Raw genomic sequence first — 54,032 nt, forward strand, 5'->3', positions numbered from 1 at the left:
AGACCCCCGCCGCCCGGGTTCTGCGGGCGGGGGGGGCGCCCCGCCCACCCGCCCCGCGCGGGGCGGCCCCCCCCCCCCCGCCCCCCCCCGGGGGGGGGGGGGGGGGGCGCCCGCCCCGCCGCCCATTACGTGGGGGTCGCCCTCTTCCACCACGACCCCGGCTCGCTCTCCGCGGCCTTCGTCCACAGCAGGCTGCGCCGGGCCGCGTCACTGCCGCCCGAGGCGCACTTCGTACGGGGCGGCTGGGGCACCCTCGTCGGCCGGATGGCCGACCGCGCACGGGAGCTGGGCGTACGGATCGAGACCGGCGCCCGCGTCACCGAACTCCCCACGGCGCAGGGCCCGGTGATCGTCGCGACCTCCCTGGACGCGGCACGCACCCTGCTCGGTGAGTCCCATCTGCGCTGGCCCAGCGGCCGTACGGCGCTGGTCGACATCGCGCTCAGGACCCGGCGCGGTGACGCCTGGGTGATCTCCGACCTGGACGCGCCGGGCTGGATCGAACGGTTCACCGCGCAGGATCCGACTCTGGCCCCGGCCGGTGAGCAGCTGATCCAGGGGCAGCTGCCACTCGCGCCCGACGCGTCGAAGGCGGACGGCGTCGCCCACGCCGAGCGCCTGCTCGACCTGGGCTTCCCGGGCTGGCGCACACGTGTCACCTGGCGCGGCGCGTCCGTCGCGGCGGGGCGCACGGGCGCGGTCGACCCGCCCGGCACCACCTGGCGCGACCGGCCCGCGATCCGGCGCGGCGACGGGGTGTTCCTCGCGGGCGACCAGACCGCAGCGCCGGGGATGCTCGCGGAGGTCTCCTTCAACAGCGCGATGGAGGCGACCAGCCTGGCCCTGACCTCAAGCGGCCTTGAGGTCAGCCTGCACCCGTAGCGGCAGGCCAGGTGCCCCATGCGGAGAAGGAGCGAACTGCCCCATTCTGTGATCTTCTGGACAGATGAGCGAGCCGGCGACGCCCACCCCGGAGCCCACCAGTCCCGACCAGCCCGACCCCCACCGCTGGTGGGGGCTCGGCATCATCGCGCTGGCGCAGCTGATGGTGGTGCTCGACGCCACCATCGTGAACATCGCCCTGCCGTCCGCGCAGCACGACCTCCACCTGAGCAACGGCAACCGCCAGTGGGTCATCACGGCGTACACCCTGGCGTTCGGCGGACTGCTGCTGCTCGGTGGCCGGGTCGCCGACCTCGTCGGCCGTAAACGCACGTTCATCATCGGTCTGATCGGCTTCGCCGCCGCCTCGGCGCTCGGCGGCGGGGCGGTCAACGGCTCGATGCTCTTCGCGGCCCGCGCGCTCCAGGGTGCGTTCGCGGCGCTGCTCGCGCCGTCCGCGCTGTCCCTGCTCACCACCACCTTCTCGCTGGGCAGGGAGCGCGCCAAGGCGTTCGGGATCTACGGCGCGATCGCGGGCGCGGGTGCCGCGATCGGGCTGCTGCTCGGCGGCGTCCTCACCGAGTACCTCGACTGGCGCTGGTGTCTGTACGTCAATGTGCCCATCGCGGCCATCACCGTGTTCGGCGCCTTCGCCCTGCTCAGCGACCGCCAGGGAGCGCGCGAGAGCCATCTCGACATCCCGGGCGCGATTCTCGGCTGCGGCGGCCTCGTCGCGATCGTCTACGCGGTGAGCGAGGCCGAATCGCACGGCTGGTCCTCGTCCCTCGTCGTCTCCCTGCTCATCGTGGGTGTCGTGCTGCTCGCCGTCTTCGCCTGGTGGCAGACGCGCGCCGCCCACCCCATGCTGCCGCTGCACATCATCAGCAACCGCAGCCGGGCCGGCTCGATGATCACCATGGGGATGGCGACGCTGGCCATGTTCGGCCTCTTCCTCTTCCTGACGTACTACCTCCAGGGCATCCTCGGCTACAGCCCCATGCGCGCGGGGATCGCGTACCTCCCGATGTCCGCGATGATCATCATCGTCTCGACGCAGGTCTCGGCCCGGCTGCTGCACCACGTACCGCCGCGGCTGCTGATGGCGCCCGGGATGCTGATCGGCGCGGGCGGGCTCTTCGCCCTGACCTTCATCGGGACGCACTCCAACTACGTCGAGCACATCCTGCCGGGCACGATGATGCTCGGTCTCGGCATGGGCCTCGTCTTCATGCCGGTGATGGCGACGGCCACCGCGGGCGTCGCCCCACAGGACTCGGGCGTCACGTCGGCGACTGTCAACACGGCCCAGCAGGTGGGCGGATCGATCGGCACGTCCCTGCTCAACACCATCGCCACGACGACCACGGCGAGTTACCTCACCAGCCATATGCGGCCCGGAATCAGCAAGACGGCGCAGGCACAGCTCTCGAAGACCGCGGTGGTGCACGGCTTCAACATCGCGACGGCGTGGGCGGCCGGTTTCATGGTGGTGGGCGCGGTGCTCGCCTTCGTCATGGTGACCGCGGGCTCGCCCAGCCGACGCGAGGCGGCGGAGGCGGAGGCCGCCGGGGCGGCGGGGGGCTGACGGCTCGGCGACCGCCCGCGCAGAGGGGGGCGGCTCAGCGACCGCCCGCCCGCCCGCACACAGGGAGGCAGGCTCAGCGCCCGCCCGCACAGGGGGAGGCAGGCTGAGCGACCGCCCGCACGGACGCACCGACGGAGGCAGCCTCAGCGCCCGCCCGCCGGAGGCGAACCGGCCTCCCAGGCCGCTTCGATCATCCGGAAGATCTCGTCCACCGCGGCCTCCGGGTCGGCCTCCTCGCGGGCCAGCGAATAGGCGTCGATCACGAACCTGGCGATCGTCCGCGCGGCCGTCGCCGACCGCGCCAGGCCGGGTTCGGCGGCGATGGCGGCCGCCAGCGACTCCGCGTGGCGCAGCCTCATCGACTCCTCGTACTTCCGCAGGGCGGGCGACGCGTCGACCATGCGCCAGACCGGGGCGGCGCTGTCCGCCGTGCAGTGGCGCACCAGGGCCTGGATCTCCCTGCGCAGCGCCGGGATGAGCGGCTCGTGCGGTGCCCGGCCGGTGACCGCCCGGGCAAGACGCTGCTCGAACCCTTCGTCCTGCTCGAAGACCAGGGCCTCTTTCGACGCGAAGTGCGAGAAGAGCGTGGTGACGGCCACATCGGCCTCGGCGGCCACATCGCGGATGCCCACCGCGTCGTATCCGCGCTCCAGGAAGAGCCGCAGCGCGGTGTCGGCGATCCTCCGGCGGGTCTCGGCCTTCTTTCGCTCACGGCGTCCGGTCGGCACGGTCATGGCCTGACGCTACCAAATACAAATCCGTAACCGTTACGAAAAGCTAACTGTTAGTGCTACGGTCACCGGCATGAAGAAAGTGAGCTTCGCCGAGTTCGGCGGCCCGGACGTCCTGCACCTCATAGACGCCGATGAGCCCCACGCGGGCCCCGGCCGGATACGTATCGCCGTACGGGTGGCGGGGGTGAACCCCGTCGACTGGAGGATCCGCGAGGGCCAGATCCTCGGGGCCCATCCGACCGAGCTGCCCTCCGGCGTCGGAATCGACGCCTCCGGGGTGGTGGACGAGATCGGTGAGGGCGTCGAAGGGGTCGAGATCGGCGACCGGGTGTTCGGTGAGGGTTCGAGCACCTATGCCGAGTTCGCCGTACTGGGGGCCTGGGCCCGGATGCCCGGGGAGCTGTCGTTCGAAGAGGCGGCCGGGTACCCCTCCGTGGTGGAGACAGCGCTGCGCATCATCCGCGAGACCGGGGTGCGGCCCGGACAGACGCTGCTGGTCAGCGGTGCGTCAGGCGGTGTCGGATCGGCGGTGCTGCAGATCGCCCGGGACCGCGGCATCAAGGTGATCGGCACGGCCGGGGCAGCCAACCAGGACTATCTGCGCAGCCTGGGCGCCCTCGCGACGACGTACGGGGAGGGCTGGGCCGAGCGGGTGCGGCAGCTCGGCCCGGTCGACGCGGCGCTCGATCTGTCCGGCTCGGGCGTGATCCGCGAACTCGTCGGACTGACCGGGGATCCGCGGAAGGTGATCTCCATCGCCGATCTCGGCGCACCGGACCTCGGCGTCCGCTTCTCCGGCGTGGCCGGGAGCGTGCCGGACGCGCTCGCCGAGGCCGCTGCCCTCATCTCACGGGGAAAGCTCCACATCCCGGTCGAGAAGGCGTACCCGCTCGCCGAAGCCGCGGCGGCCCACATCGACAGCAAGGCCGGCCACACCCGCGGCCGCCGCATCGTGGGGGGGGGTTAGGGGGGGGGCGCGGGCTTAGGACCCCGCCGTGTGCGGCCCCCGGGGGTTGGCCGGCGGGGCGGCAGCGGCGGGCGCCGGCGGGGGGGGCGGCGGGGGGGGGGGGTGGGGGGGGGGCGGCTTGTGTCCGGCGGGGTGGCGGCCGGGCCGGGGGGGCGGGGGGGGCCGGCCCGGTCGGCAGTGCGGGCCGGTCGGCAGTGCGGTCGCGCGGCGCGCCGCAACAGACTTCCAGCACGGTCGCGCGGTCCGCACCAACAGGCTCCCGGCACGGTCACACAGCCAGACGCAACGGACTTCCGGGTGGATCCGTCCGGTCGGTAACGGCCATCGCCACCACCCCGGGCCCCCACCCCACCCCGGACCCCCACGCCGAACCCCCGCGCCCGCCGCCCGGCCGCCCAGCCGCTTCGCCCACTGATCGGCGCCGCCCGGCGGCGCCGATTCCGTAGCGGCCCCATCCTTGGACGGAGATCACTCCGGACCGGCGGGAGCGGGATGATGCGGCGGTCGCTGCACTGGTGGAGGGCGCGCATGCGGGCGCGGCAGGCCCGCCTCGCCCGGCTGCGGCAGGACGACGCGACCGTGCTCGACCGCCTGTACGGCACCGCCTACGAGGATGTCCGCTTTCCGGCTCCCCGGGAGTTCGGCGACGTGGAGGCCGCGGACGTGCTGCGGTTCACGCTCGGCCTGGCGCGGGCGCTGTTCGACGCCGGGGCCCGGACCCGGGACATCCAGACGGCCGTCATCGCTGTCACGGCGACCTGGGGCATGCAGTACCTGGAGGTGGGAATCGGCGGGCGGTCGGTCCAGCTCCAGTACGCCCCACCCGGCCGGCGCCCCACCGTCGCGTTCCTCGCCCTGGGCTCGGAGGACACCCGGGATCTCGACCGGCTCGCGGCGCTGCAGCGCCTGACCACGCGGATCGCGGCGACGCGGATGGGGTGCGACGAGGCCGCCCCTGCGCTGCGCCGCCTCACCTCGGGCGGCTCCCGCTGGCCCTGGTGGTTCGGCCTGGCGGGAGGCGCCCTGCTGGCCGCGATGCTGTGCCTGCTCGCTTCCGGCACCGTCCGGGCGGCCTGTGTGTCACCGCTGGTCTTCCTGGTCGCCGAACGGGCCAGCTGGACACTGGGCCGCAGCGGCCTGCCGTCCTTCTACGTGACCACCCTGCGCACCGCCTGCGTCATGGCGGCCGTCATCACACTGATCGACGCCGGTGCGCTCAGCGGCCCGGAGGGGGCGAGTGTGGTCGCGGCCAACGTCATCCTGATGCTTCCGATCCTGTCCGTCGTCTCCCTCACCGAGGACGCCATCGACGGCTTCCCCTCGATGGCCGCCGTCCGCGCCGTCGGCCTGGCCGCCTTCGTCGCGGCCCTGGTAAGCGGGATCCTGATCACCGGCTTCCTGCTCAGGGGGGCGGACACCGACGCGCGCCACACCTCGCTCACCGCGCTTCCGGTGGTTCTCACCCTGGTGACCAGCTGTATCGGTTCACTCGGCAACACCGTGTTCATGGGTGGCGGTCCGCGCCTCGTCCCGTGGGGGATGGCGACCGGGCTGCTGGGCGCAACGGTCAAGGTCGCCGGAACGAGCACGCTGCACTGGTCCACCCCCCTGGCGACGGGCCTGGCCACCGCGGCCATGGGCACGGTCGCCGCCGCCGCGGCGCCCCGCACCGGCATCCCCGCCCGCGCGGTGGTCATCCCTGGCATCGCCGGTGGCGTCCTGCCGGGCCCGGACCTGTACCGGGGCATGCTGCAACTGCTGCTCGGGGTCCCCGGGGCGGGCGGCTATCTGCTGACGACAGTGACGGCGGTCGCCGCGATCGGCGTGGGGACCGTACTGGGGACCATCGTGGGGGCCGGGGCCGAGCGCCAGTGGTGGCGGTACCGCCACACGGCGTCCGGCGGAGCAGGAGTACGGGGAGTGCCGGACGGTTCGGGCCGGGGCTGACCACCTGTCGCACCCCCGGGCCCCTCAAGTTCGTAGCCAAAAACCCGGACACCGACGGGGCGAACTGCCCCACGGTCCGGGTGGACGAGGGTAAGCAGGAGCTTGTGTTGCAGGGCTGGAAAGCGGATGACTCGACGCGGGCCGACTGCCTGGCGGTCGGTCCGGTCCCTGACAGCGAAGAGGTAGTGCGGCTGCCCATGCGCATGGTGGCCGCCATTCGGGAGGCTTGTGATGTGGCGGAACGCTCCTCCGTTCAGTGAACTCCTGGCCGGATGCCGGGAGTCAGCGGTACACCTGGAGATGCGAGACCACTACGACGACCCGGACGAGGCCCCACGCGTCGCGGCCTGGAAGGCGGGCCGGAGGCCGGACCCGGACAACCGTGCATCGTGGTGGCGGCCATGGCTCGACATGGTTGCGGAGACAGTGGAACGCGGCGTGGAGATCCGACGCTCCCGCATCGTGTCGGAACCGGTCAGCGAATACACCCGCTACCTGTATGACGGGACCTTCACGAATATCGCGGCCGGTGAACAAATCAGGTGGTTGCCCCGACAGCGGGCATCAGACATCGCTCTGCCGGGCAACGATTTTTGGTTGTTCGACGGCCGTCTCGTCAGGTTCGGACATTTCTCAGGCGAGGGCACTTACCTGGGGGACGAGGTAACCGACGAGCCAGCCGTGGCAAAGCTCTGCGGTGAGGCTTTCGAGAACGTGTGGGCAAGAGCGACGCCGCACGAGGATTACCGGATCTGACCAGCATTCGCCAACGGCCTCGAACGCGATCTGGCCGCAGTGGTCGCAGGGCTCTCCACTCCTTGGAACTCGGGCGTCGTCGAGGGCCACGTCAACCGGATCAAGATGCTCAAGCGCCAGATGTATAGCCGGGCCGGCTTCCAGCTCTTGCGGAAGCGAGTCCTACTCGCGGGATGAACCCTTGCGCGCCGCGATAGATTACGGGCGACACGAGAGAAGAACTCGCATGGACTCCCGCATCCCGCGGCTGCGACGCAAACTGGCACGCATCCCCTACACACCCAACCGAAGCCACTCATTCGGCGAAGAACAGCACGAATTTCACCTCGGCCCCCGCCTGCCCAAGGCTCAGGCAGATGCCTTCGAAGCCGAGCATGACGTGGAACTCCCACAGCCTTATCGAGACTTCCTCACGAACATGGGCGGCAGCGGTGCGTCCCCGTACTACGGACTGATCCCGCTGGGAAGCTGCACCCTCTTCACGATGAACCCCAGAACTGCCAGCACCGGTTCAAGAGGATTCAGCCGGGCCTACCGCCCCACACGCGACGGTCACCTCTTCCTGCACGTCATAGAACGTGGCTGCAGCGATCTCGTCCTCATAGGCGTAACCGGCCCTCTCGCCGGGCGCATATTCATCGGCAACGCCGACGGCTTCTGGGGCCCGAACGCCTCCTCAGCCCCGGACTTTCTCGCCTGGTACGAACGATGGCTCGACCACATGGCCGCCGGACTGGACAACCGAGCACTGGAACTCGCCTCGCCTCGGCTCCACGCCCACCCAAATCGGTACCGTCTCGCTTCGAAGATCTGACTTTCCGTGACCACTCCACAGAAGTTGAGCCAGAACCAAGCGGCGCTGTGGCCCGCCTCACGGTCCAGAAGGACGGGACAGCCTTGGGCCCGTTCGTGGGGTCGTCCGCCTTCATGCGCATTCGGCAGCAACGCATGGTGCGTAAACACACGCGGGACTATCTGGGTGGCAAGCCCTGGCCCGCAGACGGCCGACAGAGCGCCACCCGCGTGTCCCCGGAAGCCGTGGGCGGATGGCTGGAGATGTTCGCTATCGGCCTCCAGACCATCGGCATGTTCCCGTGGGCGGAGGAGTACCACGACGGTTCGTACACTCTCTGGCTTCGGGATACGGCGGTCTCCTCCTGGGCCACAGTCGATTACGTGCCACAACAGAGCACGTTCGCGGTCTATCAGTCCGGCCCCCGGCGGTTGTGGGATGAGGTGGAGGCCGCGTTCCTGTGGTGGAACCAGCAGGGGCGGCCAGGCTTCGGGAGGCTGGGCCTGACCGTGGATGCCAAGTCCGGCAAGCACACACCGTGGCTCCTGTCCCCGGACCATCCGCTTCCCGTCATGGGGTGACCGCCCACTGACCGGCCCCGGTTACCCGCTCCCCCGTGACGGACGGCCGGGGCCCTCGCCTCGCGCGCACCTCGCCCGGTCCCGCCTACTCCACCCTGCCTATTCCACCCCGCCTATTCCACCCGCCCGCCCAGCGCCGCCAGTGCCCCGTCAGTCAGCCGGTAGACCGTCCACTCGTCCTGCGGCCGGGCGCCCAGGGACTCGTAGAAGTTGATCGACGGCTCGTTCCAGTTCAGGACCGACCACTCCAGCCGCTCGTACCCGCGCTCCACGCAGGTCCGCGCCAGTTCGGTCAGCAGGGCCTTGCCGTAGCCGCCGCCGCGTAGTTCCGGGCGTACGTAGAGGTCCTCCAGGTAGATCCCGTGGACCCCGCGCCAAGTGGAGAAGTTGAGGAACCACAGGGCGAACCCGGCGGTCTCGCCCTCCGGGGTCTGCGCGAGGAACGCGAAAGCCGCCGGGCGCTCGCCGAACAGCGCCTCGTGCAACTGCGCCTCGGTGGCGCGGGCTTCGTCCAGGGCCTTCTCGTACTCCGCGAGCTCACGGATCATCGTGTGGATGACGGGGACGTCGGCGGGTGTGGCGTTGCGAATCATGCGCGCAGACTAACCAAGGGCCCCCGGCGCCAGCAGGGTCCGGGCGATCTCCGTCATCTCGGGGCTCAGCCGGCGGGCGCCCTCCGCCACCGTCCAGAGGCTGTTCTGCAGGACGCGTCCCAGGGTCCAGGCGCGCGCCCGCTCCCGGTCCCGCGCCATCCCCAGCGCATCGGTCATCAGGTCGAACCGGCGCAGCAGCCGGCCCTCCCCGAAGCGGTTCCACAGGGCGGGCAGCAGCTCGAAGCCCGGGTCGCCCGCGAGCGGCTTCGGGTCGATCGCCAGCCAGGGTTCGCGGTCCGCCGCCAGGACGTTGTCGAAATGCAGGTCCCAGTGGAGCAGCCGGTCCCCCGGTTCGTCCGCCACCTCCCGTACGGCTGCCGCGCAGCTCTCCAGCAACCGCCGTTCCGCTCCGTCGGCCAGGGAGCCGGCGGCCTCCGGTACGTGGTCGAGCATCCGGGCCGTGATGTCGGCGAGCCGCCGCGTCCCGTCCGGTGCGGGTACGGAGGTCAGCCGGGCGAGCAGCCCCGCGATGACCTCGGTCGCCGCCAGGACGTCCGGTACCGAAGCCAGCGGCCTGCCCTCGTCCAGCCGTTCCAGGAGCATGGTCCCGGTCGCCGGGTCGTGGTCGAGGAGCCGGACGGCGCCCCGGCCGCCCCAGGCCCGCAGCGCGACCGGCTCCCCCTCGGTCTCCGCGTCCACCTCCTGCAGCTTCAGTGCGGCCCGCGCTCCGTCGGCCGTACGCACCACGGGCAGCACGACCGCGACCCGTCCCCGCATCGGCGGGCCCTCCTGCCGCAGCCCCCACCTGTCCAGGAACTCCCGGGCCAGGTCCGCTGCGGGGTGCGCATCAGGTACGGGGTGCGTGTCCGCCGCTCCGCCACTCGTCGCGCCGCCGCCGTCCGCCACGGAGCGCGGCCCGCCGTCCGCCGCCACGCCGTCGCCCGTCTGTTCGCTCACGTCCCGTTCCCTCTCCCTCGGCCCGGCGCATCGGCAGGCCCGGCCCCGCACACTGGCTCCGCGTACCGGCCCCGCCCACCGCCCCCGCCCGGCGCGGTGACCCCCGCGCCACCGGGGACGAAGCAGCAGAATCGGCGCATGAACCGCGTCCGCCACGCCGTCGCCTCGTACATCCGCAGCGCCCCGGGCACCTACGTCTGGCTGGTCATCCTCTTCCTCACCACTATCGCGCTGCACCAGATGTCACCCGGGTTCGAGCGGCACTACCTCGGCAGGCGCTCCACCAATATCCATGAACTGTCCACCCACCCCGTCCGGGTGCTGATCCAGAGCGCGATGTACATCGACGGCGGTGGCTGGATCTCGTACGCCGTGCTCTACACCGTCTTCCACGCGCCGGCCGAACGCTGGCTCGGCACGCTCCGCTGGCTCTGTGTCGCCGCCCTCGCGCATGTCCTCGCCTCCTTCATCAGCGAGGGCGCCCTGCTCTGGGCGATCCACCACCACCGGGCCCCCGAATCGGCCGTCAACACCCTGGACGTGGGCGTGAGTTACGCGCTCGCCGGGGTGATCGCCGTACTGACCTACCGGATCGCACGTCCCTGGCGCTGGGTGTATCTGGCCGGGGTACTCGTGGGGTCCGGCCTGCCGCTGTTCACCGACCGCACCTTCACCGACCTGGGCCACTTCGCCTCGGTCCTCATCGGGCTGGCCTGCTACCCGCTGACCCGGCACATCGGCGCCGCCCCGTGGAACCCGCTGAACCTGCTGCCCCTCCTGCGGCGCTACGCTCCCGGCAACCGCCGGCGGAACACCGAACGGCCCTGATCAAGCGGTCCGACCCGGCGGACCGGTCCAGAAGGCAGAGGTCCCCATGCGCTCCACAGTCAGTGGCACAGTCAACGGCACCGTCAACGGCGGCATATCGTTCTGGTACGCGGACCGGGGCACCCCTCTCGCCCGCGAGCCGCTGCCGGGCGACGCGAGCACCGACGTGGTGATCGTCGGCGGCGGGTACACCGGGCTGTGGACGGCGTACTACCTCAAGAAGGCCGTCCCGTTCCTCAACATCACCGTGCTCGAAGCCCGGTTCTGCGGGTACGGCGCGTCCGGCCGCAACGGCGGCTGGCTCTACAACGGCATCGCGGGCCGCGACCGGTACGCGAAGCTGCACGGCCACGAAGCGGCCGTCCGTCTCCAGCAGGCCATGAACGACACGGTGGCGGAGGTCGTCAGGACAGCGGCCGACGAGTCGATCGACGCCGACATCCAGCAGGGCGGCGTACTCGAAGTCGCCCACACACCGGCCCAGTTGCGGCGGCTCAAGGACTTCCACGCGGCGGAGACCGCCTTCGGCGAGACCGACCGCACCCTGCACGGCGCCCGCGAGACCGCCGAGCGGATCCGGGTCACCGGGGCCATCGGCTCGACCTGGACCCCGCACGGCGCGCGGCTGCACCCGGCGAAACTGGTCCAGGGCCTGGCCGAGACCGTCGAGGCACTCGGCGTCACCCTCCACGAGTCGACCCCGGTCACCGAGATCAGGCCCAAGCACGCGGTCACCCCGTACGGAACGGTCCGCGCGCCCTACATCCTGCGCTGCACCGAGGGATACACGGCCGGTATCAAGGGCGCCCGGCGCAGCTGGCTCCCGATGAACTCCTCGATGATCGCCACCGAGCCGCTGCCGCAGTCCGTCTGGGACACCATCGGCTGGGAGGGCGGCGAGACGCTGGGCGACATGGCGCACGCGTACATGTACGCGCAGCGCACCGCCGACGGCCGGATCGCGCTCGGCGGACGCGGTGTCCCGTACCGCTACGGCTCGCGCGCCGCCCGCTCCGACCGCGCCGGGCGCACCGAGCCCGCCACCATCGAAGCGCTGCGCGAGATCCTGGTCCGCTTCTTTCCGGCCACGGCGGGCGTACGGATCGACCACGCCTGGTCGGGGGTGCTCGGCGTCCCGCGCGACTGGTGCGCGACCGTCACCCTGGACCGGTCGACGGGCCTCGGCTGGGCGGGCGGGTACGTCGGTTCAGGTGTGGCCACCGCCAATCTGGCCGCCCGTACGCTGCGTGACCTGATCCAGCAGGACTCCGGCCAGTCCGGGCCTACCGACCTGACCACGCTGCCCTGGGTGAACCACAAGGTCCGCAACTGGGAGCCAGAGCCGCTGCGCTGGCTGGGCGTGCACGGGATGTACCGGGCGTACCGGGCGGCGGACGCCCGCGAACTGACCGCCCGCAGCACGGCGACCGACCGGATCGCCATGCTGGCGGACCGGATCGCGGGGCGCTGAGGGCCTGCTTGCCGCGTCTTCCGCAAGCCCCGCCCCGCCCCGCCCAGCCCAGCCCCGTCCCCCCGCAAGTCCCCCGGTACGGAAGGTAATCGGGAGTTCACGGTCGGCTCACGCGTGGTAGACACAGAGCAGGCACAGAGCAGGCACAGCAGTGCAGTGACGGTCCCGGGCGTCTCGGTGCCCGGGACCGCTTACCGGGGGGATGCGGTATGTCCGGGGACCGGCGGGGCGGGGACCGGCAGGGTGAGGCGGCGAGAGGGAGCGCGCCAATGGGCCCTGACGGCATGAGAGTCGGTGGTGTCGGGGACGTGGAGGGGGGCGCTGCCGGTCCGGACTCATCGGCCGGGTTCGGGCCGCCCGAGGTGCTGGGGGCGTCCGGCGGGCCGAGCGGTTACGGCGGCCTGGAAGGTCACAGCGTTCACAGCGGTTACGGCAGTGACAGCGGCCCCAGCAACCCCACCGAACCCGGTGGATTCGGCCCGCCGCCGCCCGCCGCTCCCCCGATGCCGGCCGTCCCGCCCACGCCTCCCACCCCGCCCGCCCCGGCGGACCCGATGCGGGCCGCGGCCGTGGCGCTGCTCAACCTCAGCGGGCTGGGCCTCGGTTATCTGCTGCTCAGGCGGTGGCCCGCCCTCGCTGTGTGCTGGGCGGCGACCGGTGCGCTGCTGGTGCTCGCCCTGCCCGCGGACCCGGACGGTGTGCCCGCCGGCGTACTCGTCGCGTACCTCGGCGTGCTGGTCCTGGCCGCGGCCCACGGCGCGTACCGCGCTCTGCGGCACCACATCATCCGGCCGCCGCGGTCGCCCGTCGCACTCGCGCTCGGCCTGGTGCTGCTGGCCGCACCGGTCGGCGGTGCCGTGCTGTACGAAGGGGCGCGCGACGAGGCCGCCCAGCAGCTGCTCCTCGACCGGCTCGCCGACGCGGACCGGCTGGTCACCCAAGCGAAGAGCGAGGACTTCCCGGTGGCCCGGGTGTCCTACGGCAAGGCCCTGGCCGCGTACCACGACCTCGGCGTCCACCACCCGGGCTCCCGCGCCGCCCGCCGCGTCCCGGCGTCGCTGCACACGTACTACGAGACGGTAGCCACCCCGTTCCGCGAGAAGAAGTACTGCGCCGCCGTCGAACCGCTCGCCTATCTGCGGACGGTGCCCGGGACCTACGGCAGGAAGCAGCTGGGCGCACTGGCCGGATGGCCCGACGACAAGCTCGCCACCTCGCTGTACGAGTGCGGGGTGACCGGCCTCGGCACCGGGAAGGACGTCGTGTCACCGACCGGGAGCCTCGGGCAGCTGCTCACGGCCTTCCCCGCGTCCCGGCAGGCCGCGAAGGTCGAACCGGCCGTCAGCTCCGCGATCGACAAGGCCGCGGGCGAGCTGAAGGGGTCCGCGCCGTGCGCGGCCAACGACCGTCTGAAGAACCTCCAGGGACAGGCCGTCGGCCTGCCGGGCAAGGAGGCGGGCGTGGACGCGGCGCTGACGGACGCGCTGCGCGAGGACGCGGCGACCGCGGGCCGGAAGGTCCAGGCGGGTACGTACATCTGCGGTCTCGACCAGTACCGGAAGGGCGACTTCGGCGGAGCGCTGAAGACGCTGACCGACTTCGCGAGCGCCTACCGCGGCGACCGGAACCGCGCCCGCGCCCAGAAGACCGCCATCGCCGCGGAGATCGCGCAGAGCGAGCCGGGGGCGGGCAAGCGGCTGCCGTCGATGGCGTCCGGCGGCAGCATCCCGGTGACGATCAGCAACGACAGCCCGGACGAGGTCGAGATCCTCTACACCGGCCCGGTCACCGGCAGCTTCACCCTCAAGGCGTGCAAGGGCTGTTCGGCGTACTCCAGCAGCGCATCGGCGCAGACGAACGCCTGCAAGGGCGGCAGGAGCTACCCGGAGCGGACCATCTCCCTGCCGCCCGGCACCTCGTACTTCCTGCACAAGTCCCTGAACAGCTCGACCACCACATCGGGCAGCAACACGGCCAGGATCCAGCCGGGTTACACGTACACGGAGTGCGCGTACGTGGTCCAGGGCACCGGTTCGGGCTATACGTCCTGAACCGGCCCGGTCCCGTACGTATGTGATCCACCGGCCAGGGGCGGCGCCGGCTCAGAACCCGGTGCCGCCCGTGAGAACGTCCCGGGCGTCCGGCATGGCAGGCCGCCCGCCGGACTCAGGGTCCGGGTTCTGGCCCGGGTCCTGGTCCGGGTCCGGGTTCTCGGCGGCGAGGGTGAGCGCCCTGAGCCCCACGACCAGCCCGGAGCGTACGTCCACCGGCAGCCGGCCCACCAGCGCGGCGACTTCGCGGTGGCGGTGCTCAAGGACCGTGGCGACCAGCGCCGCGCCCTCGTCGGTGGTCCGCAGCACGACCTCCCGCCGGTTGGCCGGGTTGGCCTTGCGGTCGACCAGCCCGCCCGCCTCCAGCCGGTCCACCATCCGCATCGCCGTCGACGCGTTGACCTCCAGGACGGCCGCGAGCGCCGCCAGCTTCACCGGCCCGCTGGAGTCGAGCACCACCAGGGTCCGCAGCTGCGGAAGGGTCAGCGCGCTGCCGACCTCGGCGAGGGCACGCGCCGAGAGCCCGACGAGCAGCCGCGCGGCGGCCATCACGGCTGCGGTGACCTCGTCGGTCTCGTCCCCGGCCGCGCCCCTGGCTCCGTTCCCCGCCACACCCGCGGACACGTCTCCGGCCGCACCCCCGGACACGTCACCGGCCACGCCCCCCGACATGCCTCCGGCCGCGTCCTCGGCCATGCCCCCGGTCGCGTCCCCGGCGCGGCTGCCCGCAGCCGTCTGCTCGCCCGTCATGCGGTCCGTCCACCGTTTCCGGCCGCCGGGCTGTCCACCCGGGCGGTCCTGTCGGCCGGGGTCCACCCCGGCTGCTCATCAGGCCGTACATCAGGCTGTTCGGCAGGCCGTTCGTCAGGCCCTTCGGCAGACCCTTCGTCAGGCCGTTCGTCAGACTGACCAGCGGGCGCGTTCATCGGACCGCGCCCATCATTGCAGTCTGCAATGATAGTCTCGGTCCCGCGCACCACGCACCGCTCGGACGTGCCGCTCAGGCACCCCGCTCGACACACCGCTGATCCGTACCTCACCAGTATCCGGGCATCCGTACCCGACACCTCGCGCGCCACGGACCGCCCCACCCGTACTGCCGCCCTCCGCACAGGGCACCGGCAGCTCCCTGGGCAATGACGCCCTCAGGGTCTTCCGCCCGGAAGGCCCCACGCCCGCGCGTGAACCCACTCGGTACGCAGGACACCGGCACCCGCCCCGTCGCGGTGGACCGGTGGCCTTCTTCCGTGTGCCCGCGACGGCTCTGCCCCTGCCTGCACCACCGACGGAGGAGAACCCGTGATTCCGCACCCCCCTGCCCCGGACCCCGCACACACCCCCGGCCGGCTCGCCCCTCCCCCACAGAAGGTGAAGAGCCTGGCGGACTTCCGTGTCCCGCCCCGGGTCGCGCTGATCGCCGTACTCGCCCTGCCGGTCGGCGCCGCCGCGGCGCTCGTGGCCGTGGGGCTGCTGAAGCTGATCGAGCTCTTCACCAACCTCTGCTTCCACGGCCGGTTCGCCTTCGGCGCCACCACCCCTGGCTCCACCTCGCACTGGTGGCTGATCCTCTTCATGCCCGTCGTGGGCGGGCTGGTCATCGGCCTGATGGCCCGGTACGGATCGGAGAAGATCCGCGGCCACGGAATGCCGGAGGCCATCGAGTCGATCCTGTTCGGCGCCAGCAAGGTGCAGCCCAGGCTGGCGGTGCTCAAGCCCGTCTCGTCGGCCATCGGTATCGGCACCGGCGGGCCGTTCGGCGCCGAGGGACCGATCATCATGACCGGCGGGGCGGTCGGTTCGATACTCGCCCAGTTCCTCCATGTCACCACCGACGAACGCAAGACCCTGCTGGTCGCGGGCTCCGCCGCCGGTATGGCGGCCACCTTCAACTCCCCGCTGGCCGCGATCCTGCTCGCCGTCGAGCTGCTGCTCTTCGAGTGGCGCCCCCGCTCGTACATCCCCGTGGCGGTCGCCGCGGTCACCGCGACGCTGGTCCGCGGTCCGATCCTGGGCACCGCCCCGCTCTTCGCCGGCGCCCATGTCCCGGACCGGCTGCCGCTCTCCGCATACGGGCTGTGTCTGGTCTCCGGGATCGGCGCCGGGCTGCTCGCACTCGGCGCGACAGCGCTGGTGTACTTCTCGGAGGACATGTTCGCCAAGCTGCCGCTGCACTGGATGTGGTGGCCGGCCATCGGCGGCCTGATCATCGGCGTCGGCGGGCTCTTCGAGCCCCGCGCGCTGGGCGTCGGGTACGACGTCATCGACCAGCTCCTCACCGGCCGGGCCACCGTGGGGCTGATCATCGGCATCCTGGTGGTCAAGACCCTGATCTGGGGCCTCTCGCTGGGCTCGGGGACCTCGGGCGGCGTACTCGCCCCGATGTTCATGATCGGCGGGGCGCTCGGCGCGGCCGAGGGGCTGGTCTTCCCGGCCGTGAGCCCCGGCTTCTGGGCCCTGGTCTCGCTGGCCGGGGTACTCGGCGGAGTCATGCGCTCCCCGCTGACCGGCATCGTCTTCTGCCTCGAACTGACCCATGAGATGAACGCCCTGCTCCCCATGGTGATCACCGCGTCCTCCGCCTACCTCCTCTCGGTGATCATCCTCAAGCGCTCGGTCCTCACCGAGAAGCTCGCCCGCCGGGGTCTGCACCTCACCCGGGAGTACTCGGTGGACCCGCTGGAGGTCCATCTCGTACGGCAGCTCGAATCCCCCATCACCGCGACGTTCCGCACCGACGAGACGGTGGCCGACATCAAGCGGGAGCTGGCCGCTCCGCACGGCAGCCATGACGTCGACGGCTTCCTCGCCCAGCGGCTCTACCCCGTGATGGACCCGGCGGGACATCTGGCCGGTGTCGTCACCCGCTCCGACTTCCTGTTCAGCGCCCCTGACGACCCCACCCCGCTCGGCGAACTCGCCAGGCCCGCGGTGACCGCGTACCCCGACGAGACCCTGCGCACCCTCGCCAACCGTATGGCGGCGCACCACGTCACCCGGGTGGTGATCGTCGGCCGGGACGATCCGGACCGGCTCGAAGGGCTGCTCAGCCTGCGGCAGTTGCTCGAAGCCCGCCGGATAGACCTGCATGAGGAGCAGCACGCCGAGCGCTTCCTCAGCCTCGTACCGCGCAGGTTCCAGCAGGGCGTGCTCCAGCGGCAGGACGGATAGCGGCGGCCGGGCCGGGCCAGGACCGGCCCGGCCCGGATCGCACGGCGGGGCGGCCGATGCGCGTACCGGCCACCGCACGGCGCTGTTCGCGTACGGCCTCTTGTCAGCGCCCCGGACGCACAGCAGACTGCTGCCCGAGGGACAGACATTGGATGTCTAGACCATTCTGGGTCATTCATTCCCCTCCCTGTCCCCTGCATCCGCTGCGCCCAAGGACCGAAGGAGCACTCATGGGAACGGGAACGCCTTTCGGGCGACGATCCGTACTGGCCATAGGGGCAGGCGTGGCATCCCTGCCGCTCCTGCCCGCCGCACCCGCGGCCGCCTCCCCCGCGCAGGGCGGCACCAGCACTGACGCACTCGGGAAAGGTCGGATTAATCCCGCGCGTATCCCTCCCGCCTCGCAGATCGCGGTCAGCGCGTCCGACACCCCGGACACCATCGTGCGCAAGGCGGCCCATGTCGTCCCCCGGCCCTCCCAAGTCGCCTGGCAGCAGCGGGAGGTGACCGCCTTCACGCACTTTGGCATGAACACCTTCACCGACCGCGAGTGGGGCTCGGGCGCCGAGGACGAGGCGACCTTCGACCCGTCGGGGATGGACGCCGACCAGTGGATGCGCGCCTACCGGGCGGCCGGCGCCCGCCAGGTGATGTTCACGGCCAAACACCACGACGGCTTCGTCCTCTACCCGACCCGCTACACCAACCACTCGGTGATCGCGAGCCCTTGGTGGATCCGCACCCGGGGCTGCTCCGCCGCCGAACGCGACGCCACCGCCAAGGCCCGGGCCCAGGCCGAGAAGCGCCGCTCCGACGATCCGGCCGCCTACTGGCGGGCCCGGAACGCCGGCTGCCGCAACCCCCTGGGCGACGTCCTCGGCACCTATCTCAAGGCCGCCCGCCGGGCCGGTCTCAGGGTGGGCGTCTATCTCTCCCCCGCCGACGGCTCCGAGCAGCCGCACGCCTGGCACGCCCGGTACGTCGAGGAGATCCGCGCGAAGCAGGCGTCGGGCCAGTCGCTCAGCATCGAGGAGCAGGCCACCGTCGACGACGGCGACCGCGCCCCCGGCGGCCAGGGCCGTTACGGCAGCGGAAGCCCGGTCGTCCGCCGTACGATCCCGACCCTGGTCCCCGGCGACGACCGGGCGGACGCGCTCGCCGCGCACCGCATCCCGTCCTTCACGGTGCGGGCCGACGACTACAACGCGTACTACCTGAACCAGCTCTACGAACTCTTCACGCAGTACGGCCCCATCGACGAGTTGTGGCTCGACGGCGCCAACCCCTGGACCGACGCGGGGATCACCGAGAAGTACGACTTCACCGCCTGGTTCAGGCTCATCCACGCACTCTCCCCCGACACCGTCACCTTCGCGGGACCGCAGGGCACCCGCTGGATCGGCAACGAGAACGGGGTGGGCCGCACCACCGAGTGGAGCGTCACGCCCGCCACCGCCGACCCCGCGACCGCACACGGCGAAGGGCTGCTCCCGGACGGCGCGAGTGCCGCCGACATCGGCTCCCGCGACAAGATCACCGCGCCCGGGGTCGAGTACCTCCAGTGGTTCCCCGCCGAGGCGGATGTCTCGCTGCGGCCCGGCTGGTTCTTCCACGCCGACGAGAAGCCCAAGACCCCGCAGCAACTCCTCACGATCTACGAGGAGTCGGTGGGCCGCAACGCCGTACTGCTGCTGAACGTCCCGCCGGGCCGGGACGGCCGCATCGCCGCACCCGACGTGGCCTCGCTCACCGCGTTCGGCGACTCTGTCACCGCGACGTACGGCCGCAACCTGCTCACGTCGGGACCCGGCCGCACCCCTCTGCTCACGGCGGGCCGGGGCCGCCGCGATCCGGTCCTGCGCACTCTCACCGACGGCCGGCTCACCACCGCCTGGTCGCCCTCGCACGGGGCCACCACGGGCGCCGTCACCGTACGGCTCTCCACGGCCAGGACCTTCGACCGCGTCCGGCTCGGCGAGGACATCACCAGGGGCCAGCAGGTGGAACGGTTCGCGGTCGACATCTGGACCGGCACCGCCTGGCAGCAGACCACGGCCGGCACGACGATCGGTTACGCCCGGATCCTGTCCCTGCCCGAGCCGGTGACCTCGGACGGCATCCGCGTCAGAATCCTCCAGTCCCGCGCCACCCCGCGCCTCGCGTCGGCGTCACTCCATCTGAACGTGCCACCGGAGTGAGGCAGAGGGGAGGACGGGAGGGGGACGGCCCGGAGGGGGACGCCAAGGTAAGGCTACCCTTAGCATAACTGCATGCCGATATCAGAGAAGAACTCTCCGACAGGGACGAGCCAGGCCGGGAGCCCGCACCCGGTGGCCGGTGGACGACACGGCCACGGCCCGGGTGTGCTCTCGGTGGTGCGCTCATCCGATGTGACCCCGATGATGCGGCGCGTGACCCTGGGCGGGCCCGACCTGGCCCGCTACCACGAGGGACCGAACATCAAGCTCCTGGTGCCACCGGGCAACTCCCCGCACTGGGAGTGGCCCGACTCCGCCCCCGCCTCAGGACCCGGGCAGCCGGGACCGGTGAAGCGCACCTTCAGCGTCCGGCGCTTCGACGCGGCGGCCGGCGAACTGGACATCGACTTCCTGCTGCACGGCGAGGGCCCGGCCGCCCGCTGGGCGGAGCGCGCGGTCGCCGGGGACGTGCTCGGGGTGCTGGGCGTGGGCGGAGTCAGCCCGCAGCCGGCCGACTGGTACCTGATCGTGGGGGACCACTGCGCGCTCCCGGCCGTGGCCAAGCTGCTGCCCGAACTCCCCGCCGACGCCCGGGGAGAGGTCTTCGTCTCGGTCCCCGGCGACACCGAACGGCAGGAGCTGCTCGCTCCCGCCGGGGTACGGGTGCACTGGCTGCCCCCGGAGGAGGCGGACGGACGGAACGGAATGGCGGACGCGGTACGGGGCGCGGACTGGCCGGACCACGACCGGGTGTTCGCCTGGGTCGCGGGCGAGTCCGCCCAGGTCCGCGAGGTCCGCTCCTGGCTCCGCCGCGAGCACGGCCTGAGTCACCGTCAGCACCTGGCCATCGGCTACTGGAAGCGCGGCCTGGCCGAGGACATCTACCACGACCGCAGCGACAACGACCGGGACGAGGACTACTACCGCATCTCCGCGGAGTCCCGGGGGCGCGCGGCGCGGTGAATCAAGCACGGTGACGGGAAAAGCCATCGGCCGACGGGCCGGCCCCGGTGAGCTTCACCGGGCCGGCTGCCCGCCACGCTCATCCGGCCCGGTCTCCCGGCCACCCGCTCCGGAACCGTCCGCCCGGGAGTCGTCGACGATCCGCTGCAGCGCCGCGACCTGACGCTCCAGGGCTTCGCGGCCCGCGGCGCTGAGGTTCACCCAGGTACGGGGGCGCTTGCCCACGTAGCCCTTGCGCACCTCCACGTAACCGTGCGAGGACAACGTGCCCACCTGCTTGGACAGCGCCGACGCCGACAGCCCCGCCGTCTCCCGCACCCAGCCGAACTCCGCCCACTCCGTACCGGCGAGCAGCGAGACGATCGACAGACGGGTGGGTTCGAGCAGCACCGGGTCGAAGTCAGGACGATCCATCGGGCGCCCCGGCTCGTCCGCGCTCCCCGCCCGCGGCGAGGGAGGACAGCCCCTGCTGGAGACGGCCCCCGAAGAGGATCAGGACCGCGCCGAGCACGGCGCCGACGACCGTCCGCGCATACGGGAAGGAGAGCCCGGAGTGCGGTACGAAGGCGGCGACGGCCCCGATGACCACCACCGCCAGGATGATCACCCGGCTCCACAGCGCGAACCGGGGCGAGATCGCGTCCCGCCGCACCCTGGTCCGCCGCCCCAGCAGGGCGGAGCCCCACCTGCTCCGCAGCAGCGCCGCATAGGCGACGGCGAGGGCGGCGAAGGCGATGTTCACCACGGACTCCACGCCCGAACCGAAGAAGTCGGGCGCCGCGAGCAGCGCGAAGACGGCGAGCCCGAAGAGAACGGCCACCCAGCGCGACTCCTGCACCGAGCCCACCGCCTCCTCCCGTCGCCGCTGGACGTCCTGAAGGGCACGGGATGCCTCTTCCGGTGTGGGGTGTCGGGTCATGACGTCCTCCTTGGGTTTCCTGACCAGAACTCGTTTCCTGTAAGGAAAGTAGTTTCCTGAGAGAGTCGGCGTCAAGTGGGAGAAGCCCAGGACATGGAGGACGCCAAGCGCGACTTCATGGGCTGAGGGCAGCGACTTCCTGCCGGTGAACCTGTTCCGCGATCCGTTCGGGGCGCCGATGACGCCGACGACGGCGGGCGAGCTGTTCGGCCATTTGCAGAAGCGGGCGAAGCCGACGTGGAAGGCCGGGCCCCGGACCCGGCAGATCGTGGATGCCCTGGACCGCGAGGGAGGAGCAGGCGTGCCCCTCCCTCGCGGAGCGAGGGTGTGTCAGATCCCGAAGGGCTGGCGTAGCGGATGGTGCCGCTGGGCAGCGGGTGTGCCGGGTCGAGGGTCATGACCATCATGGCCTCGTCCGGGACGTCGATCGTCAGGTCGATGCCGTGGGTGGAGGCGCGGGTGAAGCCGAAGCGGGGGTAGTACGCCGGGTGTGCCCCATGACGGTGACGTAGTGCTCGCCCTGGTCCTTGGCGGCCTTGAGGGCGGCGCGGATGGCGGCCGAGCCGGCGCCGCTGTTCTGGTACTCGGGGAGTACGGCGCACGGGGCCAGGCACAGGGCCGGGGTGTCGCCGATGTGGCAGCGGGTCAGCAGCGCGTGGCCGACGATCTTGCCGTGCTCGTCGGTGGAGACCAGGGACAGGCCCTCGATCCAGGAGGAGTCGGCACGCAGGGTGTCGACGAGGTCGGACAAGGCATCCCCTGGCTCGCGGACCGTTTCGCCGTTAGGACCGCCCCCAGCACCTGCTGATCCATCCCGGCGCTGCCCCCGACCTCACGCATGGAGGCGATGACCAGCCACACCACCACGAGCATGCAGACGGCCGTGTCCGCCCGTACCGCACCAGTGGAGCGTGGGTATCGGCGACAGAGGACAGGCCCGGGTAGTACAACCGGCGCCGAACTGGCGGGGGCCACCACGATGGTCGCCGAATACGTGCCCACCTGGCGCCGTGGTTTCTACACCTCGATCCCCGATGCGGCCCCGGGAGGTGACGCCGGCCTTCTTCACCATCACGGGCCACCACGCCCATGCCTATGTCCCCAGCACCTTCGCGCTCAGCCACCTCACCAAGACCTTGAGGAAGCGGGACTCGCCCTGCCGCCCCGTACAGGTAGCTGCACCCTATGATCGGCAGCAGGCTGGATGTACCGCCCGCAGCGGCTTCCCTAGCGTTGCCTCAGTCGGTGCTCCGGCCGTGGACGAGCAGCGCCGGCAAGGGAGTTCAGGTGAGTTCATGGGGACGCTCACGGGAACGCCACCCGCACCGCTTCGCGGTTGACCGGCATCGCCCCGAGGGACAGGTGGAGTTCGCCCCGGGCACCGGCCGTACTCCCCCACCGACCACCACGTCCTGCCCGGCATGGCGCCGGTGCACCCAGCACAACAACCACTTCCCGAAAGGGTGGGAAATGTCGGCAAGTTCGATACCCGAGGAAGAACTCGCATGGCTGGACGCGACGGCGCAGGCCGACCTGGTCCGCCGGAAGGTGCTGTCGCCGACCGAGCTCGTGGAGGCGGCGATCCGGCGGATCGAGCGGCTCGACCCCAGGATCAACGCCGTGGTCACACCGCTGTTCGAGAAGGCTCTCGCCGCGGCGGCTGCGCCCGGACTGCCGGACGGCCCCTTCCGCGGGGTGCCCATGCTGCTCAAGGACTTCCTCTGCCTCACCGAGGGCGATCCCGCCTACGGGGGGATGCGCGCGCTGCGGGACCGGGACTGGCGCGCCCCTGAGGACTCCGCCCTCGCGGCCCGTTTCCGCGCGGCCGGGTTCGTGTTCTGCGGAAAGACGAACCTCCCCGAGCTGGCCACCAGCACCACCACGGAACCGCTCGCGCACGGGGCGACGAGGAACCCCTGGGACCTCACCCGCTCCCCCGGGGGCTCCAGCGGTGGGTCGGCGGCCGCGGTGGCCGCGGGCATGGTCCCGGTGGCACACGGCAACGACATGGCGGGCTCGATCCGGATGCCGGCCAGCGCCTGCGGAATCGTCGGGCTCAAGCCCTCGCGGGCCCGCACCACCCTGGGCCCCGCATACGGCGAGTACTGGGGCCCGGTGACGCACGAACACGTGCTGACCAGGTCGGTCCGCGACACCGCGGCCGTGCTGGACGCGACGGCGGGGCCCGCGACCGGCGACCCGTACACCGCCCCGCCCGCCCTGCGGCCCTACCGCGAAGAGGTCGGCGTCGATCCCGGCGTCCTGCGGATCGGGTTCCGTACGACCCCGCCGGGTGCGGCGGAACCGGCCCACAAGGACTGTGTGGCGGCGGTCGAGCACACGGCCCGCCTGCTCGACTCGCTCGGCCACCGCGTCGAGCCGACGAGCGCCTCCTGCCTGGACAACCCGGCCCTTTTCGAGGCGCTGGTGCCACTGTTCGCGGCGGCCGTGGCCTGGGAGCTCGACCAGTGGTCCGAGCTCGTCGGTGAGCGCCTGGAACCGGCGGACCTCGAACCGATGAACGCCATGCTGGCCGAGACGGGCCGCTCGGTCACGGCCGCACAGTGGCTCTCCGGTACCCAGGCGTGGCAGCGGTGGGCGCGCGGCGTGGCAGGGCTCTGGGACGAGGAGGTGGATGTGCTGCTCACACCGACGCTGCCCGCGCCGCCCGCGGTACTGGGCGAACTCGCGCCCACGGGGAAGAGCCCCGAGGAACTGGTGGCCGCCGTGAGCGGGGGCATCGCCTTCACGGTGCCGTTCAACATCACCGGCCAGCCCGCCATCTCCCTCCCGCTGTACCGCAGCGACGACGGACTGCCGATCGGCGTGCAGCTCGTCGCCGCCTACGGACGGGAGGACGTACTGATCCGGCTGGCCTCACAACTCGAACAGGCCGCCCCCTGGTCGGGGGAGCACCCTCCGTCCTTCGACTGAACGAAAACGAATCGGTCCGGAAGGGGCGAACGCTGTCCGCCGTGCCCCCCGTGACGTGGTGAACCCGGAAAGGATCGACATGTTTCATCTTGATCATCTCTGCCTGGGCGTCCCCGAGTTGGACGACGGCGTCCGCCGGGTGCGGGAGGAGACGGGACTCGCCCACTACGACGGGGGCGTCTTCCCCAACGGACTCGCCAATACGGTCTTCCCGCTCGGCGGGGACGTCTACCTGGAGGTCGAGTCGGTGACGGGCCACGCAGCCGGGCCTGACGCGGGGGCCGCCTGGTTCGACCGGGCGGTCGCGGACGGCGACCGGTGGATGTTCTGGAGCCTGCGCGCCGACACCCTGGAGGAGCTGGAGGCGGTCGCGCAGCGGCTCGGTGGCGAGGTGCTGCGGGCGCCGGGCCGCGTCCAGCCCGACGGCACCCAGCGCCTCATCACCACCGCGCCGGGCGCCGACCGCGCGCTCGACGCGTGGCGGCGGGGACTGCCGAACTGGTACTACCGCCACGACCCGGCCACCCATCCGGACCGCGGCGCGGTGGAGCACGGGGATCGCGGGGCGGCGGTGGTCCGGCTGGAGATCAGCGCCGACACCGAAGAACTGCGGGAGCACAGCGGTGCCGAGACCTTCGAGCGGCTACCGCTGGTGATGGTGCCCGGCCCGCCCGGCGTGCACGCGGTCACGGTACGTACCGCCTCGGGGCGCGAGGTGACGCTGCGCAGGGACCCGGCGGCCCTGTAGCGCCGTCGGGGCCCGGCCGGGACTCCGGCCGTGGGTTCCGTCACTACGTGAACCTCCCACGGCCCGGCCGCCACAGGGCCCGTACGAGCACGACGTCACCTTCGGAAAGGTGGGAACAGATGGCAAGCATCGCTCTCTTCGGCGCCACCGGGATGATCGGCAGCCGTATCCTCGGCGAGGCCCTCGACCGTGGCCATGAGGTCCTGGCCGTCGTCCGCGATCCCTCCCGGCTGACCACGGCCCACCCGGCGCTGAGGCTGGTCACCGGAGACGTCCTCGATCCGTCGTCGGTCCTTTCCGCGGCTGACAGCCAGGATGTGGTGGTCAGTGCGGTCGGCGGTGGGCACGGCGACGCCGCGGGGCACCTGGCGACCGCCGAACCCGGCGCGAGGGCGCTCGTGGCGGGGCTGCGCGCACTCGGGCACGGCGACGCCCGCCCACGTCTGATCTCAGTCGGTGGGGCCGGGCCGTTGCGGACCTCCGACGGCAGGCCGCTGTGGGACACCGAGGGGCTGCCGGAATCACTGGTGCAGATCATGCACGCGCACGGTGACGCCCTCGATTACCTCCGCACCGTCAGCGATGTGCGCTGGACGGTCATCAGCCCGTCCGCATTCGTCGGGCCCGGTTCCCGTACCGGCACGTACCGCAGCGCCCTCGACGACCTCATCGTCGGTGAGGACGGCAAGAGCCGGATCTCCACCGAGGACTTCGCAGTCGCGGTCGTCGACGAGATCGAGCACGCACGCCATCCGGACGGCCGGTTCACCGTGGGTTACTGATTGTCCGCGACACCCGTACCCGGCCGCGCTGGACGACGTCCTGCGCGCCTACCGCGCGCTGCTGGCACAGGGCCTTCCGGCGGACCGGATCGTGCTGGTCGGCCACTCGGCGGGCGCCACTCTCGCTCTGTCCGCCCTGCAGCGCCTGCGCGATTCCGGCGACCCCATGCCGGTGTGCGCGGTCGCGCTGTGCCCGATCACCGACTTCACCCTCAGCGGCACGTCGCTGACCACCAACGCGGAGACGGACATCGTCGGCGTGGCGGAACTGCACCACGGCAGTACGTACGTGGGAGCTCCGAACCACCGGCCCCTCAGCCCGGTGTGTCCCGACATCCGGCCGCGCCCGGCGCCCTGAGGCGCAGGAGGGCGATCAGCGTCATGACGGCGAGCGCCACCACGAACCACGCGTAGTCCCGGGTCGCCGCCGCCAGGCCGCCCCCGTGTACGACGAGGACCCCGGCGACGACGGCGGGCAGGCCCATGCCCAGGTAACAGACCACGTAGACCGCCGACAGAACACCGGCACGCTCGTGCTCGGCGACCAGGGGCACGACGGTACGCATCCCTCCCTGGAACCCGGCTCCGAAGCCGACCCCCGACACGAAAGTACCGGCGAAGAACCCGGCGTACGAAGAGAGTTCGACGGCCGTGAGGGTCCCGAGCGACCCCAGGACGAGCAGGGTGACGCCGAGGAACATCAGGGCCCTGGGCGGCACGCGTCCGAGCGAGACGGCGGTGACGGACGAGACCACGGTCAGGACGGACAGGCCGAGGCCGCCGACCACCGCGGAGCCCGAGCCCGAGAGTTCGCGGGCGAGCGCCGGGGCGAGCGAGCCGTAGAAACCACCGAGCGACCACACCGCGAACAGCACGGGCGCCACCGCGAGCAGCGGGCCGCGCAGGCGCCGTGGCACCGCGAGTTCGGGCACGAGGGAGGAGCGCAACCCGGGCGCCCGGCCCCCGGTGTCCGGCAGTACGGCGACCCCGGCGGCCTGCAGGGCGAAGACACCGATGAACACGAGGTAGACGAGGTGCGTGGGGGCCGGCAGATACTGCACGACCAGGCCGGACAGCAGTGCGCCGACGCCGGACCCCAGGCCCGGGGCGACGGCGTTGGCGCGGGTGCCGCGCTCACGGTCGATGTCCAGCATGGCCGCGCCCAGCGCGCCCAGGGCGCCGCCGGTGGCGATGCCCTGCAACACCCGCCCGGTGACGAGCGCGCCGACGCCGCCGGCCGTGCTGAACACCACCATGGCGATGATCTGCAGGGCCAGCGCGGCCAGCAGCACCGGCCTGCGACCGAGGTGGCCGGACGCCCTGCCCAGCACGAGCAGGGCGACCAGGACCACGACGGCGTACACACCGAAGACCACCGTGGTGGTGATCGGGGAGAAGTGCCACCGGGCCGCGTAGAGGGCGTAGACCGGCGTCGGGGCGCTCGACGCGGCGAGGAACGAGACGATGATCGACGCGAACAGCGCCAGGCCGGCGGGGCCGCCCGTACGCCGGACGGTCAAGGGGACGTCATGCGGTGGCGTCGTGGTCTTCATGAACACCTCACAGCACTGCTCCGGGCCCCGGGGACGAGGCCCCCGGGGCCCGGAGCTGCGCTCTATCGAGCCGCGTCGTCTGGGTAGGCGGCGGTCGCCTGGATCTCGACGAGGAGTTCCGGGCTGGCGAGACCGCTGACGCCGATGATCGACCAGGCGGGGTAGGGGGCCTTGACGAGGCGCTGCTTGGCGGCGAGGAAGCCGGACATGTTCTCGCGGATGTCGACGTGATAGCTGGTCACGTCGACCAGGTCGCCGAGGCCGAGGTTCTCCAGCCGGAGGATCTCCTCAAGGCGCCGGATGGCGAGCTCGGTCTGTTCCTCGACGGTCTCCCCGGGGACGCCGTCGGCGCGGCGGCCGATCTGGCCGGAGATGAACAGGTGCCCGTGCGAACGGATCGCGGGGGCGTGGCCGAAGCGCGCGAAGGCGCTGGTGGTCCCTCCGAAGACCGGCGAGTTGTCGGGGACCTCTACGGGGTGGATGGGCATGGCGGGGTGTCCTTTTCTCTGGTGGGTGGGGCCGACATCTGTGCCGACATCTGTGTCGGCTCCGTCGGCCGGGTGGCGGGGTGGCCGGGTGGCCGGGTGGCGGGCCAGGTCGCGGCCGGGGCGGCCCCCGGTCAGTCGCCCCACCGGGAGGAGCCGCAGGCGTGCTCCATCCGGGTCCGGCCGAAGGTCTCGCGTTCGCGCAGGAATTCACCGGGAATCGCGTAACGCGGGCCGTTCCTTGGGTTCTTGGCGGCTTGCGCGACGATCGCGTCGGTGAGGGAGCGGATCATCTCCAGCCGCGGATAGGCGGCGTGGACGACGTCGGCCTGCGCGTCGCTGAGGGCGTCGGCGTAGGTGTTGCCCATCGGGCCGCCGAAGTCGAGCGCGACGCCTTCGCGTACGAGCACGCACAGCGTGCCGCGGCGCTCCGCGATGCCCGACGAGGTGTGCAGGGCGATGGCCTGCCACACCTCGTCGGCCTCCGTATCGGACCGTCCGTGTGCGAGGAGGAAGGCGGCGGCCCGGTCGGCGCCCTCGACCTCGAATCTCTGGGTGTGCGGGCCGTCCGGCGCGACGCCGAGGTCGTGCATCGTGCACGCCGCGAACAGCAGGTCGTCCTCGTAGTCCTGGCCGGCGGCCAGTTCGAGGCGGGCGGCCACGAGTCGGGCGAACAGATAGGTGCGCATGCTGTGGTTGAACACCGAGGGCGATTCCACCGGCCTGATGAGCTGTACGACAGCACCGGCGAGCGGTGTGTCCGGCAGCGCGATCAGGTCGGCGGCCGCCTCGGGGGCCACGTGGCTGTGGGGCGATCCGGTCATGTCCATCAGGCTGGCACGCACGCCCCTGACCAGGTGAGTGGCAATATTGCCTACTGTCGATAGAATAGTGCCATGACGACCCACCGAGTCGCGGTCCTGGCGTTGGACGGTGTCACTCCGCTCGACCTGGCGATCCCGGCGCAGATCTTCAGCACCCGCCCGGAGACCCCGTACGAGGTGAGCGTGTGCGGGCTCGGCTCCGAGGTGGCGACCAACGCCGGCTTCTCCCTCATGACGGAGGGCGGCCTGGACCGGGTACGCGCGGCGGACACCGTGATCGTGCCGGGATACGAGCCGGGGAGCGAGCCGCTGGTACGGCCGCCGGACGAGGTCCTCGACGCACTGGCCGGGACGCGCGACCGGGGCCGGCGGGTGGTGTCGATCTGTACGGGCGCCTTCGCGCTGGCCGCTGCGGGCGTTCTGGACGGGCTGCACGCCACGACCCACTGGCAGCACATCGACGAGCTGGAACGGGACTTCCCCGCCGTCACGGTCGACCGCGACGTGCTCTACGTCGACGAGGGGGACGTGCTCACGTCGGCCGGAGTGTGCTGCGGCATCGACCTCTGCCTGCACCTCGTACGCCGCGACATGGGGGCGCTCGTGGCCAACCGGATCGCCCGCGGCCTGGTGGCCGCCCCACACCGCGACGGCGGGCAGGCCCAGTACATTCCGGCTCCGGTCACCGAGGCCGGGGAGACGTCGCTCTCCGAGACCCGGGGCTGGGCCCTGCGCCACCTCGACGAACCGCTCACGCTCCGCATGCTCGCCCGCCACGGGGGCGTCTCACCCCGCACCTTCATGCGCCGGTTCGCCACGGAGACGGGCACCACGCCCCTCCAGTGGCTGCTGAGCGCCCGCCTCGGCAAGGCACGCGAACTGCTGGAGACGACAGACCACTCGGTGGACCAGGTGGCCCGGGACTGCGGCCTCGGCACGGCGGCCAACCTGCGCCTGCACTTCCGCCGGACCCTCAACACCACCCCCACCGCCTACCGGCGGACTTTCACGCGTTGACACCGCTCGCGCGCAGCGCGTGCACGGCGAGGAGGCCCGCGCTGAGCGCCGTCACGATGCCGCAGCCCAGATGAGTGCCGGTGTGCGAACCACCGAAGGAGGCCGCGAGGTTGACGGCGGTGCTGACGCCTACGATGGCCCACAGAACGGACCGGAAGGCGCTGCGACGGCTCGGCTGCGGGGGCGGGGGCGGGGAAACGAAGTTCGTCATGGGGAAGTCCTCTGCGATTCCGGTGGTCGAAGGCACGCCCGACGCTACGGACCGGTCTCGGCGCCGGACGATCCCGCAGACTGCCCGACCGTGGGTACGGCCAGCTGTCCGGCCGTTGGTACAGCAGGCTGTAACGCTGCGCGGGCGCTCTCGTCGGGCCGCCCGGAGCCTTCCACGCAGGAACCGGAGGCGAGCGAGGAGAGACAAGAGACAGAGGAGGGAAGGATGACGGCAACGTTGTCGCGGACACCGCGCCTCCGCGGAGCGAAGCAGACCGCCACCGCGGTGCTCAGAGCCGCCGGGGCCGCGACCGGTGAGCTGGCCGGCGGCATCGGCACCGCGCTTCCCGCGCTCGCGCTCCTGATTCTGCTGCTGCTCACGGCTGTTGTGTCGCTCACCGGTGCCGGCCTGCTGCTGGTGGGCCCCGCGCTGAGTGCGCTGCACGCCCTGGCCCGGCGCGAACGCCGGCGGCTCGCCCGCCGGGGCCACGAGATCATCGCTCCTGACCCGCCGCCCACGCGCCCACGCGCAGGACTCGTCCACCCCACCACCCGGCGCGAGATGCGCTGGCTGCTCCAGCACGCTTCGGCCGGGCTGCTGTTGGCGCTGACGGGCGTCGTCCTGCCCGTACTCGCGGTGCGTGACACGGCCTTCCCGCTGTACTGGCGGTTCGCCCCGGAGGACACCACCGCCGCTTCCATCGGCATCGGCACCGCGCACACCTGGCTGGACGCGACGGCGGTGGCCCTGCTCGGCGTGGGCTGGATCGCTCTCATCGTGGGGGGCACTCCGGCGCTGGCACGGCTGCAGGCCAAGCCCGCCCGGCGCTTCCTCGCCGCCGATCCCGGCACCGACCTCTCCGCCAGAATCCTTGAGCTGACCGCCTCCAGGGCCGCGGCCCTGGACGCCCACGCCGCCGAACTGCGCCGTATCGAACGTGCCCTGCACGACGGCAGTCAGAACCGGCTGATCTCCGTCACCGTGCTCCTCGGCGCGGCCCGCCGCCGACTGGCCCGCGAGCCGGACCACGCGGTCGAGGTCCTCGACATCCTGGAGCGCGCACACTCCGCCGCCGAACAGGCCCTGGCCGATCTGCGCGGTGTCTCCCGCAGCATTCTTCCCCCGGTACTGGAGGCCCAGGGCCTTGCCGGGGCCCTGACAGGACTCGCCGCCGACTGCGCGGTGCCCTGCCGTACGGACGTCGATGTCCCCGTACGGTGCGCCGTCTCCGCCGAGGCGACCGCCTACTTCGTGGTGGCCGAGGCGCTGACGAACATCGCCAAGCACAGCGGTGCCCAGCAGGCCGCCGTGGGCGTACGGGCCGACGGCGTACACCTCCGTCTGACCATCACCGACGACGGCCGGGGCGGCGCCGACGAGAGCGGCGGCTCCGGCCTCACCGGCATCCGCCGCCGGGTGGAGGCACACGACGGCACACTCCGCCTGGCCAGCCCCGCCGGCGGCCCGACAACCCTTGAGGTGGTACTCCCCTGTGGACAGTGACCCGCGGATCGTGATCGCCGAGGACGACCCGCTGCTGCGCGAGGGCCTGGCCCTGCTGCTGCGTGCCGAGTCGATCGAGGTGGTGGCGACGGCCGCCACCCCCGATGCGGCACTCGCCGCCATCGACGAACACCGGCCCGATGTCGCCATCTTCGACGTACGGATGCCACCCACCCACACGGACGAGGGCATCCGCGCGGCCGTCGAGGCCAGGCGCCGTCAACCCGGCCTGGCGATCCTCGTGTTGTCCGCCTACGTGGAGCAGAGTTTCGCCACCGAACTCCTCAGCGACGGTGTCGGCCGGGTGGGCTATCTGCTCAAGGAACGGGTGGGCCGGGTCGAGGAGTTCCTCGACGCACTGCACCGAGTGGCCGCCGGTGGCACCGCGATCGACCCCGAGATCGTCGCCCAGCTCTTCACCCGCTCCCACCGCGACGCCCGCCTGGAACGGCTGACCCCGCGCGAGCGCCACGTACTCGCCCTCATGGCCGAGGGGTTGGGGAACGGCGCGATCGCGAAACAGCTCGTCGTCACGGAGGGCGCGGTCCACAAGCACATCCGGAGCATCTTCGCCAAGCTGGACCTGTCCCCCACCGACCACGTGGACCGGAGGGTGACCGCCGTACTCAGGTATCTGGAGGGCGCGCTACCGAGGGCGAGGTAGAGCCTGCTGTACCGCGCTTCGAGGCGCACGCGGGAATGATCCGCCGGCGCGGCGGTGGTGTGCTGAACACATCAACCGGCCCGCCCCGAGGGAGCAATCCAGTGCCCCACCACGAACCCCCCACCCCCACCGGCAGCCCAGCAGGCAGCCCAGCAGGCAGCCCAACCGTCCGGACTCCCCAGCCGGGCCCCACCCTCCAGGCCGACCAGGACCGGCAGCCCGGCCGGCCCCCTGGCGACCGGATCCAGCCGGGTGCCGACGGAATGCGACTGGGCGTCGACGGGATGCGACCGGGCGTCGACCGGATCGGCCCGGGCGACGACCGAATGGAGCCGGGCAGGATCCACACCGACCCCGACCCCGACCACCCCGGCTCGCCCCGCTCCGAGCGGCGGGCGCCCCACGGCTCCGGCCCCAGCCCCAACTCCGGCCCCAACTCCGGCTCCGGCTCCGGACTGCGCGACAGCCTCCGGCACCGCCCGCTGCTCTGGTTCTTCATCCTTGCCTTCGCCCTGAGCTGGGCGGCCTGGACCCCATACGTACTGTCCGAGAACGGCCTCGGTGTATGGCACTTCACGTTTCCAGGAGGCAGCACCGGAGGCCAGCTGACCGGCGTACTGCCCGGCGCCTACCTCGGCCCCATCGCCTCCGCGCTCCTGCTGACCGGGCTCACGGAGGGACGCCGGGGCCTTCGGACCTGGATCCGGCGCATGACCAGGTTCCGGCTCAGCTGGCGCTGGTACGTCGCTGTACTGCTCACCGTGCCCGCGGCGCTCACCGTCGCCGCGACCGCCCTGGGCGACCGCGGACCCGCCATGCCGACCGCCACGGTGCTGGCGGCGTATCTGCCGGGCCTGGTCCTGCAGTTGATCACCACAGGGCTCGCCGAGGAGCCCGGCTGGCGTGAGTTCGCCATGCCGCGCGCCCAGGAACGGTACGGCCCCCTGCCCGCCACCCTCCTGGTCGGCGTCCTGTGGGGCGCCTGGCACCTGCCGCTGTTCCTCACCGAATGGGGCGGCGGCCCGCACGTCCACCTCGCCAGAGTGGGGGCGTTCCTCGCCACCACGCTCTGCTTCAGCTCCGTGATGACCTGGGTGTTCAACCGGTCCGGCGAGAGCATGCCGCTCGTGATGCTCATGCACACGAGTGTCAACAACTTCTTCTCCGTCGCCTGGACGGCCATGTTCCCCCGGCTCGCCGACGACGACACCACCTACGCCTTCCTCCTGGCCTCGGTGGGAGCAGCCCTCCTCGTCCTCGTCCTGACCCGGGGCCGACTCGGCTACCGCCCGACCACCACTGCCGCCCGGGTCTCCGCTCCCCTGAACACCGGCGGATGACACGGCGCCCCGATGCGGATCGCCCTCTCCGCGTCCGGCTTCGGGCCCCCTCGACATGACCGACGCCGACGCAGGCACCGGCCCCAGGCGACGACTCCGTGTGCCGAACGGGAAAACCCCAGGTCACGGGCGCCTTGACCTGGGGTTTCGCGGAGTCCCCTGTCGGATTCGAACCGAGTCCTACGCATGACAAGGGCCTGCGAGATCGTGACAACGCGGTCCGCTCCCGCGAGCGGAGTACGGATGAACAGTTCTTCATCGGTCTTCTAGCGCATCCCGCACCACGGCGTCACGGCCCCGGCGCGCCGGAGGATCCCCTGCAACTGTTCAGCGGGACGCTGCTGTTCGCCATGCAGGGCGTTGAGGACGATCAGACCACCTGTGAACGCCGGAAGTGCCCACTGCACCCAGGCAAGGTCGCGCTGGGCCCTGGCCGTGTCGATGGGGTGCTCCGCCGCCTCCTCCATGTCGTCGGGACTGTCCGACGAGGCAAGCGCGATCTTCCTGCCCAGAACGCCGCTGTAGGCGGTGGCGGCCAGGGCAGCACCGGTGAGCACGGTCTTGGCGATGGCCGAGGCGGCCACGCCCTTCTGCGCGGCGACCCGGGAGGCGTTCACGGCCAGGAGTCCGCTGCCGCCCACGAGGTGAATGCCGATCGCCGCGGCGTTCACCGGCGTCCACCTCGCCCAGCCGGCGCTCGCGATCCGAGCTGTGTTCCTCCACGTACCGCCCTCGGCCCGAGCCGCAGTGTTCAGACCGACCGCGCCCATCAATGAACCACCGAACCAAGCCGCCAACCCCAGATCGTGCATGCTGCGCAGAGCGGTGTTGCGTTCCGACATCTGGAGACTCCTCAGGATCCTCGCCGATGACCTTGGATGTGCTCACCGGCTCTGCCTCCACCGTTGCGCCGGCCCGGCACTCCTGCATCTCGAAAGGGTGCGGATGGACCCCAGGGCGACGATCTCCACAAGCCCGGATCCGCTCGTGGCGCCCTCACCCTGGGGACATACGCACAGCTGCGCCCGAGGTCGGCCGCCTGCTGGTGGCCCTGGGCGTGCGGTGCCCGGTCCGATGTCATCGCCCACGCCTGAGGGGAGGAGCCATGAGCATCGACCGCTGTCCCCGTGCGAGGAAGCGGACATGCGCGACAATGAAGGGGGTAGGCGACGCAACGGTGCCTGCTCCGGGCCTTACGACTGGGCAGGGCCTGATCGCTGGCGAGTGCGAGTGCTGCTCGGGCCGGCGACGTGATCCCCCTGACCCCGGGATGTCCTTTTCACCGTGGACTCCGCTACCTGCTGTCCTCGGACCGATACCCGGGAGGGTCGATGTCTCTGCCCATGACCGAGCAGTCGCGCGGTACGGAGAGTGCCCTGCCGTCCGGCGCCGGAGCACCTCCACACCGTGGGCACCGGCGGTAGAGCGCGGAGAACGCTTCCCACCCCGGTGAACCGACCGGTCGGCGCTCACGGCACGGCGAACGCACCGGCCTGAGCCGCATTCTTTTCTGGAGGTCTCGCATGTCTGATTCCACTGCGCCCGATCCGCTCGCTGTCCTGTCCGCCGCCGGCGTCTCGATCTGGCTCGACGACCTCTCCCGGGAGCTGCTGGCGGGAGGAGAGCTGAAGAGGCTCATTACGGAGCAGCACGTCGTAGGTGTGACGACCAACCCGACGATCTTCGCCTCGGCCCTGTCCAAGGGAGACCGCTACACCAAGCAACTGCGCCGGCTCGGTGGTGAGGGCGTGAGCGTCGACGACGCCGTCTTCGCCCTCACCACCGACGACGTGCGGGTCGGCTGCCAGGCGTTCGCTTCCGTCCACCGGAAGACCGGCGGGGTCGACGGGCGGGTGTCCATCGAGGTCGACCCCCGGCTCGCCCAGGACACCGCTGCCACGATCGACCAGGCACGCAAGCTGTGGGAGGCCGTCGACGAGCCGAACCTGCTGGTCAAAATTCCTGCCACCCAGGAGGGCCTGGCCGCGATCACCGCCGTCGTCGCACAGGGAATCAGCGTCAACGTCACGCTGATCTTCTCCCTGGACCGCTACCGCGCCGTGATGGATGCCTATCTGGACGGGCTGGAGCAGGCCCAGGCCGCCGGTCATGACCTGGCCTCCATCCACTCCGTCGCCTCGTTCTTCGTCTCCCGCGTCGACGCCGAGGTGGACGCCCGCCTCGATGCTCTCGGCACTCCTGAGGCGGAGGCGCTCAAGGGCAGGGCCGCGATCGCCAACGCGCGGCTCGCCCACCGGGCGTACGAGCAGATGACCGCCGGGTCACGCTGGCAGGCCCTCGCCGCGGCCGGGGCCCGCGAACAGCGGCCTCTGTGGGCGTCCACAGGGGTGAAGAACCCGGCCTACGCCGACACCATGTACGTCAGTGAACTCGCCATCGCCGGCACCGTGAACACCATGCCGGGCACCACGCTCGCCGCGTTCGCCGACCACGGCGCCCTTCCCCCGCGCGCACCGGTCGCCGAGGAGTACGTCGCCGCGGCCGACTACTTCGTGGCGCTGGAGCGAGCCGGCGTCGACTTCGCCGACGTCACCGCCGGACTGGAGCGCGAGGGGCTGAGCAAGTTCGCCGACAGCTGGAGCGAGCTGAGTGCTTCCGTCGACCGCGAGATGCACACCCCGGCCGCCCGCCGCCCGGGGGAGGCCGACAGCTCGCCGGAGGGCCCCGGCCTGCTGGCGATCTACCTCAATGACCATCTCTCCGGAGCCACTGCCGGTCTGGAGCTCTTCCGGCGAGCCGCACAGGGCCGGCCAGGTCAGAACGGAGAAGCCGGCCCGGCCGAGCTGTCCGAACTGGCCGAGCAGATCGAGCAGGACCGGGACTCCCTGACCCACATCATGAGTGACCTGGGGGTGCCCACCGACCGCTCGAAGGTCGCACTGGGCTGGCTGGCGGAGAAGGCGGGCCGCCTCAAGCCCAACGGCCACCTCCTCTCACGCTCCCCCCTCAGCGACGTCCTGGAGCTGGAATCCATGCTCCTCGGCGTCAAGGGCAAGGCCGCCTGCTGGCACACCCTGCACGCACTGGCCCGGACGGACACCAGGCTCGACCGCGAGCAGCTGGACACCCTGCTGAAACGGGCCGAAGAGCAGAGCGCCGCACTGGAGCGGATGCGTCTCGACACGGCCCGCCTCGTCTTCCCGTCCGCCCAGCAGTCCTCGTGAGGGGGCTGATCACCCCGGGCACCGCGTGGTGTGAGGGACCTTCCAGGCTTCGGTCCGGCACCGGGTCTCGGCCCGGTTCGAGTGGCGCTCCGCCTGCGAGCAGCCCAGCCTGTTCGAGTAGCGCAGGGCCTGCGGCGATACGAGGACAAGAGGCCGACATGACCGTGACACCTCTGACCAGGCCGCGGCGCATGCTGACAGTGCCGGGCGTCTACGCGCCCCAACACGACACGCATCTGCTGATGCGGGCCATCAGCCGCGCGGGCATCAGGCCAGGGGCCAGCGTGCTCGAACTCGGCACCGGAAGCGGGGCTCTCGCGGTCCACGCCGCCGGGCTGGGCGCCTGGGTCACCGCTGTGGACATCTCCCGCAGGGCCGTGTGGTGTGCCCGGGTGAACGCCGCGCTCCACCGCAGCCGCGTCACTGTCCGCCGCGGCGACCTGGCCTGCCTCGGAGTGGGGGGATTCGACATGGTGGTCAGCAACCCGCCCTACGTCCCTGCCCCAGCCGACCTGCCGCCGCGTCGGGGGCGAGCACGGGCGTGGGACGCAGGACGGGACGGACGGGCCGTCGTCGACCGTGTCTGCGCGACTGCCGGATCCCTCCTGCGGCCCGGCGGGGCACTCCTCATGGTCCATTCCGGCCTGTGCGGAATCGAGGCCACGCTCCAGGCGCTGGGAAAGGCCGGCCTTGACGCCGAGGTCAGTGACCGCGAGCTGGTCCCCCTCGGCCCCGTCCTGCGCTCACGCCTGCCGTGGCTGCGCAGTCAGGGGCTGATGGACGAAGGGCAGGACAAAGAGGAACTGGTGGTCATTCATGCCCGACGACACTGAACGCGCCCGCCGTCTACGGCTCGAACGCCACGGACCGCTTCTCGTGGAAGGCCCCGTCACCGTCACCGGAGACGACGGCGTGGCCGTCACCTCCGACCGCTTCATGGTGGCGGTGTGCACGTGCGGCCGCAGCCGCATCCGTCCGTGGTGCGACACCAGCCACCGCCGCCGCGTCCCCCGCACTCCTCCGGCCTCGCCGGACACAGGCAGCAGCGATGCAGGGGGTGAGGCGTGATGGCTGCGGAGCCCTATGTCGAATCACGTACCGCCAGCCCCGCACTGCCGGCCCCACGAGGCGTGCTTTCCGCTGCTGTCCTCTCCTCCTTGCACAGGGGAAGCGCGCCCCTGGCGCACCCTCAGGTCCTGACGGCGGCCGAGCCCTACGGGGACGACCTCCAGCTGGCCCTGTACGTGCTGTACGAACTGCACTACCAGAGCTTCGCGGGGGTCGGTGACGACCGGGAGTGGGATCCTGACCTGCTGAGGCTGCGCAGAGACCTCGAAAGCCGCTTTCTGAGCGCACTACGTGCGGACGTGCCGGGCGGAGCCGACGCCCAGGACGCCCTGGCCGGGATCCTTGTCGAACCGGGCGCCGCGGAGGGCACAGGCGTGAGCCATTACCTGCAGAGCCATGGCCGGCTCTGGCAGATGCGCGAATACGCGGCGCTGCGGTCCCTGTACCACCTCAAGGAGGCCGACCCCCACGCCTGGGTCATCCCCCGCCTGTACGGGCGGGCCAAGGCGGCGATGGTGGCCGTGGAGTACGACGAGTTCGGCGCCGGGCGGGCCGAGGACGTTCACGCCCGGCTCTTCGCGGACCTGATGGACGACCTCGACCTGGACCACGCCTACGGCGCGTATCTCGACGCTGCTCCGGCGCAGGCGCTCTGCGCGGTCAACCTGATGTCCCTGTTCGGACTGCACCGGGCACTGCGTGGCGCCCTCATCGGGCATTTCGCCGCCGTGGAGATCACCTCGTCGCCCGGCTCACGGCGGCTCGCGAAAGCCATGCGGCAGACGGGCGCCGGTCCGGCCGCCGAGCGCTTCTACGACGAGCACATCGAAGCCGACGCGGTGCATGAGCAGGTCGTACGGCACGAGGTGATCGGCCCTCTCCTGGCAGCCGAACCCCATCTGGACGCCGACGTGGCTTTCGGTGTCCAGGCCACCGATCTGCTCGAAGACAAACTGGGCGCACACGTGTTGGGGGCCTGGACTGACGATCGCTCCGCCCTGCGGCTCCCGCTGCCGGCCACTCGGGGCCCAGCCGGACCGCACGCAGGGCCGGGCACCGGGCCCGTGAGCTGAACTTCCCGCCAGGGCGGGCACGGAATCGCTGCTCGCCCACCAAGCCGGGTACCCGATGCTGCGGACCGCACGCGGCCGACCCTTCCTGCCGGCCCCTCCCCGTGTTTCATCCCCGTGTCTCATCGAAGCTGCGGAACCGAGTGAGTGCGGCATGCCGCTTTTGGCGTAATGGGCGGGGAGGGCCGGTCGGCCCCGTCAGGCTGTGCGGGTTGAGCACGGTCGTGTCAGGAAACCGCACGTACGGACCGTATGGGATTTTGGATGGATCCCTCGTGCCCGCCGAGCGGCTCCGGGGCGCCGGAGCGTGCGGTGCGGGCTCCGCGGTACACGGCGAGCCGGAATACGGTGGCCGAGGCGTCGACGACGCCGGGTCCCCGGCGCATGAAGAAGCTGCCGCCGCACTGCCTGCGGGAACAGGAACCAGGGGGAGGCCCGGCCGATGGCGGAAGACGAGCGGAAGCCGCACCGCGTCGAGGAGGACCGGTCGGAGGGCTTCGGGGAGCGTCTGCTGGGTGTGCTCCTGGACCGGGCCCACGAGATGCCCGCGCAGCTGATCGCCCCGCTGATCGCGGAAGAGGTAGCCAGTATCGGCGGGCGCGATGTCTCCATCCTCCTGCAGGACTACGAACAACTGCTTCTGGTACCGCTGCCCGGCAAGCGGCTGGTCGTCGGCGAACCCGAATCGATGGACGACTCCCCGGCCGGCGAGGCCTTCTTGCAGGTCAAGACCGTGGAAGTCCCCCAGGACGGCTCCGTGCGCATGTATCTGCCGCTGCTGGACGGCAGCGACCAGGTCGGTGTCATGGTCGTCACCCTCGATCGTGTGGATGACGACGATCGTCGGCTGCTGCGCAGACTCGCCGGACTGGTGGCCGACATGATCGTCACCAAGGACGCCTACACCGACCAGTTCTTCATGGCCCGCCGCCGCGCGCCCATGGATGTGGCTGCCGAGATCCAGTGGTCGCTACTGCCTCCGCTGTCGATGGTCGTCCCGCAGGTCGAGGTCGCCGGGATCCTGGAGCCCGCCTACAAGGTGGCCGGCGACAGCTTCGACTACGCCCTCAACGACGACATCCTGCATGTGGCCATGATCGACGCCATGGGCCACGGCCTGGACGCCGCGACCATGGCGACCGTGGCCATCGGCGCCTACCGCCACGCCCGCCGCACCAATGTCGAACTCGCCGAGATCTACGCGTTCATGGACCAGGCCATCAGTGGCCAGTTCGGCCCCGACCACTTCGTGACCGCGCAGATGATGTGCCTGGACATCACCACGGGGCGGCTGCAGTGGGTCAACGCCGGCCACCCGGCGCCGCTGCTGATCCGCGACCGCACCGTGCTCGACCGGCTGGACAGCCCCACCACGCTCCCGGTCGGCTTCGGCGGCGAGCAGCCGCACGTCACCGAGCGGATGCTGCGACGCGGGGACCGGGTTCTGTGCTTCACCGACGGCCTTGTCGAGGAACACCAGGCCGGTGGAGAGGAGTTCGGCGAGGCACTGCTCATCGAGTGGACCAACCACATCCTGCGCGACCGCACCAGGGTGCGGGCCGTGGCCAGGAAACTCTCCCATACCCTGAAACGCGAACGGGGCGGCGTGACCAGCGACGACGCGACCGTCCTCCTCATCGAATGGCGCGGTGGCAGAGCCGACCACCTCACCACCCTCACATGAGCCGACAGACATCGCGCCACGATCTTGGGCGCGCAGGGAAGCAGCCGGGAGCGCCGGCGTGAGCGGGTAGCCACAGGCATCTGTTGGGGACTACGCTGCTGAGCGCGCCCCTGCCCCTGGCGGTCCTGACCACACGGCCGTAGCAGGTGAATGCGTTGACGCAGCACATTTCTGACAGGGACACCCTTAGCGTCACACCCACTGGTGCAGCGCCCGGCGGACCAGACGTCGGGCGGATGCACGCGGGGAAGGCGTTGGCCGTCTACGACCGCCATGGTGATGCCCTGTTCTCCCTCGCTCTGCTCCTCTGCCGGGACTTGGACCGAGCAGTCGAGGCAGTCGTCGCCACGGTGACGCAGGTTCCCGCGTCGGCGTCCGACGTCACGCCGGAGGCGGAGCGGCATCGTCTCGCGGCCGATCTGTGGCATCGATGCGCGGGCGCCTCTGCCGGATCGGGTGAGGGACCGGTCCTGCCGTCACAGGCGAACACACCGGCCGAGTCGGACGGTTCGTCCAGCGAGCAGGAGCACGCGTTGCTCGGACTGGTCCTGTTCGGTTCCCACACCTACGGACAGGCGGCCGCGCTCATAGGTGTGGCCCCACCGTCGGCAGCCCTGCGTCTGCGCTCCGTTCTGCGCCTGGGTTCCGCGTCGAGCCGCCAGCACTCCCGCTGACCGGAGGCCCCACGGGCGACAGCAAGACAACTCACGACGAAGGGAAAAGCATGACGAAATCGAAGCGGGCCACGAAGGCGTCCACACCCTCGGCAGCCGCGCAACCGTCAGTACGCGCCCCTTATTGCAACGAAAACCTGCCCTGGATCGAGGACGCTCAGAAGGTCGCACCGAAGGACGCACGCGCGCTGTCGAAACTGTTCTTCACGCAACTGCGGTCCTTGGAAGAAGGCTCGCCCGAGTACCAGTACGCCCGGAACACGCTGATCGAGATGAACACCACCCTGGTGCGTTTCGTCGCGAGCCGGTTCCGCAGCCGGGGCTGCGAGGGCCTGGAGGACATCATCCAGGTCGGTACGATCGGTCTGATCAAGGCGATCAACCGGTTCGATCTCTCCCGCAAAACCGAGTTCACCAGCTTCGCCATCCCGTACATACTCGGAGAGATCAAGCGGTACTTCCGCGACGCCACCTGGGCCGTGCACGTGCCCCGGCGGCTCCAGGAACTGCGCGTAGACCTGGCCAAGGCCAGCGAACAGCTCGCTGCTGTTCTCGATCGCCGGCCCACGGTCAAGGAACTCGCCGTCCAGCTCGACCTGAGTGAGGAAGAGATCACCGAGGGGCTGATCGCCACCAACGGCTACACCGCGGGGCCCCTCGATGTTTCCGGCGACGCCACGGACACGGGGAACATCAACGACCGCAGCCGCTCCTATGCCGACATCATCGGTGGCTGCGATCCGGCAATGGACCTTGTCGAGGACGTCGAGTCCCTCGCCCCTCTGCTGGCTGAACTGAACGCGCGGGAGCGCCGCATCATCCAGCTCCGCTTCGGCCAGGAGATGACCCAGTCGCAGATCGGTGCCGAACTCGGCCTCTCCCAGATGCACATTTCCCGCCTGCTCACACGCGTCCTGGCCCAGCTCCGCGCCGGCCTGCTCACCGACAGTTAGGGGCTGTCCGGCGGACTGCACTGTCGCGGCCTTGGAGGCCGCGTCGGCGTGCCGAGCAGAGCGGCAGCGCCGCGCCGGCACTCACCGTGACCGGCACCGCTTCCGTCCTTCTCAGCCGGCCGCCCGCCCCGTCGTGGGACAGTGGAGGGGGCGGCTGACAGCGCGTGAAAATCATTCTGAAGCTTCGGCGGTATGCTCGGAAGCGGAAAGGTGGCCGCCGGTGCTCAGCCCCGAGATGACGGAAATCCTGCGGACCCTGCACACCGAAGCCGGGCCGAAGCTCTACGACAGTTGGGCATCGGTCCTCGGTATGGATCACCTCGCGTTGTCCCTGACGGTGGAAGGACAGATCACCGAGCCGCTGTGGTTCTCCGGCACGACGAGTTCCTCCTTCGAGGATTTGCAGTTCACCCTGGGCGAGGGGCCCGGTCCGGACGCCCTGCGCACCGGACAGGCGACGCTGGCACACGACGTGGCAGCAGTGGACGCCGGCCGGTGGCCCGCTCTGACGCCGGCGATGGCCCATCTCCCGATCCGGGCCATGTTCTGTCTCCCGCTGGCCCTCGGCGGTATCACGGTCGGCGTCCTCACCGCCCTGCGCTCCCGTCCGGGACCCATGACGGGTCAGGAAATGGATGACGCGCTGGGCCTCGCAGCGGCCCTGACGCTCCAGTTCCTGGGCGGGCGCAGCGCACACTTCGATGCCTGGGTGGACGCACAGCCGGGCGGTGAACTGCACCGGGCAGTCGTCCATCAGGCCACCGGCATGCTCAGCGTCCAGCTCGCAATTCCTCTCAGCAAGGCGCTGCTGCGGCTGCGCGCGTATGCCTACTCCCACGACCGGTCCATCGTCGACGCCGCTGAAGATGTTGTAGCGCGGCGGCTGCGCCTGGACGATGACAGTCCCGATGACGGTGACGGTCCCGATCCCGAGCCACCCAAGGAGCCGAGGGGATGACATCCATGTCCCGCGAGCAGCAAGTATCCGATGTCTTCGTGCAGGTCGCGGACTCGCTGATCGATGACTTCGACCTCATCGAGTTCCTTGAAGGGCTGTGCGCCCACTGCGTCGCTCTGCTCGACGTCTCTGCGGCGGGCATTCTCCTGGCCAATGAGAAGGGGCTGCTGCACACCGTCGCGGCCTCCGACGAGAACACTCATCTGCTGGAACTCTTCGCCGTCCAGCACGACCAGGGCCCCTGCCTGGACTGCTACCGCACACGCGACGCGCGGTCCAACATCGACCTGCACGACCCTTCGGACACGGGCGCCTGGCCCGCCTTCGCCGACAAGGCACGCAGGAGTGGCTTTCAGATCAGCCACGTCTTTCCCCTGCGTCTGCGCAACCGCGCGGTGGGGGCGATGAACCTCTTCCACACCAGCCGCCAGTCGCTCAGCACTCAGGACGCCTCCCTCGCCCAGGCTCTCGCCGACGTCGCCACCATCGCCATCCTTCAGCAACGCGATCTCGGCCACGAGCAGATGGAGAAGTCCCAGCTCCAGCACGCTCTCTCCAGCCGCATCGTGGTGGAGCAGGCCAAGGGGATCCTCGCCGAACGCTGGACCGTCGACCCCAGCACCGCGTACAACGCCCTGCGCGTCTACGCCCGGACTCACCAGCTGCGCATCTCCGACTGCTCCCGCCAGATCATCGACCAGACCCTCGACACCGACCAGATCCCCCACCCGTAGGAGCGGTGACCGTCCTCGGGGCGGAACAGCCGGAGTCGACAGCCCTGGGGACCGCTGCGTGATGTCGGGCAGCAGTGTGATCAGGGCCCCCGGGACTCCGTCATTGGCCGCCCCTCATTGGCCGCCCCTGGCAGGAGGGATACGAATCTCCTCGGGAACAGCTTGCTGCAGCTCGTCCACCAGTCGGCCGACATCAGTGATGAGTGAGCCGCACAACGCTGATTGCACCGGCGATCCGGCGTCCATGATGTGGCGATTGGTCTGCAGGTCTCGGCACTGCCTTTCGGCTTCGCGCAGCGCCGTTCCGACTTCGCCGGGATCCGCGTCCTGCCGCATGACCAGGTTCAGCAGGTCGCCGGCTTCGCGGAGCAGGACGCTGTAGGGATCGAGGAACGCGCGGGACAGAGAGTCGTAGTCTCCACTGCGAACGGCGTGGGAGAGGCTGCGGACGACGGAACGGATGTGCCCCAGTGCCCTGTCCACAAGGGTGATCGTGGGGTGGGTGTGGGTCAGCAGATGCCGTGCCCCCGGCGATGCTTGACGAGGGTTCAGCCGGGAGTTCTCGTCCTCTTCGTCGATACGGGACCGGGCACGGTCTATCTCGGCCGCGATCCGGGTGCACTGGCGGGCCCAGTCATCGAGACAGCCCTGGCCGAGGGTGTCCTGCCCGGCAGTCGCTTCGGAAAGCATGGTCAGGATGCGCTGAGTCTGAACGGAGAGCGCTTCGACAGCTTGCTCGGACCGGGGCGTCCGCCGGGCAGGCGCGACAGCCATGTGTGCTACGAGTGCGCAGCCCGCGCCGAGGGCGACAGAGGCGACGAGATGTCCGATGTAGCTCAGGTTCCCGTGGCCTGATGAGAAAGCGAAGATGCCGATCACGGGCACCTGGCTTCCCTGGTAGCCCAGTCGCTGGGTCTTGCCGATCGCCAAGGCACAGAGGATCAGCAGGGCAAGGCTCCAGGCGTGCACACCGGCGGTAGCACCCAGTCCTGCGGCGAGAGCCGTGCCCAGGAGCATGGCAGCCAGGTACTGGATGCAGTCTCGGAAGGACTTGTAGAGCGTGACCTGGAGTATCAACAGTGCGGTGAAGGGCGCGAAGGTCGTCACCGTGGCCGGGAGCAGCCGTCCCGCCAGTGACCAGGCAACAACCGCAGCCACCACGCCCTTTGCCAGGAGCAGCAGGCCATCTCGTTCGGAACCGGAGGAGACAATGCCACGAACACAGTACCGACAAGAATCCGCCCACCACCTCCACGCCGAGATGAAGGTCGGACGCCCGCTCACCACGGCTTGACGCTACTCACGCAGGGAGCAGCGCGTGGAGCGCACGATCCGGTTTTCCAGAACGCTGCTGAACGGGCAACTTTCCTCATCGCTCTCCCAAGATTCTTCCATCCCAGCGTTCGATGACCCCATGGGAACGGGGGCCGATGGCCCGCTCCGCCGTGTCATGCGAAGGGGGCGCCCGCAGCAGCCACATCGCCCGCCGGGCAGCCCCTTCCAGGGCCGTGCCCTGGGTGACGCTTCCGGTGCGACAGGACACCCTTGTACCCGTGTTCTCCTCGGGCGAACGGCCTGAACGGCCTCAAGAACCAGTGCGATGCGGCCTGCCGGGCGCCTCGTGGAGGCGGTTCGCGGGAACAGGTGAGGCGGTTCGCGGGAACAGGAGCGTCATGGCCAGGGCGTACAAGCAAGCAGACCGGCTCGGCAAGGCTCTCTCCCGCATCTGCGGGGGCCAGCAGGCATGCGCCGAAATGTACGGGGCAGGCGTTCAACCACGGTGCCGTTGAGGGTCCCAGGCCGCTTCACAGGGTGCGGGTCCAGTAGCCACCGTCGAAGCATGGTGATGAGCATGAGCCCCCTGACCCCGGGTCGTTGTTTCGCCCGTGGCCGCTGATATCTGGCGTCACGGAGTCGACCGAGCCCGAGGAGGACAAATGTCTCTGCCCGTCCATGAGCAGTCCCTGTGTGACTCCATCGAGCAACGCCTGACGAGGTGCGAGCCCCGCCTCCATCGGCGCCTGGCCACGATGGGAACCCGCCAGGACCGGCTCCGGGCCTGCCCGGCCCGGTGGAAGCAGCACGCCCTCCTCCCCCGTACGGCGTTGCTGGTCAGCTCAGCGGTCTTCGGGAGCACCGCCGTGATCTGCGGGTTCGTGACCTCTGCCCCGGACTGGATCACACCGGTCACAGCAGCACTGTCCCTGACGCTCCTCATACGTTTCTTCGTCCTGTCCGCCCCGGGATCCGGTCTGTCACGTTCCCGCCGCAGCCACGCCTCGCGCTGAGCGCGGTCACGACACGGAGCACACCGAAACGGGTAGGAAAACGGAGAGCACCATGACGTCGACGAACCACACACCGTACGGCGCCACCGGAGCTGTGGCGGCGCACCCAGGGCGACCCGTGAGCGACTACACCGCACTGTCCCGCCAGGTCAGGAGCGCTGGACTGCTCCGCCGTCATCCGCTGCGCAGCGCCCTCAGGCTGACAGGGACAGGACTGCTGACGGCCTTCAGCTGGATGCTTCTCGTCGCGGTCGGAGACTCCTGGTGGCAGCTCGCGGTGGCTGTCCTGCTGGCCTTCGCCTTCACCCAGTGCGCCTTCCGTGGCCACGAGGCCGGCCACCGTCAGCTCTTCGCCAGCCGGCGGGCCTGCGACTGGACCGGGCTGGTCTTCGGGAACCTGTTGATCGGGCTGGGCTTCGGCTGGTGGCTGGACAAACACAACCGGCACCACGCGCACCCCAACCAGGTCGACCGCGACCCGGACGTCGCCACCGGCGCCCTGGTCTTCATCCCGGGCGACGCCAACGGCCGATACCGGCTCAGGGGCTGGTGGACCCGCCATCAGGCCGGCTTCTTCTTCCCGCTGCTGCTGATGGAAGGGTGGAACCTGCACATGGCCTCCGCCCGCGCCCTCCGGCACCGGCACCCCGGCGCGCCGGCGCCGGCGGTCGTCGAGGCCACCCTGCTCTTCACCCATGCTGCTGCATACGTCACCGCGCTGGCCCTGGTCCTCTCTCCGGGCAAGCTGGTGGTGTTCGTCCTCCTCCAACAGGGCCTGTTCGGGCTGTACATGGGAGCCTCGTTCGCTCCCAACCACAAGGGCATGCCGATGCCCGCAGCCCGGGACACACTCGACTTCCTGCGCAGCCAGGTCCTCACCTCACGCAACGTACGCGGCGGCCGCGTCACCGCGTTCCTGCTGGGCAGCCTGAACTACCAGATCGAGCACCACCTGTTTCCCAGCATGCCCACGCAGACCCTGCCACGCGCACAGGTCCTGGTGCGCGAGCACTGCCGCACACTGGGACTGCCCTACACCGAGACCGGAATCTTCGACTCCTACCGACAAGCACTGGAACACCTCCACGCGGTCGGCACCGGCACACCGCCCCCAGCCACCGAAGAGGTCTGACGGCCCTGCCCCCCGTAGAGACTGGGCGGCGACGTCTGTCGAGCGGGGCCTTCGCGGCCCACGGGTGGCTCCAGCGAGCAAATGGGTTCAGCCTGGGAAGTGGACAAAACGCATACCTTCGGAGCGCGTCATGATCGTGATCCTCGGACTCATCCTGCTGATCCTGGCCGTAATCGTCGCGGTGGCCGCGATTGTCGGCAACGTGGGCAGCGCACACGAACTCACACAGGCGTTCAAAGTATTCGGCTACCACATGACAGGCTCAACCGGCCTGCTCTTCCTCTACGGCGTCATCGTCGGCGCAGTGGCCCTGCTCGGACTGAGCATGCTCCTGGGTGGTTTGCGCCGGACCTCTCGCCGTAAGAACGCCGCCCGTCGGGGACTCAAGGAATCGCGACGTGAGACTTCCGCGGCACGCCAGGACCGCGACGAACTGATCGACCGCATCGACCAACAGAACACGGTCGGTGCACATGCGGCCGGCAGCCGGAGGGACGTCGGCACAGCACGCGATGACCGTTCTCCCGCCAGGGAAGACGCCCAGGCTCACCGGCATCATCGGCACCTGTTCGGGCGCAGGCCCGCTCACCGCTAAAAGGGTCTGCGGTGGCCGGACGGCCAGCTGAGTGCGCGGACGGGCTACCACCGTCACCCCGACAGCGAGGGGTCGGCACAAACATCCTGGCCGACGGCTACGAGACACGAGCCGCCGCAGCTCTCAACAACGCGCTGCAGATCCCCAAGTGGCTGGAAACTGCCGGGAACTGTGGTGAAGGCCCCCGCCACACTGACGGCCATTCGGCCCGCCCACCGGCAAGTGCGGCATTGGCTCGCAGGGGTGCGGGCATGTCGGGGCGCCCACTTCGCTTGCGACGCGGTGCGGCCGTGACCGTTCAGTGCCGCGTACTTGCCAGCCTGGGCAGCTGCCGTCACCGGGCGGCCTACCACGGGTACGGGGACTGGGCTGGTACGCACATCGAGTCGCACCGCGGGCCGTCCGGAGCCGGAGGCCAGCAGACAAGAGAAAGCCCCAGGTCAGATACGTTCCTACCTGGCGCCCCACAGAGCCCCCTATCGGATTCGAACCGATGACCTACGCCTTACAAGGGCGTTCGGTTCCGGTGGCCCGGGATGGCCGACGGGGCCGACCGTGTGTCACTCATCGAAGCCCAGCAGAACTACCGGGAATTCGGCGCCTGCAACTACCCCGGCTGACAGCACGTACGACCGCTGGCGGCCGACGAGCCGCGTGACCCGGGAGGCCGCGCACGACATGCCTGCCACATTCGCAGAACAGCAGTCGCCAGGTTGGAGGGTCTCCGGCCCTTGGGCGACTTCGAACATGCGGGGTTCCCCACCACAAGCTGTCCCGACATGATGAGCCAGTGAAGGACGTAGTGATTCCTCTCGTACTCGCTGTAATCGGGTTAGCCGCAACTGGACTGGGTGCCGTTGTTGGAGCACGAGCAGCCAGGTTCGGCGCCGAGAAGAGCGCCGAGGCTGTCCGAAGACAGGTGCAAGACCAGGGCTCCGTTGAACATGCTCATTGGCTGAGGCAGCAACGCTTCAGCACCTATGAAACCTTCCTCGAAGCCTGGGACGAGTGCCTGCGTATCACCCAAGCATCCGCAGAAGCTGACGCCCCGGACCCGACGGGCCTAGAGGCTCTTCGCTTGGCCGCAGACCGCATGGCGGAGCGCGCACGACGCATCGCGATCTTGGGTCCCCCAGACGTCACCCATGCAGCTGAGTCTCTGACGGAGACGATGCAGGAAGACGTCAAAGTCACCCTCCGGTTCATCGAAGTGGCCCGAACCGCGGTAACGGAGGTTGACAGGCGCCCTGTGTCCACTGAAGCGATGGCTGAGGCAACAGAGGAATACCGGGGCTCGTGTCCCGGTGGCCGACTGGCGTCGGCCAGATACTGCTGGGTGAGCAGCACGAAGGGCCGCTCGGGCATCGCCCCTCGTGCGATCCGCGCCTCGGTGTGCCGGACGTCCCCCAGCGTGCCTCCCCAGTGCACGGTCCCGGCGCGCCGGCAGTCCTGCGCGGTCCAGGGAATACCGCCCTCCACGGCGAGATGGACGGTGAAAGCGGCCGACCCGAGCGTGCTGGCTCATCAGTGTCAGGTCCGGAAGAACGCCGTCGAGCCAACCGATCTCGCCATCTGCGTGGATTCACTGTCCATGCTCCCGCAGCGCCGCTGTCGGCTCGACCGCCACGACGCAGTGTCCACGCGCCGCCAACGCAGCGGCATGGCGCGCCGCTTATCTCCGTCAACGTGCAAGCGGCGGTGAGTGGTTCCGTCGGAAAGCAATCACCCCGGTAACTGAGCAGCCGAACTCAATCCCTTCATACGCGTGTTCCTGATGAGGCATCAGGCCGACGTGGCCCACGATCACGTGGCCAGCGGTCACGTGCCCCGCACAGAGCCCCGGCCGATGCCGCATCGCTGTTCGAGTACTGGCTCGGCCATGTACCGTCTGAGATCACTTCCGGCGGCGAGCGACGAGGAATGGAGCGGCCTGTGCGCAGTGCGCGCGATCGGATCGACACGTCAACGGCTCACTCCGCCCGGGTGTACGACTACATCCTGGGCGGCAAGGACCACTACCTCGTCGATGCCGAGGCGGGCGACGCCATGTGCCGACACTGGCCGGCGCTGCCGGTACACATGGGCGAGAACCGTCGGTTCATGCACCGCGCCGGGCGTTACCTCGCCCAGGAGCGGGGCATCCGGCAGTTCCTCGACATCGGCACCGGCCTTCCCACCGCGCCGAACCTGCATGAGGTGGTGCAGCAGGTGGCGCCGGAGTCGCATGTGGTCTACGTCGACAACGACCCCATCGTCCTCGCCCACGCCCGGGCCCTTCTGGAGAGCACCCCGGAAGGCGCGACCGCCTATGTCGACGCCGACATGCTCGACCCCGACGCCATTCTGGGCAGCCGGGAGTTCCACGAACTGCTCGATCTGAACGAGCCGGTGGGCCTGATGATCATCGGGATCCTCCACTTCATCCCGTCGCCGGAGGACCGGCGCCTGGTGCAGCAGCTGATCGACCCCCTGCCGTCGGGCAGCTACCTGGCGATGACGATCGGGACCGCCGACTTCGCACCCGAGGAGGTCGGGCGGGTGGCCGAGGAGTACGCCCAGCAGGGCATGCCCATGGTGCTGCGCGACCTGCCCACCGCCACCTCGTTCTTCGACGGAATGGAACTGGTCGGCCCCGGCGTCACCCAGGTCCACAAGTGGCGGCCCGGGCCCGAGCAGGACGGCATCGACGACGCGGCCATCGCCATGTACGGAGCGGTAGCCCGCAAGCTCTGAGAAAGTGGTGGCCGCTCCACAGCTCCGCCCACCGCTACCGATGCCGCGCCGCCCCTGCCCGTACCCGGTCTGTCAGCACTTGCCCCCTCCGAACCAGCGGCCCACTGAGACGCCCCCAGCGAAGGCCGTGCCTGCCTCGCCCATGACGGGAGTTGTCGCTGAAGGAGTGCCGGTCGGCGGTGAGCCAAGTGGTACCGCCGGTGGATCAGAACCCGGTCTTGCAAGGAGCGGCGCCTCCTCGGATCGCTGTTCCCCCGGCACGGGCCACCAGGTGGTTCGACTCGGTTCCGCGAAGGGGCGGCGGGCATCGCTGCATCCGTACCGCGCACCCCTGGGAACGGTACGGTGCGCTCCTCCTGTCCTGATGCGCCCCCCTCGCACTCCCCGGCTTCCCGTAGCCCACACCGGTCGAGCCGCCTGGATGCGGAGGCCAGAAGAACAGGAAAAACCCCAGGTCAGATGCGTTCCGACCTGGGGTCCCACAGAGCCCCCTATCGGATTCGAACCGATGACCTACGCATTACAAGTGCGTTGCTCTGGCCAGCTGAGCTAAGGAGGCGCGTCGGAGCATTCTAACCGCAGTGCGGAGGTGGCCACGTCCCGAATTTGCCTGGTCCGGAACTACTGACAGACCGCAGACCGCCAGGTAGCGTCTCATCGCAGTTCACCCGTGTGGACTACACCACTCACCTTTACTCGGATCGTCCGGCACGTTCCTGCCGGTGAAGGAGCGCACGCTCATGGCAACAGTCACGTTCGACAAGGCCACCCGGATATACCCCGGATCCACCAAGCCCGCCGTGGACGCGCTGGAGATCGATGTCGAGGACGGCGAGTTCCTCGTCCTCGTCGGCCCCTCCGGCTGCGGAAAGTCGACCTCCCTGCGCATGCTCGCGGGTCTTGAGGACGTCAACGGCGGCGCGATCCGTATCGGTGAGCGTGACGTCACGCACCTTCCGCCGAAGGACCGGGACATCGCGATGGTGTTCCAGAACTACGCGCTGTACCCGCACATGACCGTCGCGGACAACATGGGCTTCGCCCTCAAGATCGCCGGTATCAACAAGACCGAGATCCGCGCCAAGGTCGAAGAGGCCGCGAAGATCCTCGACCTCACCGACTACCTGGACCGCAAGCCGAAGGCGCTCTCCGGTGGTCAGCGCCAGCGTGTCGCGATGGGCCGCGCCATCGTCCGTGAGCCGCAGGTCTTCCTCATGGACGAGCCGCTGTCGAACCTCGACGCCAAGCTCCGTGTCTCGACCCGTACGCAGATCGCGTCGCTCCAGCGCCGCCTCGGCATCACCACCGTCTACGTCACGCACGACCAGGTCGAGGCCATGACCATGGGTGACCGCGTCGTGGTGCTCAAGGACGGTCTGCTCCAGCAGATTGACTCCCCGCGCAACATGTACGACCGCCCCAGCAACCTCTTCGTCGCCGGCTTCATCGGCTCCCCGGCCATGAACCTGGTCGAGGTCCCGATCACCGACGGCGGCGTGAAGTTCGGCAACAGCGTCGTCCCGGTCTCCCGCGAGGCGCTGGCCGCCGCGTCCGAGAAGGGCGACACCACCGTCACGGTCGGCGTCCGCCCCGAGCACTTCGAGGTCGTCGAGCACGACGAGGTCCCGAAGTCCCTCGCCAAGGACAGCGCCGACGCCCCGGCCGGTCTGGCCGTCGCCGTGAACGTCGTCGAGGAGCTCGGCGCCGACGGTTACGTGTACGGCTCCGCCGAGGTGAACGGCACCGACAAGGAGCTCGTGGTCCGGGTCAACGGCCGCAAGGTCCCGGACAAGGGCACCAAGCTCCACGTCGTCCCGCGCACCGGCGAGATCCACGTCTTCTCGACGTCGACCGGCGAGCGCCTCAGCGACTGACGCTCCCCGCACCGTCGTACCGCGGCCCTGCACCTCCCACCGGGAGTGCGGGGCCGCGGTACGTTCCCGGCCAACACCCCGGCAGAGCGGGCATTTCGGAGCGGACCGTCAACGCCTGATTCGAAAAGCAAACTCGAACCATCCCCCGCACGAGTGACTAAATGTCGCCAAATCATCACCGGCCGCTACGCTCCACAGCGTGACCCACACAGCCCGCCGAATCGGCCGAACTCTCGCACTCGTCCTGCCCGTCGTCCTGGTTCTCTCCGGGACGCTCGCGGTCACCCGCGTCCCGTGGGCAGGCACTTCCAACGGCTCGCAGATGCTGACCGCCTCCACCAAGGAGGTCTCCGTGCGCGCCAAGACCCGTACGCCGCAGGACGTGCTGCGCGACAAGCTCCTCACCGAACTCCAGGAGAAGGATCCGGGTACGGCGCTGACGCATCTCCAGCGCGAGGTCGAGAGCCGGCCGTCCCTGGCGAGCCACTGCATGTCGATCGCCCGCTCGCTGGGCCGCGCCGCCGTGGAGCGGTACGGGCCGACGCGCGCCCAGTCGTTCTCCCGCCCGGTCTGCGACACCTCCTTCGCGTACGGGGTCGCACACCAGCACTGACAACAGACCCGGCCTGGTCACGTGACCAGTGCCGCGGCAGGCACCGGCGTCCATGCGGCGCACCAGGTCGTAGGGTGCGCCTCATGACGACGACCGCTGATCCTCACGTCCACGCCCTGCCCACGCAGGCCGTGGTGCTCGCGGGCGGCCAGGGCTCCCGGCTGCGCCCGTACACCGACGACCGGCCCAAGCCGATGGTCGAGATCCCGGGCACCGGTACGCCGATCATCGGCCACCAGCTGGCCTGGCTCGCGTCCGAGGGTGTCACCGACGCCGTCATCTCCTGCGGTCATCTCGCCGAGGTGCTCCAGGAGTGGCTGGAGTCCGCCGAGTTGCCCCTGCGGGTCACCACCGTCGTCGAGCCGGAACCGCTCGGCCGCGGCGGCGGTCTCAAGTACGCCGCCGCCCATCTGCCCCAGGCCGACCGGCCCTGGTACGCGACGAACGGCGACATCTGGACGCGCTTCTCACTGCGCGAGATGGCCGCGTTCCACACCGAGCGCGGCGCCGTCGCCACCCTCGCGCTCGCCCGCCCGCGGATCCCGTGGGGCGCGGTCGAGACGGACCGGTTCGGGCACGTACTCGACTTCATCGAGGCACCCCCGTCGCCGTATCTCATCAACGCGGGCATCTACGTGTTCTCGGCGGGCTTCACCGAGCTTCTCCCGGACCGCGGCGACCATGAGCGGTCCACCTTCCCGCGGCTCGCCCGTGAGCGCCGGCTGGCCGGTTACCCGCTGCCGCACGGCGCGTACTGGCGGGCCATCGACACCGCCAAGGACCTCACGGAGGCGGCGAAGGAACTCGGCAGCCCCAATTGACCCCGACCGACTCCAACTGACTCCAACTGAGCTGGGCTGCCGCACAGTTGAGGGCGCGGGCACCGGTACGGATATGGGCGCCGGGAGCCGGGCCCGGGCCCCCCGATCGGGGGAACCGGCCCCGGCGCCCCCCCCCCCCCACGCCCGCCCCCCCACCCCGCCCCCCGCCCCCGCCACCCGCGTCTGCCCCCCCCCG

At 70.6% G+C, this 54,032-nt stretch carries 48 protein-coding genes, 2 tRNA genes and 4 pseudogenes; 39 read left to right on the plus strand and 15 right to left on the minus strand.

The window, feature by feature from the left end; genetic code table 11:
* Window positions 1-102: 102 nt before the first annotated feature.
* Together ACFXBC_RS18190 and ACFXBC_RS18195 are read left to right on the plus strand one after the other, a co-directional pair.
* Window positions 103-882, plus strand: a pseudogene (locus ACFXBC_RS18190) (FAD-dependent oxidoreductase); the annotation flags it as partial.
* A gap of 64 nt (window positions 883-946) precedes the next feature.
* Window positions 947-2,467, plus strand: coding sequence for an MFS transporter (locus ACFXBC_RS18195; protein ID WP_385024725.1), 1,521 nt, complete (start codon window positions 947-949; stop codon window positions 2,465-2,467).
* Between the two features lie 143 nt (window positions 2,468-2,610).
* Here ACFXBC_RS18195 and ACFXBC_RS18200 read toward each other — a convergent pair whose 3' ends face one another.
* Window positions 2,611-3,201, minus strand: a complete 591-nt coding sequence (locus ACFXBC_RS18200; protein WP_385024727.1) for a TetR/AcrR family transcriptional regulator — start codon at window positions 3,199-3,201, stop codon at window positions 2,611-2,613.
* Window positions 3,202-3,271: 70 nt separating this feature from the next.
* Here ACFXBC_RS18200 and ACFXBC_RS18205 point away from each other — a divergent pair, with 70 nt between their 5' ends.
* The 6 genes and pseudogenes from ACFXBC_RS18205 to ACFXBC_RS18230 all read left to right on the plus strand — a co-directional run bounded on the left by ACFXBC_RS18205 (window position 3,272) and on the right by ACFXBC_RS18230 (window position 8,245).
* Window positions 3,272-4,168, plus strand: a complete 897-nt coding sequence (locus tag ACFXBC_RS18205) for an NADP-dependent oxidoreductase (protein WP_385024729.1) — start codon at window positions 3,272-3,274, stop codon at window positions 4,166-4,168.
* Between the two features lie 528 nt (window positions 4,169-4,696).
* On the plus strand, window positions 4,697-6,115 hold the full coding sequence (locus ACFXBC_RS18210; protein ID WP_385024731.1) for a threonine/serine exporter family protein: 1,419 nt from the start codon (window positions 4,697-4,699) through the stop codon (window positions 6,113-6,115).
* A gap of 231 nt (window positions 6,116-6,346) precedes the next feature.
* A complete protein-coding gene (locus ACFXBC_RS18215; RefSeq protein WP_385024733.1) occupies window positions 6,347-6,871 on the plus strand; it encodes a DUF6879 family protein in 525 nt (174 codons plus the stop codon).
* 9 nt (window positions 6,872-6,880) lie between these two features.
* Window positions 6,881-7,048 (plus strand): annotated as a pseudogene (locus ACFXBC_RS18220) (ISL3 family transposase); the annotation flags it as partial.
* Window positions 7,049-7,097: 49 nt separating this feature from the next.
* Window positions 7,098-7,685, plus strand: coding sequence for an SMI1/KNR4 family protein (locus tag ACFXBC_RS18225; RefSeq protein ID WP_385024735.1), 588 nt, complete (start codon window positions 7,098-7,100; stop codon window positions 7,683-7,685).
* A gap of 83 nt (window positions 7,686-7,768) precedes the next feature.
* Window positions 7,769-8,245, plus strand: a complete 477-nt coding sequence (locus tag ACFXBC_RS18230; protein ID WP_385024737.1) for a hypothetical protein — start codon at window positions 7,769-7,771, stop codon at window positions 8,243-8,245.
* Window positions 8,246-8,358: 113 nt separating this feature from the next.
* Here the strand turns inward: ACFXBC_RS18230 and ACFXBC_RS18235 are convergent, their stop codons facing one another.
* Window positions 8,359-8,838: a GNAT family N-acetyltransferase gene (locus tag ACFXBC_RS18235; protein WP_385024739.1), complete on the minus strand. Its 480-nt coding sequence runs from the start codon at window positions 8,836-8,838 to the stop codon at window positions 8,359-8,361.
* 9 nt (window positions 8,839-8,847) lie between these two features.
* A complete protein-coding gene (locus ACFXBC_RS18240) occupies window positions 8,848-9,795 on the minus strand; it encodes an aminoglycoside phosphotransferase family protein (protein WP_385024741.1) in 948 nt (315 codons plus the stop codon).
* A 138-nt stretch (window positions 9,796-9,933) separates the two neighbouring features.
* Here ACFXBC_RS18240 and ACFXBC_RS18245 point away from each other — a divergent pair, with 138 nt between their 5' ends.
* The 3 genes from ACFXBC_RS18245 (at window position 9,934) to ACFXBC_RS18255 (ending at window position 14,145) form a co-directional block, all read left to right on the plus strand.
* The gene (locus ACFXBC_RS18245) at window positions 9,934-10,623 is read left to right on the plus strand and encodes a rhomboid-like protein (protein WP_385024743.1); all 690 of its coding nucleotides are present in this window, start codon (window positions 9,934-9,936) and stop codon (window positions 10,621-10,623) included.
* Between the two features lie 46 nt (window positions 10,624-10,669).
* Entirely contained in the window at window positions 10,670-12,094 is a 1,425-nt protein-coding gene (locus ACFXBC_RS18250) for an NAD(P)/FAD-dependent oxidoreductase (protein ID WP_385024745.1), read from the plus strand.
* 269 nt (window positions 12,095-12,363) lie between these two features.
* Window positions 12,364-14,145 carry a hypothetical protein gene (locus ACFXBC_RS18255; protein WP_385024747.1) on the plus strand — a complete coding sequence of 594 codons (1,782 nt, stop codon included), beginning with the start codon at window positions 12,364-12,366 and terminating at the stop codon, window positions 14,143-14,145.
* A gap of 51 nt (window positions 14,146-14,196) precedes the next feature.
* On the opposite strand, the gene ACFXBC_RS18260 is transcribed toward ACFXBC_RS18255, so the two are convergent.
* Entirely contained in the window at window positions 14,197-14,694 is a 498-nt protein-coding gene (locus ACFXBC_RS18260) for a MarR family winged helix-turn-helix transcriptional regulator (protein WP_385024844.1), read from the minus strand.
* Window positions 14,695-15,444: 750 nt separating this feature from the next.
* Between ACFXBC_RS18260 and ACFXBC_RS18265 the strand changes: the two genes are divergently transcribed.
* The 3 genes from ACFXBC_RS18265 to ACFXBC_RS18275 all read left to right on the plus strand — a co-directional run bounded on the left by ACFXBC_RS18265 (window position 15,445) and on the right by ACFXBC_RS18275 (window position 20,474).
* Window positions 15,445-17,313, plus strand: a complete 1,869-nt coding sequence (locus tag ACFXBC_RS18265; protein WP_385024749.1) for a chloride channel protein — start codon at window positions 15,445-15,447, stop codon at window positions 17,311-17,313.
* 230 nt (window positions 17,314-17,543) lie between these two features.
* Complete coding sequence (locus tag ACFXBC_RS18270) at window positions 17,544-19,511, plus strand: alpha-L-fucosidase (protein WP_385024751.1); 1,968 nt, start codon at window positions 17,544-17,546, stop codon at window positions 19,509-19,511.
* Between the two features lie 72 nt (window positions 19,512-19,583).
* Entirely contained in the window at window positions 19,584-20,474 is an 891-nt protein-coding gene (locus tag ACFXBC_RS18275) for a siderophore-interacting protein (protein ID WP_385024753.1), read from the plus strand.
* Between the two features lie 54 nt (window positions 20,475-20,528).
* Here the strand turns inward: ACFXBC_RS18275 and ACFXBC_RS18280 are convergent, their stop codons facing one another.
* The 3 genes and pseudogenes from ACFXBC_RS18280 to ACFXBC_RS18290 all read right to left on the minus strand — a co-directional run.
* The gene (locus ACFXBC_RS18280) at window positions 20,529-20,888 is read right to left on the minus strand and encodes a winged helix-turn-helix domain-containing protein (RefSeq protein WP_385024755.1); all 360 of its coding nucleotides are present in this window, start codon (window positions 20,886-20,888) and stop codon (window positions 20,529-20,531) included.
* Window positions 20,875-21,393 carry a hypothetical protein gene (locus ACFXBC_RS18285; protein WP_385024757.1) on the minus strand — a complete coding sequence of 173 codons (519 nt, stop codon included), beginning with the start codon at window positions 21,391-21,393 and terminating at the stop codon, window positions 20,875-20,877. Before ACFXBC_RS18285 ends, ACFXBC_RS18280 begins: the two co-directional genes overlap by 14 nt.
* 335 nt (window positions 21,394-21,728) lie before the next feature.
* Window positions 21,729-22,141: pseudogene (locus tag ACFXBC_RS18290) on the minus strand (GNAT family N-acetyltransferase); the annotation flags it as partial.
* Window positions 22,142-22,863: 722 nt separating this feature from the next.
* Between ACFXBC_RS18290 and ACFXBC_RS18295 the strand changes: the two are divergent.
* The 4 genes from ACFXBC_RS18295 to ACFXBC_RS18310 all read left to right on the plus strand — a co-directional run bounded on the left by ACFXBC_RS18295 (window position 22,864) and on the right by ACFXBC_RS18310 (window position 26,215).
* Complete coding sequence (locus tag ACFXBC_RS18295) at window positions 22,864-24,327, plus strand: amidase (RefSeq protein WP_385024759.1); 1,464 nt, start codon at window positions 22,864-22,866, stop codon at window positions 24,325-24,327.
* Between the two features lie 79 nt (window positions 24,328-24,406).
* Window positions 24,407-25,075 carry a VOC family protein gene (locus ACFXBC_RS18300; protein WP_385024761.1) on the plus strand — a complete coding sequence of 223 codons (669 nt, stop codon included), beginning with the start codon at window positions 24,407-24,409 and terminating at the stop codon, window positions 25,073-25,075.
* A 119-nt stretch (window positions 25,076-25,194) separates the two neighbouring features.
* Window positions 25,195-25,857 carry an NAD(P)-dependent oxidoreductase gene (locus tag ACFXBC_RS18305; protein WP_385024763.1) on the plus strand — a complete coding sequence of 221 codons (663 nt, stop codon included), beginning with the start codon at window positions 25,195-25,197 and terminating at the stop codon, window positions 25,855-25,857.
* Window positions 25,751-26,215, plus strand: a complete 465-nt coding sequence (locus tag ACFXBC_RS18310; RefSeq protein ID WP_385024765.1) for an alpha/beta hydrolase — start codon at window positions 25,751-25,753, stop codon at window positions 26,213-26,215. Before ACFXBC_RS18305 ends, ACFXBC_RS18310 begins: the two co-directional genes overlap by 107 nt.
* Here the strand turns inward: ACFXBC_RS18310 and ACFXBC_RS18315 are convergent.
* The 3 genes from ACFXBC_RS18315 to ACFXBC_RS18325 all read right to left on the minus strand — a co-directional run bounded on the left by ACFXBC_RS18315 (window position 26,172) and on the right by ACFXBC_RS18325 (window position 28,719).
* The gene (locus ACFXBC_RS18315; RefSeq protein ID WP_385024767.1) at window positions 26,172-27,410 is read right to left on the minus strand and encodes an MFS transporter; all 1,239 of its coding nucleotides are present in this window, start codon (window positions 27,408-27,410) and stop codon (window positions 26,172-26,174) included. The two genes, ACFXBC_RS18310 and ACFXBC_RS18315, sit on opposite strands and share 44 nt — an antisense overlap.
* A gap of 62 nt (window positions 27,411-27,472) precedes the next feature.
* Complete coding sequence (locus tag ACFXBC_RS18320; protein ID WP_385024769.1) at window positions 27,473-27,898, minus strand: RidA family protein; 426 nt, start codon at window positions 27,896-27,898, stop codon at window positions 27,473-27,475.
* A gap of 131 nt (window positions 27,899-28,029) precedes the next feature.
* Window positions 28,030-28,719: an HD domain-containing protein gene (locus ACFXBC_RS18325; protein ID WP_385024771.1), complete on the minus strand. Its 690-nt coding sequence runs from the start codon at window positions 28,717-28,719 to the stop codon at window positions 28,030-28,032.
* 72 nt (window positions 28,720-28,791) lie between these two features.
* Between ACFXBC_RS18325 and ACFXBC_RS18330 the strand changes: the two genes are divergently transcribed.
* Window positions 28,792-29,736, plus strand: a complete 945-nt coding sequence (locus tag ACFXBC_RS18330) for a GlxA family transcriptional regulator (protein WP_385024774.1) — start codon at window positions 28,792-28,794, stop codon at window positions 29,734-29,736.
* Here ACFXBC_RS18330 and ACFXBC_RS18335 read toward each other — a convergent pair.
* Window positions 29,726-29,947: a hypothetical protein gene (locus ACFXBC_RS18335; protein WP_385024777.1), complete on the minus strand. Its 222-nt coding sequence runs from the start codon at window positions 29,945-29,947 to the stop codon at window positions 29,726-29,728. The two genes, ACFXBC_RS18330 and ACFXBC_RS18335, sit on opposite strands and share 11 nt — an antisense overlap.
* A 225-nt stretch (window positions 29,948-30,172) precedes the next feature.
* Here ACFXBC_RS18335 and ACFXBC_RS18340 point away from each other — a divergent pair, with 225 nt between their 5' ends.
* From ACFXBC_RS18340 to ACFXBC_RS18350, 3 genes are all read left to right on the plus strand, one after another.
* Window positions 30,173-31,450, plus strand: a complete 1,278-nt coding sequence (locus tag ACFXBC_RS18340; protein ID WP_385024780.1) for a sensor domain-containing protein — start codon at window positions 30,173-30,175, stop codon at window positions 31,448-31,450.
* Window positions 31,440-32,114: a response regulator gene (locus ACFXBC_RS18345; protein ID WP_385024783.1), complete on the plus strand. Its 675-nt coding sequence runs from the start codon at window positions 31,440-31,442 to the stop codon at window positions 32,112-32,114. The genes ACFXBC_RS18340 and ACFXBC_RS18345 overlap by 11 nt, the downstream gene beginning before the upstream one ends.
* A gap of 263 nt (window positions 32,115-32,377) precedes the next feature.
* A complete protein-coding gene (locus ACFXBC_RS18350) occupies window positions 32,378-33,454 on the plus strand; it encodes a CPBP family intramembrane glutamic endopeptidase (RefSeq protein ID WP_385024786.1) in 1,077 nt (358 codons plus the stop codon).
* 266 nt (window positions 33,455-33,720) lie between these two features.
* On the opposite strand, the gene ACFXBC_RS18355 is transcribed toward ACFXBC_RS18350, so the two are convergent.
* Window positions 33,721-34,296 (minus strand): hypothetical protein, encoded by a 576-nt coding sequence (locus ACFXBC_RS18355; protein ID WP_385024789.1) that lies wholly within the window; start codon window positions 34,294-34,296, stop codon window positions 33,721-33,723.
* Between the two features lie 681 nt (window positions 34,297-34,977).
* Between ACFXBC_RS18355 and tal the strand changes: the two genes are divergently transcribed.
* The 9 genes from tal (at window position 34,978) to ACFXBC_RS18400 (ending at window position 43,780) form a co-directional block, all read left to right on the plus strand.
* Window positions 34,978-36,639, plus strand: a complete 1,662-nt coding sequence (gene tal / locus ACFXBC_RS18360; RefSeq protein ID WP_385024792.1) for a transaldolase — start codon at window positions 34,978-34,980, stop codon at window positions 36,637-36,639.
* Window positions 36,640-36,797: 158 nt separating this feature from the next.
* Entirely contained in the window at window positions 36,798-37,472 is a 675-nt protein-coding gene (locus tag ACFXBC_RS18365) for a HemK2/MTQ2 family protein methyltransferase (protein ID WP_385024795.1), read from the plus strand.
* Window positions 37,456-37,707 (plus strand): CDGSH iron-sulfur domain-containing protein, encoded by a 252-nt coding sequence (locus ACFXBC_RS18370; RefSeq protein ID WP_385024797.1) that lies wholly within the window; start codon window positions 37,456-37,458, stop codon window positions 37,705-37,707. The genes ACFXBC_RS18365 and ACFXBC_RS18370 overlap by 17 nt, the downstream gene beginning before the upstream one ends.
* The gene (locus ACFXBC_RS18375) at window positions 37,707-38,780 is read left to right on the plus strand and encodes an iron-containing redox enzyme family protein (RefSeq protein ID WP_385024800.1); all 1,074 of its coding nucleotides are present in this window, start codon (window positions 37,707-37,709) and stop codon (window positions 38,778-38,780) included. Before ACFXBC_RS18370 ends, ACFXBC_RS18375 begins: the two co-directional genes overlap by 1 nt.
* A gap of 439 nt (window positions 38,781-39,219) precedes the next feature.
* A complete protein-coding gene (locus ACFXBC_RS18380) occupies window positions 39,220-40,461 on the plus strand; it encodes a PP2C family protein-serine/threonine phosphatase (RefSeq protein WP_385024803.1) in 1,242 nt (413 codons plus the stop codon).
* Between the two features lie 236 nt (window positions 40,462-40,697).
* Complete coding sequence (locus ACFXBC_RS18385) at window positions 40,698-41,135, plus strand: hypothetical protein (protein ID WP_385024806.1); 438 nt, start codon at window positions 40,698-40,700, stop codon at window positions 41,133-41,135.
* A 50-nt stretch (window positions 41,136-41,185) separates the two neighbouring features.
* A complete protein-coding gene (locus ACFXBC_RS18390; RefSeq protein WP_385024809.1) occupies window positions 41,186-42,088 on the plus strand; it encodes a SigB/SigF/SigG family RNA polymerase sigma factor in 903 nt (300 codons plus the stop codon).
* Between the two features lie 220 nt (window positions 42,089-42,308).
* Window positions 42,309-43,046: a GAF and ANTAR domain-containing protein gene (locus ACFXBC_RS18395; protein WP_385024812.1), complete on the plus strand. Its 738-nt coding sequence runs from the start codon at window positions 42,309-42,311 to the stop codon at window positions 43,044-43,046.
* Entirely contained in the window at window positions 43,043-43,780 is a 738-nt protein-coding gene (locus tag ACFXBC_RS18400) for a GAF and ANTAR domain-containing protein (protein ID WP_385024815.1), read from the plus strand. Before ACFXBC_RS18395 ends, ACFXBC_RS18400 begins: the two co-directional genes overlap by 4 nt.
* A 114-nt stretch (window positions 43,781-43,894) precedes the next feature.
* On the opposite strand, the gene ACFXBC_RS18405 is transcribed toward ACFXBC_RS18400, so the two are convergent.
* Window positions 43,895-45,067 (minus strand): aromatic acid exporter family protein, encoded by a 1,173-nt coding sequence (locus ACFXBC_RS18405; protein WP_385024818.1) that lies wholly within the window; start codon window positions 45,065-45,067, stop codon window positions 43,895-43,897.
* 650 nt (window positions 45,068-45,717) lie between these two features.
* Between ACFXBC_RS18405 and ACFXBC_RS18410 the strand changes: the two genes are divergently transcribed.
* From ACFXBC_RS18410 to ACFXBC_RS18420, 3 genes are all read left to right on the plus strand, one after another.
* Window positions 45,718-46,068, plus strand: a complete 351-nt coding sequence (locus tag ACFXBC_RS18410; RefSeq protein WP_385024821.1) for a DUF3040 domain-containing protein — start codon at window positions 45,718-45,720, stop codon at window positions 46,066-46,068.
* Window positions 46,069-46,120: 52 nt separating this feature from the next.
* The gene (locus tag ACFXBC_RS18415; RefSeq protein ID WP_385024825.1) at window positions 46,121-47,200 is read left to right on the plus strand and encodes a fatty acid desaturase family protein; all 1,080 of its coding nucleotides are present in this window, start codon (window positions 46,121-46,123) and stop codon (window positions 47,198-47,200) included.
* A 130-nt stretch (window positions 47,201-47,330) separates the two neighbouring features.
* Window positions 47,331-47,795 (plus strand): hypothetical protein, encoded by a 465-nt coding sequence (locus tag ACFXBC_RS18420; RefSeq protein ID WP_385024828.1) that lies wholly within the window; start codon window positions 47,331-47,333, stop codon window positions 47,793-47,795.
* 470 nt (window positions 47,796-48,265) lie between these two features.
* On the opposite strand, the gene ACFXBC_RS18425 is transcribed toward ACFXBC_RS18420, so the two are convergent.
* Window positions 48,266-48,345: transfer RNA gene (locus ACFXBC_RS18425), tRNA-Thr, on the minus strand.
* Here ACFXBC_RS18425 and ACFXBC_RS18430 point away from each other — a divergent pair.
* Window positions 48,320-48,415, plus strand: a pseudogene (locus ACFXBC_RS18430) (CPCC family cysteine-rich protein); the annotation flags it as partial. The gene ACFXBC_RS18425 and the pseudogene ACFXBC_RS18430 overlap by 26 nt on opposite strands.
* Window positions 48,416-49,715: 1,300 nt before the next feature.
* Complete coding sequence (locus tag ACFXBC_RS18435; protein WP_385024831.1) at window positions 49,716-50,528, plus strand: SAM-dependent methyltransferase; 813 nt, start codon at window positions 49,716-49,718, stop codon at window positions 50,526-50,528.
* A gap of 485 nt (window positions 50,529-51,013) precedes the next feature.
* On the opposite strand, the gene ACFXBC_RS18440 is transcribed toward ACFXBC_RS18435, so the two are convergent.
* A tRNA-Thr gene (locus ACFXBC_RS18440) sits at window positions 51,014-51,087 on the minus strand.
* Window positions 51,088-51,268: 181 nt separating this feature from the next.
* Here ACFXBC_RS18440 and ACFXBC_RS18445 point away from each other — a divergent pair.
* The 3 genes from ACFXBC_RS18445 (at window position 51,269) to ACFXBC_RS18455 (ending at window position 53,836) form a co-directional block, all read left to right on the plus strand.
* Window positions 51,269-52,402: an ABC transporter ATP-binding protein gene (locus tag ACFXBC_RS18445; protein ID WP_385024834.1), complete on the plus strand. Its 1,134-nt coding sequence runs from the start codon at window positions 51,269-51,271 to the stop codon at window positions 52,400-52,402.
* Between the two features lie 199 nt (window positions 52,403-52,601).
* Complete coding sequence (locus ACFXBC_RS18450) at window positions 52,602-53,015, plus strand: hypothetical protein (protein ID WP_385024837.1); 414 nt, start codon at window positions 52,602-52,604, stop codon at window positions 53,013-53,015.
* 83 nt (window positions 53,016-53,098) lie between these two features.
* Window positions 53,099-53,836, plus strand: coding sequence for an NDP-sugar synthase (locus ACFXBC_RS18455; RefSeq protein WP_385024840.1), 738 nt, complete (start codon window positions 53,099-53,101; stop codon window positions 53,834-53,836).
* Window positions 53,837-54,032: the final 196 nt, after the last annotated feature.

Source organism: Streptomyces sp. NPDC059398, assembly GCF_042751845.1.
GTDB lineage: Bacteria > Actinomycetota > Actinomycetes > Streptomycetales > Streptomycetaceae > Streptomyces.

Excerpts from the sequence above, each read along its gene's own strand:
- ACFXBC_RS18195 (WP_385024725.1), top strand. The coding sequence starts at position 947 with ATGAGCGAGCCGGCGACGCCCACCCCGGAGCCCACCAGTCCCGACCAG.
- ACFXBC_RS18200 (WP_385024727.1), bottom strand. The coding sequence starts at position 3,201 with ATGACCGTGCCGACCGGACGCCGTGAGCGAAAGAAGGCCGAGACCCGC.
- ACFXBC_RS18205 (WP_385024729.1), top strand. The coding sequence starts at position 3,272 with ATGAAGAAAGTGAGCTTCGCCGAGTTCGGCGGCCCGGACGTCCTGCAC.
- ACFXBC_RS18210 (WP_385024731.1), top strand. The coding sequence starts at position 4,697 with ATGCGGGCGCGGCAGGCCCGCCTCGCCCGGCTGCGGCAGGACGACGCG.
- ACFXBC_RS18215 (WP_385024733.1), top strand. The coding sequence starts at position 6,347 with ATGTGGCGGAACGCTCCTCCGTTCAGTGAACTCCTGGCCGGATGCCGG.
- ACFXBC_RS18225 (WP_385024735.1), top strand. The coding sequence starts at position 7,098 with ATGGACTCCCGCATCCCGCGGCTGCGACGCAAACTGGCACGCATCCCC.
- ACFXBC_RS18235 (WP_385024739.1), bottom strand. The coding sequence starts at position 8,838 with ATGATTCGCAACGCCACACCCGCCGACGTCCCCGTCATCCACACGATG.
- ACFXBC_RS18245 (WP_385024743.1), top strand. The coding sequence starts at position 9,934 with ATGAACCGCGTCCGCCACGCCGTCGCCTCGTACATCCGCAGCGCCCCG.
- ACFXBC_RS18250 (WP_385024745.1), top strand. The coding sequence starts at position 10,670 with ATGCGCTCCACAGTCAGTGGCACAGTCAACGGCACCGTCAACGGCGGC.
- ACFXBC_RS18255 (WP_385024747.1), top strand. The coding sequence starts at position 12,364 with ATGGGCCCTGACGGCATGAGAGTCGGTGGTGTCGGGGACGTGGAGGGG.
- ACFXBC_RS18260 (WP_385024844.1), bottom strand. The coding sequence starts at position 14,694 with ATGGCCGCCGCGCGGCTGCTCGTCGGGCTCTCGGCGCGTGCCCTCGCC.
- ACFXBC_RS18270 (WP_385024751.1), top strand. The coding sequence starts at position 17,544 with ATGGGAACGGGAACGCCTTTCGGGCGACGATCCGTACTGGCCATAGGG.
- ACFXBC_RS18275 (WP_385024753.1), top strand. The coding sequence starts at position 19,584 with ATGCCGATATCAGAGAAGAACTCTCCGACAGGGACGAGCCAGGCCGGG.
- ACFXBC_RS18280 (WP_385024755.1), bottom strand. The coding sequence starts at position 20,888 with ATGGATCGTCCTGACTTCGACCCGGTGCTGCTCGAACCCACCCGTCTG.
- ACFXBC_RS18285 (WP_385024757.1), bottom strand. The coding sequence starts at position 21,393 with ATGACCCGACACCCCACACCGGAAGAGGCATCCCGTGCCCTTCAGGAC.
- ACFXBC_RS18295 (WP_385024759.1), top strand. The coding sequence starts at position 22,864 with ATGTCGGCAAGTTCGATACCCGAGGAAGAACTCGCATGGCTGGACGCG.
- ACFXBC_RS18300 (WP_385024761.1), top strand. The coding sequence starts at position 24,407 with ATGTTTCATCTTGATCATCTCTGCCTGGGCGTCCCCGAGTTGGACGAC.
- ACFXBC_RS18305 (WP_385024763.1), top strand. The coding sequence starts at position 25,195 with ATGGCAAGCATCGCTCTCTTCGGCGCCACCGGGATGATCGGCAGCCGT.
- ACFXBC_RS18315 (WP_385024767.1), bottom strand. The coding sequence starts at position 27,410 with ATGAAGACCACGACGCCACCGCATGACGTCCCCTTGACCGTCCGGCGT.
- ACFXBC_RS18320 (WP_385024769.1), bottom strand. The coding sequence starts at position 27,898 with ATGCCCATCCACCCCGTAGAGGTCCCCGACAACTCGCCGGTCTTCGGA.
- ACFXBC_RS18325 (WP_385024771.1), bottom strand. The coding sequence starts at position 28,719 with ATGACCGGATCGCCCCACAGCCACGTGGCCCCCGAGGCGGCCGCCGAC.
- ACFXBC_RS18330 (WP_385024774.1), top strand. The coding sequence starts at position 28,792 with ATGACGACCCACCGAGTCGCGGTCCTGGCGTTGGACGGTGTCACTCCG.
- ACFXBC_RS18335 (WP_385024777.1), bottom strand. The coding sequence starts at position 29,947 with ATGACGAACTTCGTTTCCCCGCCCCCGCCCCCGCAGCCGAGCCGTCGC.
- ACFXBC_RS18340 (WP_385024780.1), top strand. The coding sequence starts at position 30,173 with ATGACGGCAACGTTGTCGCGGACACCGCGCCTCCGCGGAGCGAAGCAG.
- ACFXBC_RS18350 (WP_385024786.1), top strand. The coding sequence starts at position 32,378 with ATGCGACTGGGCGTCGACGGGATGCGACCGGGCGTCGACCGGATCGGC.
- ACFXBC_RS18355 (WP_385024789.1), bottom strand. The coding sequence starts at position 34,296 with ATGTCGGAACGCAACACCGCTCTGCGCAGCATGCACGATCTGGGGTTG.
- tal (WP_385024792.1), top strand. The coding sequence starts at position 34,978 with ATGTCTGATTCCACTGCGCCCGATCCGCTCGCTGTCCTGTCCGCCGCC.
- ACFXBC_RS18365 (WP_385024795.1), top strand. The coding sequence starts at position 36,798 with ATGACCGTGACACCTCTGACCAGGCCGCGGCGCATGCTGACAGTGCCG.
- ACFXBC_RS18370 (WP_385024797.1), top strand. The coding sequence starts at position 37,456 with ATGCCCGACGACACTGAACGCGCCCGCCGTCTACGGCTCGAACGCCAC.
- ACFXBC_RS18375 (WP_385024800.1), top strand. The coding sequence starts at position 37,707 with ATGGCTGCGGAGCCCTATGTCGAATCACGTACCGCCAGCCCCGCACTG.
- ACFXBC_RS18380 (WP_385024803.1), top strand. The coding sequence starts at position 39,220 with ATGGCGGAAGACGAGCGGAAGCCGCACCGCGTCGAGGAGGACCGGTCG.
- ACFXBC_RS18385 (WP_385024806.1), top strand. The coding sequence starts at position 40,698 with ATGCACGCGGGGAAGGCGTTGGCCGTCTACGACCGCCATGGTGATGCC.
- ACFXBC_RS18390 (WP_385024809.1), top strand. The coding sequence starts at position 41,186 with ATGACGAAATCGAAGCGGGCCACGAAGGCGTCCACACCCTCGGCAGCC.
- ACFXBC_RS18400 (WP_385024815.1), top strand. The coding sequence starts at position 43,043 with ATGACATCCATGTCCCGCGAGCAGCAAGTATCCGATGTCTTCGTGCAG.
- ACFXBC_RS18410 (WP_385024821.1), top strand. The coding sequence starts at position 45,718 with ATGTCTCTGCCCGTCCATGAGCAGTCCCTGTGTGACTCCATCGAGCAA.
- ACFXBC_RS18415 (WP_385024825.1), top strand. The coding sequence starts at position 46,121 with ATGACGTCGACGAACCACACACCGTACGGCGCCACCGGAGCTGTGGCG.
- ACFXBC_RS18420 (WP_385024828.1), top strand. The coding sequence starts at position 47,331 with ATGATCGTGATCCTCGGACTCATCCTGCTGATCCTGGCCGTAATCGTC.
- ACFXBC_RS18435 (WP_385024831.1), top strand. The coding sequence starts at position 49,716 with ATGGAGCGGCCTGTGCGCAGTGCGCGCGATCGGATCGACACGTCAACG.
- ACFXBC_RS18445 (WP_385024834.1), top strand. The coding sequence starts at position 51,269 with ATGGCAACAGTCACGTTCGACAAGGCCACCCGGATATACCCCGGATCC.
- ACFXBC_RS18455 (WP_385024840.1), top strand. The coding sequence starts at position 53,099 with ATGACGACGACCGCTGATCCTCACGTCCACGCCCTGCCCACGCAGGCC.